The organism is Nostoc sp. FACHB-110, from assembly GCF_014697425.1.
In the GTDB taxonomy this organism is placed as follows: domain Bacteria; phylum Cyanobacteriota; class Cyanobacteriia; order Cyanobacteriales; family Nostocaceae; genus Nostoc_B.
Genome location: NZ_JACJRU010000045.1, coordinates 1 through 57,671, shown reverse-complemented (window position 1 = coordinate 57,671; position 57,671 = coordinate 1). Strand labels below are relative to the sequence as shown.

General features: G+C 40.8%; 46 protein-coding genes and 5 CRISPR repeat arrays (1 of these 51 running past the window's edge). Of the genes, 15 read left to right on the top strand and 31 right to left on the bottom strand.

Annotated features, from left to right (window positions below; genetic code table 11):
• The 6 genes from H6G69_RS28045 to H6G69_RS28020 all read right to left on the bottom strand — a co-directional run.
• Positions 1–475 carry the 5' portion of a Uma2 family endonuclease gene (locus H6G69_RS28045; RefSeq protein WP_190692391.1) on the bottom strand. 140 nt of this gene lie to the left of the window's left edge, so the window shows 475 of its 615 coding nt (coding positions 1–475); the start codon lies at positions 473–475; its stop codon lies off the left edge, out of view.
• A 45-nt stretch (positions 476–520) separates the two neighbouring features.
• Positions 521–724 carry a hypothetical protein gene (locus H6G69_RS28040; RefSeq protein WP_190692390.1) on the bottom strand — a complete coding sequence of 68 codons (204 nt, stop codon included), beginning with the start codon at positions 722–724 and terminating at the stop codon, positions 521–523.
• 45 nt (positions 725–769) lie between these two features.
• Positions 770–1,159 (bottom strand): hypothetical protein, encoded by a 390-nt coding sequence (locus H6G69_RS28035; RefSeq protein WP_199336306.1) that lies wholly within the window; start codon positions 1,157–1,159, stop codon positions 770–772.
• Between the two features lie 22 nt (positions 1,160–1,181).
• On the bottom strand, positions 1,182–1,712 hold the full coding sequence (locus tag H6G69_RS28030; RefSeq protein ID WP_190692389.1) for a hypothetical protein: 531 nt from the start codon (positions 1,710–1,712) through the stop codon (positions 1,182–1,184).
• A gap of 102 nt (positions 1,713–1,814) precedes the next feature.
• On the bottom strand, positions 1,815–2,117 hold the full coding sequence (locus H6G69_RS28025; RefSeq protein ID WP_190692388.1) for a hypothetical protein: 303 nt from the start codon (positions 2,115–2,117) through the stop codon (positions 1,815–1,817).
• 78 nt (positions 2,118–2,195) lie between these two features.
• Entirely contained in the window at positions 2,196–2,756 is a 561-nt protein-coding gene (locus H6G69_RS28020) for a hypothetical protein (protein WP_190692387.1), read from the bottom strand.
• A gap of 488 nt (positions 2,757–3,244) precedes the next feature.
• Between H6G69_RS28020 and H6G69_RS28015 the strand changes: the two genes are divergently transcribed.
• The 5 genes from H6G69_RS28015 (at position 3,245) to H6G69_RS27995 (ending at position 10,452) form a co-directional block, all read left to right on the top strand.
• Positions 3,245–3,571: a helix-turn-helix transcriptional regulator gene (locus tag H6G69_RS28015; protein WP_190692386.1), complete on the top strand. Its 327-nt coding sequence runs from the start codon at positions 3,245–3,247 to the stop codon at positions 3,569–3,571.
• Positions 3,572–3,755: 184 nt separating this feature from the next.
• A complete protein-coding gene (locus H6G69_RS28010; RefSeq protein ID WP_190692385.1) occupies positions 3,756–5,438 on the top strand; it encodes a hypothetical protein in 1,683 nt (560 codons plus the stop codon).
• A gap of 87 nt (positions 5,439–5,525) precedes the next feature.
• Positions 5,526–6,974, top strand: a complete 1,449-nt coding sequence (locus tag H6G69_RS28005; protein ID WP_190692411.1) for a hypothetical protein — start codon at positions 5,526–5,528, stop codon at positions 6,972–6,974.
• A gap of 600 nt (positions 6,975–7,574) precedes the next feature.
• Entirely contained in the window at positions 7,575–9,680 is a 2,106-nt protein-coding gene (locus tag H6G69_RS28000) for an alkaline phosphatase family protein (protein WP_313952251.1), read from the top strand.
• 31 nt (positions 9,681–9,711) lie between these two features.
• A complete protein-coding gene (locus H6G69_RS27995; RefSeq protein ID WP_190692383.1) occupies positions 9,712–10,452 on the top strand; it encodes a PEP-CTERM sorting domain-containing protein in 741 nt (246 codons plus the stop codon).
• Between the two features lie 14 nt (positions 10,453–10,466).
• On the opposite strand, the gene H6G69_RS27990 is transcribed toward H6G69_RS27995, so the two are convergent.
• Positions 10,467–10,712: a hypothetical protein gene (locus tag H6G69_RS27990; protein ID WP_190692382.1), complete on the bottom strand. Its 246-nt coding sequence runs from the start codon at positions 10,710–10,712 to the stop codon at positions 10,467–10,469.
• A 212-nt stretch (positions 10,713–10,924) separates the two neighbouring features.
• On the opposite strand from H6G69_RS27990, the gene H6G69_RS27985 reads away from it, so the two are divergent.
• The 4 genes from H6G69_RS27985 to H6G69_RS27970 all read left to right on the top strand — a co-directional run bounded on the left by H6G69_RS27985 (position 10,925) and on the right by H6G69_RS27970 (position 12,479).
• Positions 10,925–11,164, top strand: coding sequence for a hypothetical protein (locus tag H6G69_RS27985; RefSeq protein ID WP_242072212.1), 240 nt, complete (start codon positions 10,925–10,927; stop codon positions 11,162–11,164).
• A gap of 363 nt (positions 11,165–11,527) precedes the next feature.
• On the top strand, positions 11,528–11,743 hold the full coding sequence (locus H6G69_RS27980; protein ID WP_190692381.1) for a hypothetical protein: 216 nt from the start codon (positions 11,528–11,530) through the stop codon (positions 11,741–11,743).
• 98 nt (positions 11,744–11,841) lie between these two features.
• Positions 11,842–12,255 carry a hypothetical protein gene (locus H6G69_RS27975; protein WP_242072211.1) on the top strand — a complete coding sequence of 138 codons (414 nt, stop codon included), beginning with the start codon at positions 11,842–11,844 and terminating at the stop codon, positions 12,253–12,255.
• On the top strand, positions 12,252–12,479 hold the full coding sequence (locus H6G69_RS27970; protein ID WP_190692380.1) for a hypothetical protein: 228 nt from the start codon (positions 12,252–12,254) through the stop codon (positions 12,477–12,479). Before H6G69_RS27975 ends, H6G69_RS27970 begins: the two co-directional genes overlap by 4 nt.
• Positions 12,480–12,597: 118 nt before the next feature.
• A CRISPR array of direct repeats spans positions 12,598–13,352; the repeat unit is 37 nt; unit sequence GTTTCCATTAATTCGCCTCCACATTGTTAGTAGAGAC.
• A 368-nt stretch (positions 13,353–13,720) separates the two neighbouring features.
• Positions 13,721–14,194: a CRISPR direct-repeat array (repeat unit 36 nt; unit sequence GTTTCCATTAATTCCACTTCCCCGAAGAGAAGTGAC).
• A 406-nt stretch (positions 14,195–14,600) separates the two neighbouring features.
• On the opposite strand, the gene H6G69_RS27965 is transcribed toward H6G69_RS27970, so the two are convergent.
• Genes H6G69_RS27965 through H6G69_RS27940 form a run of 6 tightly spaced genes read right to left on the bottom strand, consistent with a single transcriptional unit; the run spans position 14,601 to position 21,563 of the window.
• Positions 14,601–16,142 carry a hypothetical protein gene (locus tag H6G69_RS27965; protein ID WP_190692379.1) on the bottom strand — a complete coding sequence of 514 codons (1,542 nt, stop codon included), beginning with the start codon at positions 16,140–16,142 and terminating at the stop codon, positions 14,601–14,603.
• A gap of 2 nt (positions 16,143–16,144) precedes the next feature.
• A complete protein-coding gene (locus tag H6G69_RS27960) occupies positions 16,145–17,758 on the bottom strand; it encodes a hypothetical protein (protein ID WP_190692378.1) in 1,614 nt (537 codons plus the stop codon).
• Positions 17,748–18,176, bottom strand: a complete 429-nt coding sequence (locus H6G69_RS27955; RefSeq protein ID WP_190692377.1) for a hypothetical protein — start codon at positions 18,174–18,176, stop codon at positions 17,748–17,750. The genes H6G69_RS27960 and H6G69_RS27955 overlap by 11 nt, the downstream gene beginning before the upstream one ends.
• 4 nt (positions 18,177–18,180) lie before the next feature.
• Positions 18,181–19,020: a type III-B CRISPR module RAMP protein Cmr4 gene (gene cmr4, locus H6G69_RS27950; protein ID WP_190692376.1), complete on the bottom strand. Its 840-nt coding sequence runs from the start codon at positions 19,018–19,020 to the stop codon at positions 18,181–18,183.
• Positions 19,021–20,007 carry a CRISPR-associated protein gene (locus tag H6G69_RS27945; protein ID WP_190692375.1) on the bottom strand — a complete coding sequence of 329 codons (987 nt, stop codon included), beginning with the start codon at positions 20,005–20,007 and terminating at the stop codon, positions 19,021–19,023.
• Positions 19,992–21,563 (bottom strand): Cas10/Cmr2 second palm domain-containing protein, encoded by a 1,572-nt coding sequence (locus tag H6G69_RS27940; protein WP_190692374.1) that lies wholly within the window; start codon positions 21,561–21,563, stop codon positions 19,992–19,994. The genes H6G69_RS27945 and H6G69_RS27940 overlap by 16 nt, the downstream gene beginning before the upstream one ends.
• 521 nt (positions 21,564–22,084) lie before the next feature.
• A CRISPR array of direct repeats spans positions 22,085–22,480; the repeat unit is 36 nt; unit sequence CCCTACCGATTGGGTTAAATCGGAATTAATGGAAAC.
• Positions 22,481–22,593: 113 nt separating this feature from the next.
• On the opposite strand from H6G69_RS27940, the gene H6G69_RS27935 reads away from it, so the two are divergent.
• The 4 genes from H6G69_RS27935 to cas2 all read left to right on the top strand — a co-directional run bounded on the left by H6G69_RS27935 (position 22,594) and on the right by cas2 (position 28,892).
• Positions 22,594–24,666 (top strand): WYL domain-containing protein, encoded by a 2,073-nt coding sequence (locus H6G69_RS27935; RefSeq protein WP_190692373.1) that lies wholly within the window; start codon positions 22,594–22,596, stop codon positions 24,664–24,666.
• Between the two features lie 124 nt (positions 24,667–24,790).
• Positions 24,791–25,928: direct repeats of the CRISPR family, unit length 37 nt; unit sequence GTTTCCATTAATTCGCCTCCGCATTGTTGGCGGAGAC.
• Between the two features lie 338 nt (positions 25,929–26,266).
• A CRISPR array of direct repeats spans positions 26,267–27,055; the repeat unit is 35 nt; unit sequence TTTCCATTAATTCCACTTCTCAAAAGAGAAGCGAC.
• Positions 27,056–27,350: 295 nt separating this feature from the next.
• On the top strand, positions 27,351–27,614 hold the full coding sequence (csx18, locus tag H6G69_RS27930) for a CRISPR-associated protein Csx18 (protein WP_190692372.1): 264 nt from the start codon (positions 27,351–27,353) through the stop codon (positions 27,612–27,614).
• A 3-nt stretch (positions 27,615–27,617) separates the two neighbouring features.
• Positions 27,618–28,610, top strand: coding sequence for a CRISPR-associated endonuclease Cas1 (cas1, locus tag H6G69_RS27925; protein WP_190692371.1), 993 nt, complete (start codon positions 27,618–27,620; stop codon positions 28,608–28,610).
• 3 nt (positions 28,611–28,613) lie between these two features.
• Complete coding sequence (cas2, locus tag H6G69_RS27920) at positions 28,614–28,892, top strand: CRISPR-associated endonuclease Cas2 (RefSeq protein WP_190692370.1); 279 nt, start codon at positions 28,614–28,616, stop codon at positions 28,890–28,892.
• A 218-nt stretch (positions 28,893–29,110) separates the two neighbouring features.
• Here the strand turns inward: cas2 and H6G69_RS27915 are convergent, their stop codons facing one another.
• Entirely contained in the window at positions 29,111–34,315 is a 5,205-nt protein-coding gene (locus H6G69_RS27915) for a hypothetical protein (protein WP_190692369.1), read from the bottom strand.
• A gap of 37 nt (positions 34,316–34,352) precedes the next feature.
• Here H6G69_RS27915 and H6G69_RS27910 point away from each other — a divergent pair, with 37 nt between their 5' ends.
• Positions 34,353–34,886 (top strand): hypothetical protein, encoded by a 534-nt coding sequence (locus H6G69_RS27910; RefSeq protein WP_190692368.1) that lies wholly within the window; start codon positions 34,353–34,355, stop codon positions 34,884–34,886.
• Between the two features lie 152 nt (positions 34,887–35,038).
• Here the strand turns inward: H6G69_RS27910 and H6G69_RS27905 are convergent, their stop codons facing one another.
• The 6 genes from H6G69_RS27905 to H6G69_RS27880 all read right to left on the bottom strand — a co-directional run bounded on the left by H6G69_RS27905 (position 35,039) and on the right by H6G69_RS27880 (position 39,088).
• Complete coding sequence (locus tag H6G69_RS27905; protein ID WP_190692367.1) at positions 35,039–35,749, bottom strand: restriction endonuclease; 711 nt, start codon at positions 35,747–35,749, stop codon at positions 35,039–35,041.
• Between the two features lie 44 nt (positions 35,750–35,793).
• Positions 35,794–36,198 carry a hypothetical protein gene (locus H6G69_RS27900; protein ID WP_190692366.1) on the bottom strand — a complete coding sequence of 135 codons (405 nt, stop codon included), beginning with the start codon at positions 36,196–36,198 and terminating at the stop codon, positions 35,794–35,796.
• A 294-nt stretch (positions 36,199–36,492) separates the two neighbouring features.
• Positions 36,493–36,828 (bottom strand): hypothetical protein, encoded by a 336-nt coding sequence (locus H6G69_RS27895; protein ID WP_190692365.1) that lies wholly within the window; start codon positions 36,826–36,828, stop codon positions 36,493–36,495.
• A gap of 98 nt (positions 36,829–36,926) precedes the next feature.
• Positions 36,927–37,538: a hypothetical protein gene (locus tag H6G69_RS27890; RefSeq protein ID WP_190692364.1), complete on the bottom strand. Its 612-nt coding sequence runs from the start codon at positions 37,536–37,538 to the stop codon at positions 36,927–36,929.
• A 9-nt stretch (positions 37,539–37,547) separates the two neighbouring features.
• A complete protein-coding gene (locus H6G69_RS27885) occupies positions 37,548–37,937 on the bottom strand; it encodes a hypothetical protein (protein ID WP_190692363.1) in 390 nt (129 codons plus the stop codon).
• Positions 37,934–39,088: a ParM/StbA family protein gene (locus H6G69_RS27880; RefSeq protein WP_190692362.1), complete on the bottom strand. Its 1,155-nt coding sequence runs from the start codon at positions 39,086–39,088 to the stop codon at positions 37,934–37,936. Before H6G69_RS27880 ends, H6G69_RS27885 begins: the two co-directional genes overlap by 4 nt.
• Before the next feature lie 480 nt (positions 39,089–39,568).
• Between H6G69_RS27880 and mobF the strand changes: the two genes are divergently transcribed.
• The gene (gene mobF, locus H6G69_RS34185; RefSeq protein WP_242072210.1) at positions 39,569–45,826 is read left to right on the top strand and encodes a MobF family relaxase; all 6,258 of its coding nucleotides are present in this window, start codon (positions 39,569–39,571) and stop codon (positions 45,824–45,826) included.
• A gap of 98 nt (positions 45,827–45,924) precedes the next feature.
• Here mobF and H6G69_RS34180 read toward each other — a convergent pair whose 3' ends face one another.
• From H6G69_RS34180 to H6G69_RS27820, 11 genes are all read right to left on the bottom strand, one after another.
• The gene (locus tag H6G69_RS34180; RefSeq protein WP_242072209.1) at positions 45,925–46,692 is read right to left on the bottom strand and encodes a hypothetical protein; all 768 of its coding nucleotides are present in this window, start codon (positions 46,690–46,692) and stop codon (positions 45,925–45,927) included.
• Between the two features lie 95 nt (positions 46,693–46,787).
• Positions 46,788–49,322, bottom strand: a complete 2,535-nt coding sequence (locus H6G69_RS27865; RefSeq protein WP_242072208.1) for a helicase HerA domain-containing protein — start codon at positions 49,320–49,322, stop codon at positions 46,788–46,790.
• Between the two features lie 404 nt (positions 49,323–49,726).
• Positions 49,727–50,053 carry a hypothetical protein gene (locus tag H6G69_RS27860; protein ID WP_190692361.1) on the bottom strand — a complete coding sequence of 109 codons (327 nt, stop codon included), beginning with the start codon at positions 50,051–50,053 and terminating at the stop codon, positions 49,727–49,729.
• Positions 50,054–50,282: 229 nt separating this feature from the next.
• A complete protein-coding gene (locus H6G69_RS27855; protein ID WP_190692360.1) occupies positions 50,283–50,741 on the bottom strand; it encodes a hypothetical protein in 459 nt (152 codons plus the stop codon).
• The gene (locus tag H6G69_RS27850; protein ID WP_242072207.1) at positions 50,738–51,091 is read right to left on the bottom strand and encodes a hypothetical protein; all 354 of its coding nucleotides are present in this window, start codon (positions 51,089–51,091) and stop codon (positions 50,738–50,740) included. Before H6G69_RS27850 ends, H6G69_RS27855 begins: the two co-directional genes overlap by 4 nt.
• Positions 51,092–51,137: 46 nt before the next feature.
• Complete coding sequence (locus tag H6G69_RS33590; protein ID WP_199336310.1) at positions 51,138–51,575, bottom strand: hypothetical protein; 438 nt, start codon at positions 51,573–51,575, stop codon at positions 51,138–51,140.
• A gap of 108 nt (positions 51,576–51,683) precedes the next feature.
• The gene (locus H6G69_RS27840; RefSeq protein WP_190692359.1) at positions 51,684–52,712 is read right to left on the bottom strand and encodes a hypothetical protein; all 1,029 of its coding nucleotides are present in this window, start codon (positions 52,710–52,712) and stop codon (positions 51,684–51,686) included.
• Positions 52,709–53,104 (bottom strand): hypothetical protein, encoded by a 396-nt coding sequence (locus H6G69_RS27835; RefSeq protein WP_190692358.1) that lies wholly within the window; start codon positions 53,102–53,104, stop codon positions 52,709–52,711. The genes H6G69_RS27840 and H6G69_RS27835 overlap by 4 nt, the downstream gene beginning before the upstream one ends.
• Before the next feature lie 372 nt (positions 53,105–53,476).
• Complete coding sequence (locus tag H6G69_RS27830) at positions 53,477–55,342, bottom strand: type IV secretory system conjugative DNA transfer family protein (RefSeq protein WP_242072206.1); 1,866 nt, start codon at positions 55,340–55,342, stop codon at positions 53,477–53,479.
• 51 nt (positions 55,343–55,393) lie between these two features.
• A complete protein-coding gene (locus H6G69_RS27825) occupies positions 55,394–56,599 on the bottom strand; it encodes a hypothetical protein (RefSeq protein WP_190692357.1) in 1,206 nt (401 codons plus the stop codon).
• A 486-nt stretch (positions 56,600–57,085) separates the two neighbouring features.
• On the bottom strand, positions 57,086–57,385 hold the full coding sequence (locus tag H6G69_RS27820) for a hypothetical protein (RefSeq protein WP_190692356.1): 300 nt from the start codon (positions 57,383–57,385) through the stop codon (positions 57,086–57,088).
• Positions 57,386–57,671: the final 286 nt, after the last annotated feature.

The window sequence follows — 57,671 nt, the reverse complement described above, 5'->3', positions numbered from 1 at the left end:
TAGGATTACCAGTAAATCTTTTTCCACCGAGTGCAGCATAGTCCACAATCCAATACTCAGGAATTCCCATTTCTTCGTAATCCCTAAACTTGTCGTAATAATCATCTCGCCAATTTGTACTGACTACTTCGACAACAATTGGTACAGATTCCGCTTGCATAACAGTCGATTGTTTGCTCCACAGAGGTTCATTAACAAGATTGCTATGATTTAATACCAAAATGTCGGGAGCATAGGTTGAGTTATTGCTCTCAATTTTGATAAATGCAGTTTTGGGAATGCGAAATGGAAGTCCCATTTGCAAGAATTGAAAGGTGATCTGTGCTGCCAAAAATCCAACAACATTTTCGTGTTCGCCAGTTGGGGGTGGCATTTCGACAATAACTCCTTTATGTAATTCATACTGCATCCCATTTGAGGGATACCACTCAATAAATTGTTCAAAGGTTGTTAAGTTGGGTAGGGCTTGAGTCATCTAGCACCTCCACATATATTAGGTAGTTCATGGGCTGAAGACATCTTAACTCAGGCTACGATCTCGGCTGAGATCAAGTTCATCACCCAGTTGTGCCAAAGGGGATTGACGAAAAAATTCTGAGAGTTTGGTTGGTTGTTGTGAATGAGTATCTTGTATTGTGAGACTTTGGGCTAGAAGTTGGATAATATACAGTTTCTCATTGTGGTCAAGTTGAAGCAGTTGTTGTTCAAATTCTCTTAGCAACATGATAGGGTTAAGCGGAAGATAATTTTATTTTACTTTCACGATTGATTAACCCACTAAATAACGAACAACTTGCGGATCTATCGCCGCTATCCGGTTCTTAATTGGTTTCGGAGGATTATTCAAAAACTGCTTTAAATCGCGGCTTTTGACTTGGTAACAGCTAACAGAACGCTTTTTCGCTTTCAACCACCCAATTCTCACCCATTTAGTAATAGTGCTGGAATGTAGACAAAGAGCCTTAGCAATTTCACTACAACTGTAATTATCGAGAAATGGACGAGTAGAGTAACCCAAAGCATTTAGCTTACCAGCAATAGCGAACTCGGTACGATGATAACCCCGCCTTTTCAGCCGAAAAGCAATCTGTTTGACTGTGAACATTTCCGCCATCTCGTGCAAAGTTGCTAATTCATTTTCATGCCACCTAATGCTCATAATTCAATCTCCTAATGTAGCGTTAGAATTGATTCGGTTCAAGTTCCAATTCCAGATAAGAAAGCGCAGCCTCAGCATCACCAATAGTTAAATCTGGCTGATATCCAAGTGTTAAGTAATCGGGGTGTTTGGCAATTTCTTTAAGGATGAACTTCCCGGCATCAACTAAATCATGCAGAGGTGGATAAGGCGGTTGGGTGCTTTCTTCAACCGTAGAGTTAGCCGCTACAACAGTGACACCAACTGCATTTAATTCATGTTTCAGCATTTGAATTTGGCGTAGACAGGTGTTAATTTCTGTCTCTAAAACTGTCTTTAATTCCTGCGGTGAAAGCAGTTTTATGTCATCCTCAATCCGTGTTTCATCGTCTTCAGTATTCTTATTTGGTAGTAAAATATAACGCCAACCTGCACCATATTCATCGGCTAAATATGTATCTTCGGCGTAATACTTGAGTCCGATTATTTGACCATGTTCTGTCCGTTGTCCAAAGCCAAAGCGGGGGTAATGCCAAACCGGAGGGATTGATACTGTTAATACTGTTGGTTCCATTGTTTTAGTTAGTGAATGAATGATTGGGGAAGGGGGAAAGGGCAAGGGGGAAAGGAATAAAGAACTATCCTTTAACCTTTCCCCTTTAACCCTTTCCCTGATTTACGCTGCAATATCGGGTGTTGCGTTGGTCATACTTACAGCCGAATTATCGAGTGCCACTGCTGCGTTCAACGGCTGGGTGTACTGTTTCTGGTCTATCTCGTTTGTCCAATACGTGATGTGTTGAAACACCAAACCCAGCATTGAATCACCCTTGTAGACACGGTAGATTTTGGGGCAAGCTCCATTACAGTAGACCAGCGTATAACCAGGGATTTCAATTAACTCTGCGTTTGGGTGTGTTGGTGACAGAAGTATTGGTTCGCAGCACTCACCCCAGTCAGGATCTTGAAGGAAAGACATATTTGCTGTATTTTGCATTCATTGTGGTGAGAGAGCGATCGCTGTTGAAGGATGCGATCGCTTTTTTTAATGTCTGTACTACGCTGCTACAGGTTGTCTGATTCCCAACAGTGCAATCGCCTCATCAATATTGATAGCTGTACGGCTCTGCCCCAACGGCCTTTGTTTGCTGTACCATTGATCGGCGCGATTGTATCCTACAAACCCTACTCTTCGGTTGTTGAAGTATAGGGTGGTGCTGAAAGAAAGCCAGTCAATCTCTCCGTGAGTTAAACCGTATTTTTGACAAGCTATTTCTAATTCTTCACTAAGACGGTCGTTGCGTTCTCTTGGGGTTTCTCTTAGTGTTGCTTTAACTTCCTGTACTCTTGTATAAAACCAGTCTCGGTCAAATGGTAGCCGTCCATTATCAACCAACTGCACCCATACAGTAATTCCAGCTTCGATCCAAAGAGTGCGAATTGATTCGGGGTCTACTTCAATAATCTCGGCAATGATGCGGCGGTCACGAGATGTAAGCGGGTCTGGGGTTGGTGCTATGGTTTGGGCTTGCTGATTTATGTACTGCGCGAGTTCGGCTTGGGCTAAATCTTGTTCATTAACACAATATTCTTGCTGTGTATCAGTTATATGCGTCATAATAAAATCTCCATTCACTTGGATAAAAAGCGATCGCTTTGTTTACCAGACAGGGGCGGTCGCTTTTAGTTTTTACGAACGTTGTGGTTGACCACAACGCACTCATCGATATTTGGCGTAGCTGTATTTAAAACCAAACCCAATGGCATTTGAGCATTGCTAAGACAAACACAGAGGGTTGCAGAAGCTAACTATGAATTACTTCTGTTCGTGGTGGATGTCTTGATGGGATTTGGTTGTCAAGATTCAGGGAGCTATGCTCGCTCACATCTTGCTTCTGTTTAATAGCAGGTGATTTGCATTGCTCTATACCCTCAATATTAGTACCCTCATTGGTAGTAGTCAATATGGTAGTAGTTACTTTCTCATAGAGATTTGTAATACTACTGTTGGTTGTACATAAGCTTTGGTAATACCAATAGATGTAAGTCCCTTGTGTTTACAACCATTGGTAGTACCCCCTATAATAGGAGCATTATTTGGAGAGGATGATTGTGTTTATTGCATTAAAAAAATTGAGAGAGGCTGCTGGTCTTTCTCAAAACGACCTAGCTAGAAAAACTGGTTATAGTCCTCAGTTCATCCAAAAAATTGAACAAAATAAGGTGAAGTCTCTAACTTTAGAAGCCGCAGCCAGATTTTGTGAAGCTCTTGATTGCAAGCCTGGAGACTTACTTGAGGAGGGTGAGCCACCAAAGAAACTAGTGATTGACAAAGGTGCTACCTTAAATGCTCACTCAGCAAAAGAAGCATCCCAAAGCCACAAGCGAAAATCCGAGCAAAATTCGGAAGTTGATCTACTAAAAGCAGCCTAAAACTTGAGAGCGACCGCCCGCCGACCAAGCAATGCGATCGCCGACTCAGATTGTTGGGCAACAAAGTGAGCTAGATATATGCTGACACATTTTTGGTGGAGTCCAAAGAGCAGTATCAGTGTTCACTTTGGTTAAATTGCATACCCTGTTTGTTTTTGTGCGTTTACCATAGTGGGCAAGAAATATGCTGACACTAGAAAAAACATCAACGCTTCCTTACAGTGTTCTCAACAGCAGCATTAAAGAAACCTTCACTGCCATTGACCGTTTTGAATGGCAAGCCGTTGATGAAATTCTCGAAATGCGAGATCAACAACTGTATCGTGAAGCTGGCTACAAATCTTTTGAGGAATACTGCTCTTCTGAGTTATCCGCCTGGGGTGGCTATCGACGCATCAACCAACTGTTAGGAGCGAAGAAAGTCAGGGACACAGCCGATGAATTGGGCGAACACATCAAAAATGAGCGTCAAGCCCGTTCACTGCTGCGTTTGGTTAAGGAACCAGACAAGTTAAAGCAAGCGGTTGTGATCGCACTGTCTGAAAATCCCTCACCCAGTGAATCAGATTTTGCATCTGCCGCCAATAAAGTAGTTCCTCGGCTCCCACGCCAAAAAACTATTGCTCAGGAACCAATGGTTCCTCAAATTCAGGAACCAATAGTTCACCCTACTCAGGAACCAGTGGTTCCTCAACCTGCCACCGTCACGGTTACGTCACCAACTCATCCAAGATACGGACAATCAGGAACCATCTCAGCTGACCCACCCAATCAAAGACAGCAGATTGTTACGTTTGAGGATGGCAGCAGGGAACTGGTGAACAATGCGGATTTGAGTAATGACGCAATTGAGCCATTTACCCCTGAGCGAACTTACCCCAAAGAATACGCCGAAGCGATCGCTCAACTGAAACAGCAGCACCAGCAAGAATTGGAACGGCTGGAGGAAGAATTGAGGGTTGGCTTGCTCTCAGAAGCCAATGCCAGAGCCGAAAAACAGGTACAAGAACAACTAGCCGCTTTACAAAACCTGTTTCAGAAACAAAAGGAAGAGAACATCCAGTTGCAGCATCGGCTTTTTGAGTTGGAAGGACTGAGGCAGTTAGAACTGGAGAACCAACGATTACAACGACGTATTCAAGATTTAGAGAACGCCCTTGAAGAACGTCCTGCTCAGGAGTGGGGCAATACTCTTACCAAGCAAGCAACTAAGGCTCTCAATAAGCAAGTCAAGCAAGCCTTAGACCAAACCATTGATCTGAGATCGCTTGCCCAGGAACCACCGAAAGAAAATGCCCAAGAGTGTTTACGGCTGATGGGCATCGCTTTAGGGAATTTGGCCACAGCTATGAACAATACCCAAGCATTGGAAGCTGCTGCAATCATCCTCGGCAGTGAACCAACACCAATTGCGATCGCATATCGAGCCGAACAGCTACAACTCATTCCTCAAGCAGTTAGCGATATTCGGGCTGTGCTTGCCAAGCCTGGGTGTAGGTGGTGGGATTATTTAGAAGTGGCTACTGAGTATGAGGTTATCAAAGCCGACTACTGGGCAGAGTTAACACCCCAGGAAACAGAGTTAATCACTGCTTTGGAGAAAACCGAATCCTCACTCATTGCGGAACCAATGGTTCCTGAAGAAACCCTTACCGAGTCTGGTTCTTCTGATGGCGAAGTGATTGGGCTGGGTTCTATCGTTGCCCATGCCGACATTTACTGTGCCTTGTATAACGCCAAGGGTGAAGTCATCGAAGACATGGGTGATGAGGTTTGGGTGGCGTGGGAGCATTGGCGAGACAAGCCCAAGAAAACTGACCGTTACTTCAAGGATGAACTGCGTTTCTGGAAAGAAACAAACCAGTAAATAGGACTCGCTTTCTACAACCGAAGAACTGAATGCGGCATTGCAACTATGTCGCTCGTATTGTCATGCCCAATTTTAGGAGAAAATATGACTACAGCATTGAAGGCAATTAAAGGTGGCCAAAATAAAGGCGATCGCAGAACAGAGGAAAAGCCAGTTCGACCCCACTGCAAAATATCGATTGAGGACATCAACTGGGTGAGGCAGCAACCGCCCTGTGTGCAGCAGTTGTGGTTAGACTCGGTTGCAGCAGAACAATTTGGTGGGTCTGCTCACAAATTGGATACCAATCTCACCTATAAGTCATTGCAAAAAGCGGGTGCTGCGTTGACTGCTCAAGGTTTATTTCAGTATGAGGAAGTGTTTGGCCGATTGCCTTCTGGTAGACCTGGGCTGATTGGGTATCGTGTCCGTAACCTGCACGGTTATTACAATCGCTTCTATTGGGAATCGTCCACATCAGGCGAAACCAATTCTTGTGACGAGAAAGCTGTCCACGCCGGGAAGGAAATCAACCACACCGGGAGGAAGCAAAACCAACCCGAAGTGAAACAAATCCAGCCCGATTTGGAACAATTCCAAAAGAATGGTCAAAAAAGTGAGGATTTGCAAGGCTTCCAGAAACCTAACAACGTTTCTAACTACTCTTTAACTACCTACCAACCACCCACTAAGGTGGTTGGTAAGGTAGTTAGTTCTTCCAGCAATAGCGAAAATTCGCATGGTGATGAGACGGCTGACGCATCCTTGAGGGATGCGTCGCCTCAAACCCTTAAAAGCGTGGAAGAAGAAAAAGAAGAGTTACCTGTGGTAACGGACTGTACATCGCTAACGCTCGTGGATGATGTGCCGAGTCAATCCGCTTCGTTGTTGGAAAAGAAGGAAGAATTGGGTGTTGACCAGGAAATTAGTCATGAGGACAATTTCTCCGCCGCCCCTGCTGATTCAAATTTAGAAAACCTCAGTCAGACCCAAAACCAAGCTCAACCGGGACTGTCTGCTTCGTTAGTGGAAAAGAATAAAGATTTAAGTGGTGATGCGATCGCACATTGTGAGGACACTTTTTCCGCCGCGCCCGTCGCTTTAAATTTAGAAAACCTCAATCAGCCCCAAAACCAAGCTCAACCCAGTCTCTCTGCTTCATTAGTGGCAAAGAATGAAGATTTGGGTGATCAAGCGATCGCACGCTCTGAAGACACGGTTTCCGTCGCCCCTGCCGTTCCAGAAAACAGCCATTCCGCCCCGTCCTCCCAGGAACCAAAAGCCCTTCATGATGGGGTTTGTGCTGTGGCGGCTGACTCCGATCCTGAAAAATGGTCTTATGAGGCTGTTGTCGAGCGATCAAGAATACGACCCTGGCGCATGAACAAGCTCAAGATGGCGGAACAATGGCGCGAAAATCCAGGGGATGATTTTCTGATGGAATGCTGGGCGGATGACCCTGCTTTGAGGATTGTGATCAAGAAATTGGTGGCGAAGTGTCCGCAGTGGGGGTTGGTAGCGGCGGATGGGGTGCTGGTGAAGTGGGAGGAATAACATCAGCTACCGATTAGTTGCATATTTTAGCAATCGTTCCCAATCCCAACGCCATACAGTCTCTACCGTGATTTCTTTACCGTTGGCGAATTTAGATAAATGCTAGAACACCGATTCACTAATCCCCAAAACTAGGTTTTTGTTCTAAAAAAGCCCAGATTTTCGTTGGAGTATATCAAAGAAACTAGGGTTTTTCGCCATAACTTTGAATACTGAATCGGTGTTCTAGTGCTTTAGTCATATATAAATTACTACTTTTGGAGTATAAACAACTTGCGTAATCAAAATTACCTGTCTAAAACTTTTCAGACATCCTCTAAGACTAAACTTGTACATCAGCAAAAATCTTGATTATCTGTAATTATCGGCAATTATTTTTTTATATAAAAACAGTACTGCTCTACTTAAAACTTTCATAGTCTTCTGTTAACCTACTGTCAATATATGTAAGAAAAATTTATCTCAGTGAATTTACAGTATCGTACTTACGGAGGACTAGTGAGCAGATATTTAAATCTCTATAGAATAAACCAAGCATTTCACTGGCTAGGGAAGACTTTGAGGAATAAATTACTCATACGCCTATTTACGATAGTGCTAGTGACTTTCTTTGTTAGCTTAACTGTACATTCCATAGCGGCTCAAACGGTATTAAACACACCACGCCCGAAAGTGATTTTGATTTCTTTGGATGGAGCAACACCAGACTTTGTGGAAAAATATCTCAAAGAAGGTGTACTGAGTCCTAAGCAAGGCTTGGGACTGCTGAAAAGCCAGGGAGTTTATGCCAAGAGAAACATCACCTGTAGCGCATCTCTAACAGCAGCTTGTCATATAGCCATTGGTACAGGTTCAACCGCAGCTCGCAATGATATTAATTCTAATACATTCCACTTAGTTGCTAGTCCATTTAATTCTAATATCAGTGGTTTTGGCGCTCCCATCGGTGGTTATTCTACTTTTGGCCCGACTGCAAGTCCACAGCCTAGCGCCGAACCAGTGTGGGTTGGACTCCAAAGAAATGGTAAGCAAGTTGTAGCGGCTACTTTTCCGGGCGCGGATGGGGTTGACGTAAAAGTACCGGGTTTAACAAATAGTCCAATTATTGACCCTGCCAGTAGAAGAACTGTATCATATACGGTTCCTTTCGGTGCTTTTGGTGGGGTAGGTGCAAATGGTTTTAGTTTAACCGCCGCTAACTTTAGTCCGGCTGCTAGTCAGATAGTTAGTCAACTCAAGAATGCAGGAAGAGTTTCTTACAGCCCTATCCAACAAGCTGTTTTAAGCGATCGCTTTACAGTTGGTGGTGTGAATTATGATATCCAAGTGGCGGCATTAGATACAACCAATGACCGTCAAACTAACTATGACACCCTAGTCTTCTTTGATGCTCAAATTGGTATTCCTGCTGGGCCTTTCAGCTTACCATCAACTGGCCCTGCGTACGTGAAAGCGCGGGATCGCCGTTCCAGCGTATTTTACCTTGAAGGTAGCTCCAATCAAGCAGGAACAGCATTCTATGTTAGCAATCTCGCCCCTGATCTGAGCGTTGTCCGCATCGCCCGTTATTCCGCTAACGCCATTCCGCAAAATCCCGCAGTCCAAGCTACTGTGAATGACGTTCTTAAAAACGTTGGCTTCTGGCCTCCCCAAGCTGATTTTCGGATTGCACAACGCCTCAGCCCTGGATTTACAAATTTCCCCGACAGTGAAGTAGAAGCCATTTACCAAGACCAAGTGCAACTGTTTGTAGACTACCAAACTCGACTGGCATTGAGAGCAATCAACCAAAACCCCAATGCCGATTTGGTCATGGTTTATATTGAACAACCAGATGGCTCAGAACACCAGTTTCTATTAACTGACTCTCGCCAAGCTAGTGACCCCACAAATCCCCTATCTATTGGTTTAGGGCAAGATAAAGCCAAAGTCACCCGCTATAAAAACTATGTACAGACAGCTTATCGGGCTGCCAATAATGCTGTACAACGGATCATTGAAGCGGTGGGGACAAATCCCCAAGGTAGACCCAATAGTAATATTTTAGTTGTTTCCGACCACGGTTTTTCTGCCTTCTATACAGAAGTTAACCTCAACAACTACCTCAGAAATAAAGGTTTTGATTTAACTAAAGTCCGTGCGGTGACATCAGGCCCAGCCGCCAACGTATATATCAACCTGCAAGGGCGTGAACCCAACGGCGTTGTCACTCGTGCTGAATATATAAGTCTCCAACAACAAATCGTCACAACTTTGCGGGAACTGGTAGACACCAATCCTAACTATGTCCGGGGAAGACAAAAACTGGGAGTTTTTGACGAAATATATGCCCGTCCTCTACCAGCTAATTTAAACGACCCAAGTTTTGGACTGGGTACAAGTGAATTTGTGGGTCAGGATACTGGTGATGTCTTTGCCATCATGGGTGAAGGATATAACTTTGACGGCAGACAAAACCCGGTTGTAACTCGTTTAGGCGACACCGATAACTCAGTTTTTTCCGTACCTAGTTTTTATGGCGCACATGGCTACGATCCCACCATCCCTAATCTCAGTGCCATTTTCTACGCCGCAGGCCCCGATATCAATCGTCGTGGCAATATCGGCACAATTCGCAATATCGATATCGCCCCAACTATCAATAGTTTACTAGGTGTTCCTTCTGCCCCAACGGTTCAAGGACAAACCCTCAATCTCAAAAACTAACTACTTGATTATTTGCGGAGTGCCGAATATCATGTTCAGATTGCATGAGTGCAGAAATTATTCAACTTTACTAGCAATTACAGCAGGCTTAATTAGTTTACCTACTGCTTTCATCTCTGCACCAGCTTACGCGGGTTTGCGTAACGGCAGCTTTGAAACAGGTGATTTTACTGGCTGGAGTACAACAGGCAACACCAGTATTAAAACTGCTAGTTTTGGTAGTCAACCAAAACAAGGAAACTTTCAAGCTTTAGTATCCACAACTGCCGATGGTCGAACTGCTACTCCAGGTGAGTTGGAAGATTTCTTAGGGTTAGAACCATTCAGTTTAGATAATATCAACGGGCCGATATTTAGTGGTTCGGCATTGCAGCAGGAGTTTTCCGCCGTTGCTGGGCAAACCCTCAGCTTTAACTGGAATTTCCTCACTAATGAAGCCAGCCAGTCTCCTAACTTTAATGGCTTTGCTTTCGTCAAAATCAACAAATCTACACAAAAACTAGCTGACACATTTTCTACCTTAATTCCTAGTTCTACATTCTTTGTCAGTGAGACTGGATATCGCACTTTTTCCTACACCATCCCCACTACAGGCAACTATTCTTTAGGCATTGGTGTGGCAACTGTAGGTGATGCTTTTGGTGGATTTGGTATCCTTGTAGATAATGCCGCTTTAGTACCTGAACCTGGGTCTGTTGTAGGTTTAGTAGCTATTGCTTCAGCAAGTCTCGGTAACACCCTTAGACGTAGAAAAAAGAAACATTACAAGTAGTAAAGCTCTTATAACTATTTGGTTAAGCCTCCCGACTGCGGGAACCCTCTTTTTAAGCGGGTAGAATAATGAGGTACTGGTGGTTGCCCTTTAGGGGAATCTGTATAAAGTTTGCTCAGTTCTTTTTGAAATTCCTCATTGAATAACTCATGGCGATATTGCCGTAAGAACGTAAACAACTTTGCTCTTGTAATGCGCTTAACGATACTTTGCTCTATTGCTGATAGTTCTATTGGTGGGTTCCAATTTTGGGATCGCATACTTAGATTGAGGCAAGCTTTGGCACATTTATTACCTGAATCTACCCAAATAGGGTTATGCCTCTCCTTGAGATTTTATTAAATATCGCCCACAACTTGTTTATCGCTATAAGGTTTGGCTGGCAGGCGTTTTCTCTGCTTTCTGATTAAATGCAGAGATTCAGTGTACAGTCAAACGTTACTGGCAGAATGTACCGGGTGCGATCGCGTATTTGAAAGAAGCGATACGGACTTGGAAAGGGATCAAGTCACCAGAAGCTGTGTTTGTGGCTGCTTGTAAAGAGGGACGGAAACCAGAAGCACAGCAGGCTAAGTCTGGTGTAAGTGTTTGGTTTGAGTGGGCAAGGAAAAACAGGATTGTAATTGCGATGTCGGGAGACACTGTATACACGCCGGATGGGGAGGCGGTGGCGTTGGCGGAAATGATGCGGCGGTTTCCGGTGGGTAATTGAATGCGGCAACGAGTTTGTGTAAAGTCCTGGGCTGGATTTTCTCATTGAGTGGTGGAACAATAACCCCACCTTACAGATTGTAATTAAGGAATTGGTGAGGAAGTTTCCGCAGTGGGGCTATGTAGTGGTGAATGGCGAGTTGATTGAATGAGAGCGAGAGTAAAACACTCAAATGATAGAGCAAACGATGCCTTCGATAAACACAATCAAGCTTGTTAAAGTATTGTCGCGTGCTTTTAGTGTCTGATGGATAACAGCAAGCTTACAAATTGGTCATGAATAATTACTGCTGTTGTGGCAGAAATTATAAATACTTTTATATAATGTAATTGTAAAATTTATAACCAGTATACGCTAAAAAAGATGGCGCAAACTTGGACTCATGGAAGCGAAGATAACGAAACCTGTCCAAACTGTAATTCTATTTATAGAGTAACTACTTTTCGTTTACCAACGAGAGATTCAGATTACTTTGATTGTCAGGTTTGTGGTTATAGAATAAGAGAGTGGAATGATACAGAAGTTCCTAGTTTTACGCTTATTCAGCGTGGTCAGGCTGAAGAATCAGAAAACAAATAATTTGTTTTTTTAGCTCTTTCGTAATATAACTTTCATCTGTCACATGACTGCGAGTGACAAAAAATTTGCGGTTCTCTCATACGTGTTATGCGTCATAATTGCGATCGCTGCTTGAGCCGATTGAAAAATCAATCCAGCCCAGTAACCAGGAAGTTCAAGAGGTATTGCAGCAGTTACGAGACATTCCCTGTACCCCACAGTTCCGGCTTAATGCAGAGATTCAGCGCACAGTCAGACGGTGCTGGGCAAATGTACCAGGGGCGATCGCCTATCTCAAAGAAGCAATACGAACTTGGAAAGGAATCAAGTCGCCAGAAGCCGTGTTTGTCGCAGCTTGTAAAGAAGGTAGGAAGCCGGAGTCAGCACAGGTTAAATCTGCTGCGAAGGATTGGTTTGAGTGGGCGCGGAAAAACAGGATTGTGATTGCGATGTCGGGTGAGGTCGTGTATACGCAGGAGGGTCAGGCGGTTGCGGTTGCGGAGATGATGCGGCGGTTTCCGGTGAAGGAATGACGTTACAAGTAGGTGTGATTGCAGCACGGACAGAGAGTAAACCCTGGCGGATACAGAAGCTTAAGATGGCGGAACAATGGCGCGAAAATCCAGGGGATAATTTTCTAATGGAATGCTGGGCTGACGACCCTGCATTGCGGATCGTGATCAAGAAGCTGGTGACGAAGTGTCCGCATTGGGGGCTTGTGGCGGCGGATGGTGTGCTGGTGAAGTGGGATGAGTAGCGTCAGCTATCGATTAGTGGCATATTCGAGAACTCGTTCCCACTCCCAACGCTATGCAGTCTCTACCGTAATTTTTTTGCCGTTGGTGAATTTAATGAACTCTGTACCATTGTCGTAAAACACATTTAATTCGCCTCCACATTGTTAGTTGATGGTAAACCAGGACGGGACGGTAAGGACGGGTTTCCATTAATTCGCCTCCACATTGTTAGTAGAGACCTTATCTTTCAAAATACGTTGGTAAGGGTTCGCTTTCTGATGTTTCCATTAATTCGCCTCCACATTGTTAGTAGAGACACTCTGGCTCTATTCTGCGCCATGATAGCATCTTGTTTCCATTAATTCGCCTCCACATTGTTAGTAGAGACTACCGTAACTTTACTGTCCCTGCGGGTATTTCAATGTTTCCATTAATTCGCCTCCACATTGTTAGTAGAGACTAGCTGGCTCCCCTGTACACCTTAGCAATGCCGATGTTTCCATTAATTCGCCTCCACATTGTTAGTAGAGACATTTGTATGCTCCAATGGATCAAAGATTCTTTTATGTTTCCATTAATTCGCCTCCACATTGTTAGTAGAGACACGGCACTAACTAGCTTGCCTAGTCAGAAATATACAGTTTCCATTAATTCGCCTCCACATTGTTAGTAGAGACGACAGTCCGGAGAAATGCAGACAGACGATGAGGTAGTTTCCATTAATTCGCCTCCACATTGTTAGTAGAGACCGTTTTACGCTCGTCCCAAATTTGATTCTGATTTTGTTTCCATTAATTCGCCTCCACATTGTTAGTAGAGACATTAAAGTCTGCTGAGAAAACCGCCAACCCCTGCTGTTTCCATTAATTCGCCTCCACATTGTTAGTAGAGACTGCTGGGGTTGAGAAGGTTTAAAAAACAAGACTTACAGCCCCAGTTTTTGCGGGTCTCATTCAAAACTACTGTTTCAGCCATTGCCTGTCAAGTTCTCTCTTGCTCAAAAACGCTTCAAATATAGTCTAAATAAGCTTTCTAGAGTTTTCGCGGATGTCGTTTTGGTTAAAAATCGTTCAAAGGTAGTTTTAGTAAGCGTTCCAAGCTCCAATTTCGACTTCTACAAAAAAACAACTACAGATCCGCGAAAAAACTGTTGGGGGAGTGAAATATAAGTGCGATCGCCCAGTGAGTTAGTCCAGGAATTTTTGATTCCCTAACCAGAAGTGACTCTCAAATGCGGATATAGCTTGGTTTTCACTACATTGTTTCCGTTAATTCCACTTCCCCAAAGAGAAGCGACGACCTTGCTACTTACACCAACTGGGTAACTATCAAGTTTCCATTAATTCCACTTCCCCGAAGAGAAGTGACTTCTTTATTTTTTCTTGATTACTTTCTCTATAATTCTTATGGTTTCCATTAATTCCACTTCCCCGAAGAGAAGTGACAGGTGAAAAAAATTATGTCTAGGACTGAAATCTATATGTTTCCATTAATTCCACTTCCCCGAAGAGAAGTGACTTAAAGGATGGTAAATTTGATTTCAACGGTAACGCGTTTCCATTAATTCCACTTCCCCGAAGAGAAGTGACGTTGTAGTTAAAGTTTCTGGAAGTAAAGAAAATATCCAAGTTTCCATTAATTCCACTTCCCCGAAGAGAAGTGACGGACTTGAGTGCTGCCGTGCAGACCGCCCAGTCGTGTTTCCATTAATTCCACTTCCCCGAAGAGAAGTGACCCTACCCACTTTAAACCTAGACAGGGACGAATGTACAGATGCCATTTGCGACGGGGTATGAATTAGCAATCACTTTTTCTGCCATAGGGGGAGGACAAAAGCTCTGAAACACTTGCCCAGAAAGACATCGACGGGGTAAACGAGATAATGCTACTTTCAGACTTTTTCTGACCCTGCCGCAAATTAACAAACTACAACTGTGGAAGTTGAGTATTTGTTTAGTTACTGGCTGGGCTGCGTTCATTGATTCGTCCTCAACATATTAGAGAACAAGCGATAGCTGCAATTAAGAATAAAATGGTGTTCCATTTTCTATTAATTTAATTTCCAATAAAGCTCATACCACAAACACTTTTATAATGTAGTGCTTCACTTCTAGCAGAAGTGAGATTACATTTGTTATAAGCTATTTAAAGGAATTTGCTATTTCTTGCAGCTTATTGTTTAATTTTTCTCTTTTATAAAATAAATTAAAATAATCAATAGCATTTATGAAAGGCTGTTTTACATAATTGGCATAAGTATCTAAAACATTATTTACACTAATACTTTGTTGATAACCTAGTAAATATTTAGCAACATCAATATCTTCTACACCCCGTAAATTGTGCATAAATTGGTTGCGTAAGTCATCATCAAATATTCTATTATCATCGCAGTACCAGTCTAGTAAATTCCAACTAGGAAAATTACTGTCTAGATTCTTCAGCCATCCAATCAAAAAAGAATTTTTATTAATTATTTTATTATTTTTATAATTATTAAATTTCAGTTTCTGCCATACACTTTGTTTAAAAGATATATGCTCACTATCGATAGAACTACTTAAGCACAAGCCTGAAGGAACCCATTCTAATAGCTCACAGACTTTTTTTGGAGAGTTATTTAAGATAACTGTATCCTTTATGAGAGCTACTTTTGAAAGTATTGCTACTTTCAAAAATGTTTCTTGACTAGCCGCAAGTAATGTAATTCCTTGTAGATAATTTTTTTGACCAAAGAAAAAGCTTATTAGGTCGAGTGCATCAATAATACGTTGAGTCGCTTGAGGAACAGTTAATTCTTGACTACTATTAGCCAAAGGATTATAAAGATTAAAAAAGTCAACCATGCTATTCAGTTCAGCAATGGCAGACTGGCTGATTCCATCTATTTGCTCTAAGATTTTAAGTGCAGCCCCAGGGAAACCTGTGATAATTAGTTGTCTTGCTTTCTGAATCTGCATTCCTCGCCAATAACTAGAACTAGCAATCTCATCTGATTCAGATTTTTGTTGATAACTTTCATCAAAATATTGATTACTAACTATAAATTTGACATCTTTAAATTTACCTAAACTGACAAATTGTACAGCAGAAGATGTAGCAGGTGTCCCAGCTTGATGGCTGACGTAAGCAGTATAATTTGACTCTAAATCTAAATCATCAAAAACTTTAGTTACCAATGATAAAGTTGCATCCCAGTGATCTATTCCTTTATTTTCTGTTTCAGGAGCTAGAGTAACAAATTCTGGTTGACACTTAAAAATAGCTTGATGCTTCTGAAAATACCACTTTAATAAGGGTTCTATACTAGAGGTATCTTGCCAATAAGGTGATTTTTCATGTATTCTTTGCTCTTGATAATGAAAAATTTGTGCTTGGTCTGTAAGTAAAACTATAATTTTTTTAAGCTTGATTTCTTCTTTCTCAAAATACTCACGATACGTATCAAGCAAAGGAAAGCTTAAATCATCGCCATAATAGTCTGGATATTTGGCATAGACTTGACCTAATACTCTCGCTGGTACTGTGAAGCCAACACTTTCATTATCTTTATCTCGTGGGGTTGCACAAGCAAAGTCCCAACATTCTAAATCATCCCTAACTTCTTCATGAAATTTTCCCCAATTCAGGTCATGTTGAAGAATGACATCACTATTCCCAGTAGTTACAATCCAAATATTCATAATTATTCACCCCAAAGTTGAGTAAAACCGCTTGTTGGTAAAAAAGTTAAGAATCTTTGGGTTATATCATCACTTTTATCTGGAAAGATAGTTAATAATTCTATATACTGCCTTCTTTGACGAATCAATTCTTTATCTCTTAACTTGTAATGTGGATACATACGATGCCATATCCGTCCAATATTACTCATCTTTCCTGTCAAACTTGAACCTTTAATAGAATTGCTACCTTGATAAACGTTATGAAACCATCTCACCGCTAAACTATCATCTTCATCCTCAGCAATACGCCCCCACACTTGAACTTTTTGCGGATGAAAAGATTCCCGCCATGAACTTAGTTGATTACTAGGCTGTTTACCTTTTAAATTGACCCAGTTCTCAATAGTTGTGTGTACATTGTTTAAAATATTTGTAACATGAGTAATACTATTAACTGGAAAATAGTATTTGTTTGATTGCTTGGTAAATTCCCAATGGCAACCAATCATGGGTTTATTCCCATTCTTTAAATATTCTGGAAAAAATAAGCGGTGATCTATACGTCGCCAAGATTTACCAAATCCACCTAAAAAGATGGAGAATCTCAAAATTTGTGTAGCCAAATTTCTTAACTCTTTTTTATATTCAGTTGTTAGCTTACTACTAGAGATAATATGTAAAGTGCCTGAATTTAATTCATAAATTGGCATTTTAACGTTTTGATACTTAAATTCATCTATTTCTAAATCAACAGGATTAAATGCAATACCTAATTGTCCAACTACAGCACCATTGCTACCAGCAAATCCACCCCATAATTCTTTAGTTAATTCTTCGGCTGTATCTTCATCTGTCACACCACTGAATAAACGTAATGTGTGACCACGCAAAGCCGCCTTAAACATATTGGGGCGAAATTCCCCCGTTTTATCAATTAATTGAGAGGCAAGACCCTGACCTCGCAGATTCACAGTTACTAATTTGGTTTCAGGATGGTTGATAGGTTGACCATAACCAGCACTAACTCTAGAACCAATCCCACGCTCTATCGCTTTGTCCCAAATACTCCAAATAGTTTCCCATTCGCTTTCTTCTAGTTCAATTGTGCTAGAAATACCAAAAATTAAAATTGGCTGATAAAGCGATATTTGCAAAAAAGCTGAGTGAGCAGCATTGCTTTTAACTTGCCATTTTTCCTGTGGATGAATTACGTCTATCAATGGCTGTTCACACCAAGTATCATCTTTAGGGTAAGCACCATGAAAGCGTAGTATTCCAGGTCGAGTATTGTTAGAATCTTGTTTACCACCACAGTATTTTTGAACTTGCTCAGAATTACAAACACGCCGAAAAGCACCTTTCATACTTGCGCCAGGATAATAAGGAAATCCTCCCGCAGCAATTACAGGGCGAATTATATCCTCATCTTGTCCACTATTTGAGACAAATCTCCATGTAATTTTATACTCTTTAGTTCTAACGTTTTTATTAAATTCAGGAGCATTAATGGCAGCAGCTTCTACCCATTCATCAACCCATCTTTCGGAATTTTCTGGTTTTTGGATATATTGAATTTGTCCACGTTCCGAAACTGGTGCTTGAAACATTAAAGGGACTTCATTACTATTGGTCATCATTATCTCCTGTCTTCTTATAACGCTGAGTCCACCAAACTAAGCTGTCACAAAACTGAGTCAGCACAGCTAAACATATTCTTTGGTCTTCAATTGGTAGCTCCCACAACTTAGCTGCAAATTCTTTGATTTTATTAGTGTCATTGTTGTTAACTTGCTCTTGTGGTAACTGATTGAATCCTGCATTACGCATGATTCTGACAAAAGTTGTCCAGGTATCGCGCCAGTATTCACCTTTATTTCGTTCTTGGACATCATTCTTGCCCAAAAGCCGTAACTGTTCACCCCAAAATCTTTCTAAACCATAAGCAACTGTTGAGCGCATTTTATGAGATTGACCAATCACACCCTTTTTATCTCGGTGTTTCAACACCAAATTTTGGGCTTCTTGGTCTAGATTGTAAGATTTCCAAGTCATATAATTATTCTCTAGTTAATGTTAAGTTGCAGTGTCCAAAACCTATTGACTCTAAGCCACCTAAATAAATGTCAGACATCTCGCTACCGTTAAATGGTTGCCATTGTTTACCTGATTTATCATCTTTGATAGCAATGGGGAAAATTAAAATTGTTCCTTCTGGTAATGCCTCAGTATTAAAGAACCCACCACCTTCAACTACTTTTTCATCGGCTTTTAAGCGCACACGACTTTGACGATATAAAGCCATATCATGAATCATGCCGATATCACTATCATCGACAATTACAGATGGTTGCTCTTGTTTAGAAGGAAACCAAGCCGATAAATTTGCAGTTTTAGTAATATTTAGAAAACCCAAGTTAAAAAATAAAGTTTTATTGCCGCTAGAAGATTGTCTCGCTTTGAGGTTAGTTGAACCTGTGTAAGGGTCAGGCACTTTCATATCTTTTAAGAACGTGCCATTAACTTCAACTATGTCCCCTGCAATTCTTTTGTATCGCTCCAATAAGCGGCGGCTACTCACCCAGACAATGGGTTGGCCAGGGCAGAATACAGGCAACCAAAGCAGTGAAGCATACTCAAATTTCACAATAGATTCATTATTTGTATCTGATTGTTCTGACCCTGCTTCATTTCCATACCAGTATTTAGCTGTCTCCTCTCCCATTGTTAACCGCATTTCGGAACGCAGCCGACCGCGAATAGAACTTCCAGGTATAATCCCAGTTTGAGTAAATTGATCGCGGAAAATCAAATTCAAATTCCCACTTTCTTCTCCAGCAGTTGCGCCTACATGGAGGGGTGCTAAAGTTTCAATGATTCCATAAGCTTTTTTATACATTTAGGTAACTCCATTAATTTCAACAGGTAGACATAAACCACATCCAACTTTTTTGAGGCTATAGCCTTCCTTGGGAAACCAAGCTTCATCCCATTCCCACCAAGATTTATTGATGGATTCTTTGAGAACATAGATGCTACCTGCGGGTACAGCATAACGCCCTCTACCTAAATTCCCTTTGGCTCGATAACGATAGGGCAGAGGTTTATCCGTCAGCATCTTGAGTGGTTCGGGAAAAGTTTCGTGTTGGGGATAGCGATAAGAAAAACGATTAGAACCCCAAACAGCTGGTGTAATTAAAGCAAAGCTTTTACCTATAGGTTGACTCAATAGTTCTAATGTTCTTTGGCTAATTTTTTCACAATCTATCTCTACGACATGATTTTCCCCGCCAAAACGATACCATCCTTTTTTAAGTGGATAAGTTGATAGATAAACTAAACAGATATTGTCTGGCATTTGCACAGAATATTCTAGGAATAATCCATTTTTCTGTTGTACGCAACGTTCATGCTCTTGAATTTTTGGATGTAGAAAAGGCACGAAACGCCAGGGATTATCTGAGATTGATTTTTGACTTGTTCTCAGTCCTTGAACTGAGCTTTTCCATGTAGTTATAGTTTGCCAACGATAGTCAGGTTCGATAGCTTCAGTATTACCTATTAACGCCCATTCATCATTTTTGATTTGCCATTCTCCTGCTGCTTTTTTGGCAATTACTTTATGCCAAGGAATCGGAATATAAAAATTCTGTTTATTATGAGACTCTGCCCAAAACGGGCCAGCTACAAATAGGTTATCTCTTAGTTGCTCTTGAGAAAATTCTTCAGTTATTTTATTAATACTGAACATTAAACCTGATAAAGTTGCTGCTTCTGGTGGAAATTTAGCCCCAGAGCGACCTACCAAGTTTTCAGGAGAAAGAAATGCACCAGCACTTCCATACATAAATCCCAATGGACTTATGCTTATTAAATATTGGAACATAAATGCCAGCCTACTTTAACTAAATCACTAATCCAATCAACTACTGCTGTGGCTCTAGCTTCTGCGTTGTCACTTTCGCTAAATCCGACAAGATGTTTCACAAAATTATTGTCTCCAAACTTTTTAGCTTCTCCAGGGAAGTAAATATCTAAAAATTCAATAGCTGATTTTTGTACGCTTGTAGCAGCATTTCTATTATCAATTTTGAAAGTACGGCGTGATTCTAAGTAAGCTAAATCTTGATATATATGGCTCCAGTTAGAGTTTCTTTCTCTATCTTGATATTTCAAAAGGATATCTAAGTAATCCCAAGGGCAAGTCCATTGCACATATTGTCCACTGTTGAATAATATTCTAATAGTTGCTCGATTTCGTCCTAAAGATTTAGCCAATTTTTCGGCTTCTCTGCAATGTTGTAAAATATCTCTTTGAGGTACGCTATGACCAGCCCAGACAAAGCCAACACTTACTTTAATCTTCTGCTTATGCTTCTCCCATTGCTCTGGTAATTTTAGTAACCATTGATAAGCTTCTTGAGGTTGAATTGCTGGTTGTTCTTTCTGGCTAAAAATAACTCCTAAAAAATCATCTCCACCTGCATACACAACTCTACCTAACTTACTCGGAAATTTATTGCTAAAATCATTGCCCCAATTACGCATGGCATAACTAAAGCTGCTAATTTGGCGTTCGCCATCTTCTAGTTGTGCTAGTTGTTTGAGGTGATCTCCAACTTGATCTCCATCTCCCATAAACCACCCTGTCCATCGTCCGCTTCCAGGTTGATTTTTTTCTTCAGGCAATCTGTAAATTTCGCTAAAACTTCTGATAGTTGCCATCCCAATTTTGTTAGCAATTTGAGGATAAGTGATTAGGCGTTTAACTAATTCTGGGATGCTAAGTTGTTCATCTAAAGCTAAAAATTTGCCAGCTTCTTCTTCATTGTCTGGTTTTTCTATTACATTAGATAATTCATAATAAAAATTATCAATACTACTTTTCTCTGCTCTCCACCTGCGATTTTTAGGATTTCTGTTTTCTGCTCCCAATCCTGGAAAAGCGATCGCATCCGTACCTGTTAAGCTAGAACTCTCTCCTATCCAATTAAGTGCTGTCCACCCACGAGAAAGCTTTTGGGTTTCTAAGTTATCCATTGCAGCTTGAATGGTATTCCCTTCTCCCCAAAAGATTTCCCAAGCATGGTTTCCCCAGTTCGTCCATTCTTTACCCCAGTGGTAGGTATAGTGGGGTAAATTTTTTTCTATCCAACATTGGCATTCTTGTAGTATTTTCTTCCATGCGAATAATAAAGTCTGCTCAACTTGTTGTTTAGAGAATTTTCCTTTGAGAAGAATGCGATTAGGCATTCCTTTTTGAAAATTGGCAGATGCTGGCGAAATTACTATTGCCGTTTTTGAAGCTTCTAAAACTATCTGTTGGCTAAGATAGGAAAGAATGAGAGATGCACCATATAAGTCTCGCAGTTTACGCGATTTCTCAATAAATCCCTGTACAGGAGCAAATGTAATTGCGGTATATTTGGTTACGTCTTCCATAGAGCATTGTTTACAGTCTTGTCTAAATTACAGTAGAAAATTTATTTTTTACTCTGTAGTTATACTTTGTAATAATTATGAGTGTTCCTTTAGTTGCTTTACTCACAGGCATAAGCTAGGGAAAAAATTAGGTAACAAATTAAGTGTTATTTGTAAATATGTAGTGATGTAGCAATAGACGAATTAGTGTGACATTTATATCTTCTCGGAAAAATCAAAAATGTAAATGGCTTTTCATGCGAATGACGAATTTTTTAATGTCTCAGCAATATTTAAGGTTTTGCAAATTTGTAAGATCATTTAACTCTCACGCAGAAGGATGAGAAGTTTGAGATGTTCATCGACACCACTCTAAAAATCGCCAAAACGCTATATCTTTCGTTGAGTGGTGTCGATTGCTTACTGGGTAAGGATTTGAGATATATGTGTGATTCAATTTCACGAATCATGTACAATATTGTTCAGAGTGGTGTCGATTTGGTGGCTAAAACCCTTACGGGGCAAACGCTCCTAGACAAACTCCCTACCGATTGGGTTAAATCGGAATTAATGGAAACGCCATAGCACCATTACAGACTTCAAGTATGTTTACCCCTACCGATTGGGTTAAATCGGAATTAATGGAAACACCTTGCGAGGCTCGAACACCTGGAATCCAACCCCAGCCTTACCGATTGGGTTAAATCGGAATTAATGGAAACACCTGCTGGTAGCACAACACCGCTCGATGAATCTACTAGCCCTACCGATTGGGTAAATCGGAATTAATGGAAACATCAAATAGCCAGCAATACTCTGATGGCTGATCTGCCCTACCGATTGGGTTAAATCGGAATTAATGGAAACATTAATCCTAGTTTTTCTGCAAATAGCACTGCGGCCCCTCTCGATTGGGTTAAATCGGATTAATGCTCATTTAAAATCTGAATTACAGATTATGAATTATTTTGTTGTTCGCTTGACAACCATAGACAACAGATAAATAACAGCTAAAAGTTAGAGTAGAAGAATTTTTAGCCTTGAACTTTTGATGATTTGTCACTTTCTCATTGGTATCCCTGGTAGTGGGAAGTCTACATTCGCCGCCTCTTTAGCAAAATTGGGGAGCTATTGCATCATCTCTACTGACTCAATTCGCCACAAACTCTATGGTGATGCAAGTATTCAGGGTGAATGGCTAGAAGTAGAAAAAGCTGTCATCTGTGAGATTGTAGATGCGATCGCTCAAAATAAATCTGTCATTTACGATGCTACTAACGCCAAACGCATTTGGCGGATGGATTTATTAAGCAAGCTCAAAACATCTTTTGCTGCTTTACCCCAACATAGCGGTCAAGTTCAGTGGTTAGGTTGGTATTTGCAAACTCCTATAGCAACTTGTAAAGCTTGGAATCAAAAGCGAGATCGCCAAGTTCCAGACATCATTATTGAGAATATGCACAAATCTCTGCAACAGTTCCCGCCAATCGCAGCAGAAGGGTTTGTTACTGTTAATAAGATTGATGTCACTACCCCTAAATTTGACATTCAGCAAATTCAAACCCAAATCCAACAGCTTGGACGAACCCTGACAAACCGTGCTAACCGCAATCGTCACGTATCTCTACATTCTTACAGTCTGCTGCTGGACTTTGAACGCCTGATGTATTTGATTTCCTTGATTATCTGCTATCCCGGAATTGGAAATTTGCAATTAGCTAACCCCAGCCTACTAGAAAGTATTTTTGGATATGTGCCTCAGTTTGCAAGTTCCATAGAAGAGGTTACAGCTTTTATGGGTAAATTGTACGGTCAAATCTATGCTAATGCTAGAGAGATCGCATCTGACTTAGATTGGCTACAGCAAAATTCACTACTCGGCACTCATACATTTTCGACTTGTTCGTTGACTTTTACACAACTCGACAAGTCTATTGCACCATCTTCTGTTGTGACTCACAGTTATTCCGACTGGGACACTTTTGAGAGATTAATACATATAATTCGTTTTATTTTGCATCACCCATTCTTGCAAGATACAGGCAAAGGTAGTTTACAAACTCTCGTATCTGCACTTAGGCAGCATGAAATTATTGAAGGCGATAACTTAGACACTGTTCGCAAAGATATTGAAAAGGTGCTTAAGCCCTACAAGATATTGCCAGACTTCCCATTGCGAGATGGTTATTTTGCAGGTACAGCAATTTTATCAGCCCAGGAGTTAACTAAAGTATTTGATGTGCTTCAGTCTCAAGCTAAAAGTTTAAATGACCCCTTAGCTTTAGAGATTTATGAAACTTTTGCTGACCGAATGGTACAAAGTAAACTGAGTGTTAATCAAGTTTATCCAGTCCGGGCGATCGCTAATCGCAATATAGTTGACTTGGAATTTTTACCACCAGATGCGCTGTCTCGAAATTTACACCAATTGGAAGAAGCGATCTCTAATGGTCAACTATTGGAATTAAATCGCTTTCCTGGCGGAGGCAAATTTGCTCTTGATGAAGAAGGTTTTTTTCTAGCATATCCTTTACAAATCGTGTTTTGTAACCAAGCATGGTATTTAGGATTTGAGTGTCAAAGCGGTAAATATACCGATTTATTTCGGTTTGAGCGTTTAGATAGATTATTCCTCGGTCAACCAAACTCTAAAGTACGTTCTCGGCAGGAACAAGAAAAGTCATTAGAAAAATTACAGAGACTATCTGCTGCTAGTCCAGGGGTTTTTCTAGGTTACGATGTTAGTGACCAGCGTAAATTTTTTAGCCCGGATAAGCAAGAACGCGCTCAGGTTTTTACAACAGTAGAACTATGGTTTAACGATGATATCTTCCGATTTATAGCTGAAGGTACAAGAAGATTTCCCGCTAGGCAAATGAAGATGTCTCTACCTGTAAACAGTGTCAGAGATACATTACCAAAATCTATCTTTTGCTTGAAAAAGACAAAAGATAAATCTTTCCCTAATTGTCTTCAATTGATATTACCTAAATGGTATTTAGGTGATGTAGAATTTCTTCGCTGGGTTGTTGGTTTTGGTGGTAGTGTGAAGGTTATACAACCAGAAGAATTTATCCTAAAAGTTAGAAAAACAAGTGAAGCTATTTTAGCAGTTTATCAATAGCAATTGTTAAATATATTAAAATTGTTTTCTAAATTTTGAATTATTAATTTCTGCAACTTTATATTTTTCTAATAGAAGTATATATCAGCATAATTAATCTGCAATTTTTACGTGGGAAGTGTAAGTTTCCATTAATTCGCCTCCGCATTGTTGGCGGAGACTTTGCATAAAGTAAAAGACGGCGGTATTGTCGCTGTCATGTTTCCATTAATTCGCCTCCGCATTGTTGGCGGAGACTTTAACCCTAACCCAGTTAACAATGTCTATGACATGTTTCCATTAATTCGCCTCCGCATTGTTGGCGGAGACATATAAGCGAACCTCAAACACTAGCTGCAAATGAACGGTTTCCATTAATTCGCCTCCGCATTGTTGGCGGAGACTACAAGGATTGCCGGGTATACAAGGATTGCCGGGTGTTTCCATTAATTCGCCTCCGCATTGTTGGCGGAGACCCAACAGTTGACAGGCGACCCCACCCCAAATTGCAAAGTTTCCATTAATTCGCCTCCGCATTGTTGGCGGAGACTATGGCTTGGCAGGATGGAAGACCAGTACTAAACAGATGTTTCCATTAATTCGCCTCCGCATTGTTGGCGGAGACTTCAACCGCCAAAGCAGAAGAACTTATAGAAGTTGGTTTCCATTAATTCGCCTCCGCATTGTTGGCGGAGACTTTGCTGCCGTGGTCAAAGCTGGAGCCGATCAGTATTCGTTTCCATTAATTCGCCTCCGCATTGTTGGCGGAGACGCTGGCGTTGTTGTTCCACGGGGCGTAAGCTTAATTGTTTCCATTAATTCGCCTCCGCATTGTTGGCGGAGACTTTAGCAGCTAGTAGATTGCGCTGACATTGTTCTTCTGTTTCCATTAATTCGCCTCCGCATTGTTGGCGGAGACGTAGGATTCATTGTTGGATCGACGTTCTTCACCGTTATGTTTCCATTAATTCGCCTCCGCATTGTTGGCGGAGACAAATCTTTGAATCCAAACTCATTGTAATTATAAGTGTTTCCATTAATTCGCCTCCGCATTGTTGGCGGAGACTGAGTAAATTTAACCGTTTTTTGAACCATTTTAGTGTTTCCATTAATTCGCCTCCGCATTGTTGGCGGAGACTTTCTTTGATAGTTCGTGTAAGAGAAAATATCTTAAATGTTTCCATTAATTCGCCTCCGCATTGTTGGCGGAGACTCAATCCTTGACCACTTAAGGCAGTTGTAGCATGTTTCCATTAATTCGCCTCCGCATTGTTGGCGGAGACCCCTTAGTTGCAGAAGCCCTGAAATACAAGACTTTTAGAACTCATTTTGACGGGTCTCATTCAAAACTACTGTTTCAGCCTTCGCCTGTCAAGTTTTTCGTTTTATAAAAAAGCTCCAAACGTAGCCAACGCAAGCTTTTCGGCGTTTTGACGAGTCTCATTTTGATAGAAAATTTCTCAAAGCCAGTCATGATAAAGGTTTCAGACTCAAAATTTGGTGTCCGTAAAAAAACAGCTATAGATCCGTCAGAAAAATTTATTTGAAAAATGCAGTATGAATCACATTGTTAGTGCAGGCTTTTAACACCACATCTACCACGCCAAACTGTCATATTCAGTTTCCATTAATTCCACTTCTCAAAAGAGAAGCGACCTGGCGTGGCCTGCTTACATGAAGAAGGGGGCAATATGACAATGACTAGTTTCCATTAATTCCACTTCTCAAAAGAGAAGCGACTGGCATACGGCTGAGTTAATGCAAAGATTATACCCAGGTTTCCATTAATTCCACTTCTCAAAAGAGAAGCGACTGTGCTAAGGGTTAACCAATGTAGTTAACCCCCATTATAACTAAGATTTCCATTAATTCCACTTCTCAAAAGAGAAGCGACCCGCTACTTACTTTTTTTAGAGTAGTAGGGTGAATCGGTTTCCATTAATTCCACTTCTCAAAAGAGAAGCGACAGAGAATTTAGCAAAAACTTCGTAAGATCCTTTAAAGGTTTCCATTAATTCCACTTCTCAAAAGAGAAGCGACACCCTTATTAGCTAAGGGTTTTATTTTTTGTTATCAAGAGTTTCCATTAATTCCACTTCTCAAAAGAGAAGCGACAATAACAACCTAGGATTCTTCGATAGTTTCTGCATGTTTCCATTAATTCCACTTCTCAAAAGAGAAGCGACATATCTAAAATAGCACAAGCGAAGAGTAATTTTGCGTTTCCATTAATTCCACTTCTCAAAAGAGAAGCGACTAGAGACATCGACACGATCGTTTGGGATGATGGCGCGATTTCCATTAATTCCACTTCTCAAAAGAGAAGCGACTGTCCTGCTGTTCATTAAAGATTTGCAAGCTTCCAAAAGTAAAGATTTCCATTAATTCCACTTCTCAAAAGAGAAGCGACCCCTCTACTATAAACCCTTGTGGGGGCTAGAGTCCAGATCCCATTTGCGACGGGGTTAGCGAACACGAAAATTTTAATATTAACCAAGAGGGTAAAATCAGCTAAAACCCTTATCCAGAAAGGGATCGGCGGGGTCAACGCAACAACAGGTATTTCCCGCTTTTGCCGACCCTGCCGCAGAAAAATTAGAAATTTACATAAATTCGTCATTCGCATAAAAACACTAGGCAATTATCAAATTAGCTTTTATTTTCAGAGATATAAACAACCTAGAGAAATCTAAACTATCAAAACTATGTACCTTTCTTCTCGTGCAGCGTTAGTTCGGAATTTAGGAGTTGCATTACTCAATGGAGCCATTACTCTCATTATATTATTAATAGCTCCTTTAGGATTAGCAACAGTAATTGTAAATACTGCTTTAGTTACAATTGCTAGTTTTATAAATGCCGCAGCCGGAGATGCAATAGTTAAATTTTTGCAACCCTCTCAAATTAGAACAATAGTATCTGAAATCATTACTCACAATTCACAAATAACTAAAGATAATAGAAAATAAGATATGCGTACACTCTATGTTTCGAGACAAGGGTGTTATATTGCCCTGAAGGGAGAAATGTTAATTGTTAAACAAGGAGGAACAATTCACAATGAAGTGCAATTACCACTAATTGAACAAATACTCATATTTGGAAAGTCTCAAATTACTACTCAAGTAATTCGTACTTGTTTATGGCGAAATATTCCAATAGCCTATTTATCTCGTATGGGATATTGTTATGGTAGGCTGATGCCAATTGAGAGAGGATATCGTCAACTATCCCGCTATCAGCAAAATTTAACATCTATCGAGCGGTTGCTAGTAGCCAGAAGAATTGTCAGAGCTAAATTAAAAAATAGCCGTACTTTTCTAATGAGACAGCAGCGACGTAATCCAACAAATACTGCTGATCTGGCTATAAAAAGTTTAGAAGTTTTGGTACAAAAATCAGAAGAAGCCGAAACAATAGAGCGATTGATGGGATTAGAAGGTGCGGGTGCTGCACAATACTTTTCGGCTTTTGGTGAATGTTTAAATAATTCCGATTTTGTATTTTTAGCACGTAGCCGTCGCCCACCGGGAAATCCCGTAAATGCAATGTTAAGTTTTGGATACCAGATTTTGTGGAATCATCTGCTGACACTAATTGAACTTCAAGGACTAGATCCTTACTACGCTTGCTTACACCAAGGAACAGAACGTCATGCGGCTCTTGCTTCCGATTTAATCGAAGAATTCCGTGTACCAATTATTGATTCTTTGGTATTATGGCTAGTTAACAGCAAGATTATGGATATTCAAGAAGACTTTGATTATAAGAATGGTGGCTGTTATTTAAATAATTGTGGTCGTCCAAAATATATAAAACATTTCCTCCAACGTCTGGAAGAAGAAGTTCAAAATACTCAAGGTGAAAAACAGCCTCGCTGGGATTTAATGACACAGCAAATTAAATTTTTTAAAGAATTTATTTATCAACCTAGTCAATTATACAATCCTTATCAAATTCGATAACTTATGCTTTTTTATGTAGTAGTATATGACATTCCCTGCGATAAAAGGCGCAAACAAGTGTCAGAGCTACTAGAAGGTTATGGTAGAAGAGTTCAGTATTCTGTATTTGAATGTATTCTCAATCAAGAAAAATATATCGAACTAAAAAAACGACTCCGTAAACAAATAAATTTTTCAGAAGATAGCATTCGATTTTATCCTTTAAGTAGGCATACTTTTAACCAAATTGAAACATGGGGAGAACCATCTGTTACCGAGTATCCGGGGTCAATTATTATTTAATTTTGCTGGTTGATAGTAAAATAAACTAGCATATTAATTTAAAATTTTGATTGCCTCTTACCTAATTTATAAAGTTGATTGGAGATTTCATACTCTACAATTATTCGCCATCGGAATATAAGATGACACTTGAACAACTACAGGCTGCTACCCAGGATGCCTACAGTTAGTTAGTACAATTTGCAAAAGCAAGCTACTAAGAAGTAGTTTATTTTTTATCATCTTTGAAATCCTGCTGCTTGTTTTTTAGTTTCTAAAACCTCATCAAGTTTACTATTAGCAGCTTCAAAATCTTGTAAAACTTGAGGAGAGATTCTGTTGATTTGAACCAGCCCAGCTTGCACACTCAAAATCACATCACCGTTTTTCTGAGCGATCGCCCAATCTTGACGCTCAGGGTGAAAACTAACATCATAAACCTTGCCTTGGACACAGGTACTACCATCATCCCCTGGTTGACCCAAAGCTGACACGATTTTATGAGTAATCTGAGCAATTCGGTTAACTGTGTCTTTCTCCATTGCTTTCATTGCTTTGGGCGACAACTGCCCAGTCGTCTTAAACTCTTTGGCAATTTCGACAATTCGTTGCTGGTAGGCTTCTGGCTTACCCAAGTTACTAGCCGCAATGTACCACGAGCGCAGATGGTCGATGGTTACGGTTTGAGATTCTTGACTAGGTGCGGTTTTGTTTTGCTGCTCAAACGGCATTATCTTACCATCCACATAATCCCCCAACGGCTCCATCTGAAGCCCCCACACTTGGGGCTTACCAGTGAATAATTCTGGCAGTGCTTTAGCTGAGTGCTTTTCCATGTTCGCCCACTGCTGCTGATACTGGGGATCTGCAATCATTGTTTGCGTGATTTGATACTGCTTACCTACTCGAAACGCGACTTGTTTACCGCCACCATTCGCTAGAGCAATATCGCACTCCTTAAAACCATATTGTTGGTAAGGCTCATACGCCCTGGTGGTGTGAACTCTGCCGTGACCCCGCATCGCATCAATGCAAGTATTTACAGGTAAAGGATTCTGTTCCCCGTGCAGCATTAGTGGGAAATTCATTGGAATTGGCTTGCCGGAGATTACCACTGATTCTTTTGTACTTTCATGTATTGGCGGCGGCGTTTGAGATAACGTTACTAAATGATTTAGCTGTGGTGGTTTGAGGTGTTTTGGTCGGTCAGGCAGACTACGCACTTTCTTTTCGTATTCAGACTGAGACTCAATCACGTTCCCAAACTTATGAGTCATTGCCCCTTGAACTGATTCAGGAATTGATGAATTTACCAAGGTAAAAACAGCCAGCCCCTTCTTTGTTTCCAGTGGTACATTTTCTGGTGATACAGGAGAGAACGCTACATTCTTCTGATTCAACCATTGAGTTACCGTCTCAACTTTATGATTGTCCACGGACATTTTGGTGATGCCAAGTTCTTTATCCTCAGCACTGGCGAACAACATGGTAGGGCGTTCTTTGATTTTGTACAAAATTGGTGCAGTTTTTTCGATTGCCCTGTGTTGTTCTTGATTATCTATCTGTTGACCAAACACTTGATTTTCTTTCACCCAAACTTCAGGATACTTAATAGTGGTTGGGTCAATCTTCACCATCATTGTTGTTGAGATATTACTTTGCAATGTGGCTGGTACTGGAGTTAGTCTTCCAAAATTGAGAACTCCTAATTGTTTGAGTGCTTCTTTATCTTTTTTGAAATGTAAAAAACCCAACGGTTCCCCATCCAAAAACACTGCATCTCTAATTTGAGATTGGGGTACATCTAAGGTAAATCTTCTGAAGTCTGTATCGTTAAATTTTTGGTCTTTAAAATCGTAAGAATTCGTTTTATCAATCTTTAGTAGATTCCCATTTGGGGATTCGGCAATCACAAAAGCATTATACTTGTCTGATATAGTTGTCAGTTTTAGGTTGAGTGGATTGCCATCTTTAATGTAATTTACTGCCTGAAGCTGCTTAATCGAATCTGCGTCTAATTCGCCCAGAATTTTACCATCCAGTTGAATTTTTACTACCCCTGTTGGTACTGGTACTTTCCCAATTTCTAACATCATTTCTTGAGAGTGGAAAACCTTGTCAGCATAAGTAAATTTCTTGATTTCTCGGATAGTAAACTCTATTGGCTCTGTCCCTGTCAGAGAAATTGTGGCATTCGCTGTATAAGTTTCTCCGGGTACAACATTAGCTAGAGCTTTTGTGCCAATCGGTAATTGTCCCGTCCTTGGTTCCAGTGGTGCGAACTCCTTATATTCCCCATCACCATCCTGGACAAACACTAACCTTAAGCCGTGGCGTTCATGTTCAGGCGGGTGGTGCGATGCCCGGATCTCTACTGAGCATTTTTCATCCTGATTCCACTCTTTGCCTTTGAAGTTGTTCGCCTCATTGCTTAAAGTCCCAACTCTTAGGTCGGTAAATTGCATCTGTCCTAGCCGGGAAATAATTTCTTCACCAAACGCCGCAAACACAAAGTTGGGATTTTTTTTGTAAATAGGGCTTTCATTTTGAATTTTGCGGAAAGTTGCGTGCGGGGGTTCCCCCCCGTTGAGCAAACTTTCCAAGACGAATTTTGAATTTTGAATTGATTCCAATTCATCCTGTCGTGCCGCCCCAACACTCCACGCCGCCGCCGCCGCCGACAATCTCTCTTGCTCTGGTATGCTTGAGTGAAATTCTTCAGCAAATTTATAAGCTTGCGAAAACATTAGTTTGGTTTGCCCTTTGGTCAGTTCAGGCTTGAACTCAACCACCGAAGCGTTGCTGGCTTTTGTCCCTGGCTTGAATCCATGTGACTCAATCGACTCTTGGCTGACTGTTCCCAGTGGACTGTACTTGGGCTGACCTCTATCGTCTTGCTCGTTGTTGATTTGGGCTAGAGCAATTAATTTTGAGGAGTGTGAGTCTTTTTCCAACTTCAAGTTGATGGACTGTGCTTTCCAGATGAGAGGATGCTTGTAGCGTAAAAGATTCGTGATTTCGAGTTTAGTCCCCTGCGGCGTTTGGATGATGGCACTTGGGCCTCGCTCTGATGAACGCCTTCCCTCCATTCTCGCAGCAGCATTGTACAAGCGGTCAAATTCGTACTTTGCAGCGATCGCCGCAAATCTCTGCTGTGGGGTGAACTCGACCCCTTTAAATAAATCACCAAATTGAACAATGGGACGGGATTCAAGTTTCGATTCCTGAAAATATTTGTTTGTTTGGTTAATTAATAATTCTACTGGGGAATAGCCCTCAGTTTTTATTCCAGAATTTAAATAAGCTGTGGGCGATTTTTTATCTTTAATATAATCAACTTGTCGATATAAATAGCGATTATTTTCTCTAATTAAACCCATTGCTGGCTTTTTAGAACTTTTAAATAAATCTACAGCTATCTGGTTTTGGTAACAAGCCTCCTCAATCATACTCCTATACATCAAGCGATTCTTGTCCATTGCCTGAGAAATAATTTCAGGAGTTCTCTGAGGATTTTGGGCTAATGCTACAAACTCTTGTATGTATGGCTTATATTCTTCTCTAATTGGCTTGGGGTGTTCATAATTTTCGGCTGCTAATAATTTTTGATAATGTTCTAATACTCGGTCTAAATATTGTGATTTCTGTTCAGGATTTCCGTAAATTTTAAAAATCTCAATTTCCGACTCTAATGCCTCTAATGCGGTCACTTGATTATTAATCACGCCCACGCTGATACTATCGCTCATGTGAATAGCGATTTCTTCAAATGGTGGTTGTTTACCATCTATATAAAATGATTGTTTCTTTTCTTTAACAGTAGGAAGATAAGCGTTGGCTGGCAGAGTCCTATACTCTGCTTCGGCTGTAAAATTAGGATACTTACTTGCAAGGGCTACCCCTATACAGTCACCATCAAAATCGCGTCCTTGGCGTTGGGATTCTGTTTCTAGGGGAGCAACTTCGTTCTCTCCTAGCCTTGCTTTGATACGTTCCAAATCTTCATCATTAACTACTATAATTCCTTCTAAACGTGTCCCGTCTGGGGCTAAACAATCATCAACAATTTTATTGGTAGATACGCACAAACCATTAGAGTTGAGAAACGGAGAGCGGAAGTTTAGAACTTTCTCTCCGTCATCTAACCAAGGTACACAAATTTCCCCATTCTTCAAATTCTTGGATGGAATGATCATCCCTCTGTCAAAAGTTAGCGTCCGCCCCAAAGCAATATCTCGCCACTCGCCTTGGACAAATTTACTAAGTTCTTTCCTAACTTTCTCCGTTTCTAAAAGCTGATTATGCCCTCCAATTAAGTCAGCCTTAATCAGTTTATACATCAATAAATCATCTTTTTCTGACTTCTCATCTAATTCATCACTTGTTTCAAATTGTTCTTCAGCTTGATTAAGAGTGAGTAATTCTAATTCTTTAGCAAGTGAACCATCAACAACTTGCTCGGAAATCTCTGCTTTTAAAGATGATTTCTGTTCTTCAGTAAAAGCTTTGCGCTTTTCATACTTCTGACAGTAAAGTTGTGCAACTTTTCTAGGGTCACTTTGGGATTCGGCTAATTTTTGGGCTTGGGCTTCTAGTTCCTCCGCAAAGTCTTTAATGCCTTGGGGGAATGAAGCTAATAGTTGCGAAATTGCTGTTTTACCTCTTTCTGACTGTGATTTCTCGCTTAACCAGATTTTTTGTTTGTAAAGTCCTGGCTGAATCTGCGGTTTAATAGCTCCACCAGGGCGATCCTTATCTGTGCCTTTGAAACTGGAAAGGGGGAGAATTAAATCTATTTTGGGTTTGTTGTTAGGATTTGCGTATTTTATCTTTTCAATTTTGTATGGTCTTAGAGTACCTTTACCAAATCTATATTTAGTATCTTCTCCATCTCCTTCTGTCCAACCAAAACGATGCTGAATCACACGATAACTTTTGTCAGACTGTTCTTCCCTTTTAGTTAAAAGGTTATATAATTGGGAAGAAATTTGACCATAACAATCCCCTACTAATTTAAACGCCACTTTCTTGTCAATAATTCCTCCATTTTCACCTTGAGCTTCCGTAGAGTCATCTACAATCAAAATATTTAATTCTTCATGAATTGAATTTTTACATTCCCCCAGAAAAATTGAACCATAAGCTCCTCTATCTTTTCTATCAGGACATAATTTCTCAATTACTTCTAGACATTCTGGCGCACCGTACAATAAGCGGGTTTTAGAAGATAATAAAAGCGTATGTCCATCTGGATGATTTCTTAAATCCTCTGAAGAAGAGTGTTCATCTATATGACCAAAAGAAAATTGTTGACCTGGAAAGTAGAATTCTAGTAGAGTATTATCTAACTTTTCCGTTAAAATTGAGTCAGGATTTTTATTATCTCCATCAGTATGAATCCATTGATTTAATCGCGTATCAAAGTGTTGGAATACTAGAGACATAATTTTATTTAATCATTAAAAATTTTAGGGGTTATATATGTCGAGAATTAAACGCTGGATCAACATGAATCGTCAAGAATTTAATTCAGATGGGACTTTGAAAATTGAAGCTAAACAACAAATGTTATCCGAGGGGATGAGTGAAGCAGCAATTGACGATTATGCTCTTAGATTAAAAGCAGAATATGATGAATGGAAACTTTTAGACGAAACAGATCCCGAACCTTGGCCTGTTTACACTGCTTACGATTTCTTCACTCCTACAGAAAAACAACAGTTCAACCCTGATGGTTCTCTTAGAGCCGAATACGTTGAATCTGAACTTAGAAAGGGGGCTAGTCCAGGCTGGCTAGAAGAAATGGAGAGGCGTAAGAAAATTGATGTTGATAACTATAATCGAGTATCAGAGCGAGAAGCAGCAGTAGGAATCAATTTTGGTCAGCAAGAAATGAATAGGTTACGTGCTTCCAGTCGAACATATATACAACGCCGCCAACAAATGGAAGCAGACCTCAGAAATAACGAAGAACCCAGCAGTCTACCTTTCGATAAGGACACTCCCTACTTCTAACAAAGCCAGGAGAACAAACCGTAATGCTATTTACCGCACACATCATAGTTTTTCAAACTGCGATAGGGGAATTATTGTTTGATTTTAGACTAGATGCAGCAACTAGGATACAGGGCTTTCTGGGACAAAAAAATTTTCAAACTTGTCAAAATTCAGACATTAATCCCAACGATTTTGAGCTTTTTTCCTAAAACAAAGTTAACAAGTCGTTGTCCGCTAATTAGAACAATTTGAGGATATTGCTTCAGAACAGTTTTGGATAAGGGGCCTGTTTTTCCACTATGTATAAAAAATCCCCCATCGGCTCTTTGGGCCTCAATTACTTCTTGAAAGTCGTGAAGATGCTCTGATTTGATGTGGTCTGTATAGCGTTTAGCCTGAATTAGATAAAGCTTTCCTCGAATCAAAACACGACCATCAACGCCACCGTCGTTACTATAGTTCGTGTTACGTCGGATTTCCCAACCTTGATCCAGGCAACAACTTAAAAGTAATTCTTCAAAAACGTATGGTGTAGTTTGTCGAAGCGTACCAATCACTAATGGCAATTTAGGTTTAATAGACTGATTGCGTAATTCCTGCAAAATACTGTTAGCACGTTCAATGTTTTTATGATGCTGATCATAAAAATATTGAAGTTCTTTTAATGGTACTGGAGTTAAGGTTGATGATTGTGGGCTTGGTGTGACTTCTTTTAATGGTGGTTCACTCGGCTTTGGAGGCTCTAAAGTTCTAGGCTCTCCTTCTCGATACTCTACCTTTTGACGAGTTTTTTGCTCAGGCGGTGAAGAGAAGAAGAATTGAGAGAGCCAAATCAATAAAATGATGCAAGCAAGTCCAGACAAGAAAATAATGATTTCCATAATTGCTTGAGTGTTTTGAATTTCAAAGTCATCAAAAATACTTGCTAGTCCAATTTTTCAATCGGCTTTATAGTTTTGGGCAATTTATTAACTGTCGTCTGCTTTTTGGGGAAAATTGTCGGATTGTTAGAACTAGAGGAGTTAACAATATGAAAAGCTGCCAGAGAGCAGGTGAAGGCAATGAAAACAACCATTGCAATTACTCCTACTTTTTCTAAAATTTCTAGTCGGTATTTGTTTCTAACTTTCTTGATATAAATCTCTGACAATTTATGCTCAACTTTTTGATTTTTTAAATGTTCTAATGCTTGAAGACATTGTGAAATATCTTCACCATTTTTCAACTTTTGACACAGCAGAATTTCCAAATGTTGCTGGCGTAGTTCGGGAGTTGATAAGTTAATTTCATCCCAGGCTTGCCAAGTTTCTAGTTGTTGTATTTCGTTCATGACATTACTTATTCAAAAACTAATTGACGACAAAATAATGAATAAAGCGGGTAAGTCGCTTCGCTCCAATTCAAAATAAGGAATTCAAAATTCAAAATTATTACTCACGGAAGACAGCCATTGGCTTGTGATAAGAATGCCTCATTTCTCGCACTACGCGACTCACAAGATATCTTTTTTTGAAGTGGGCTTATATCCTACAACTAAAGGTTTTTGAGTATTTTTTATTTTGAACTTTGAATTTTGAATTTTGAATTGTTTTGTAAAGCTTTGAGATTATCCCGCTTATAAAAATCATTTACGTTGTTGACGACGAGAAGGTTTAATTTTGGTTTTCACCTTGTTTTTCTCGTACTCCTCAATCAATTGTTTAGCTTGCTCTGGCAGAACAACTTGATTTTTATTCCATCGCCAGAAATAACAACTTGACTGCATTTTTGGACAAGCAATCGAAGTTGGAGCATTAATCCCCCACAAAAAACCAAGTGTGGTGTAAATCCCGATCCCCAATAAGTAAAGGATGATAGCTTTATTACCAGTGCTAATCCAATTCCCAATCCAAAACAAATCAGATTTGAATTTATTCATCAGTAAAGAACGTTTTTTTGCAGCTTCAACCCAAGCTTGCAATTTCTCTAGCCTCTGGGTAGCTAAAAAGTCAGCTTTTTCTTCGCTTGCCTGATCAATTTGGATATCGATAGTACGTTCTCTAGCAGCAATCTCTTGTGTTAGCTGATATTCGTATCGTTCTCTGATTCTGGTGGCAATTGAATTGATTTGGTCGAAGAATGGGGTAACAGTTTCGTTCGCCCTCGCTCCAACATCATTTGCATTGGGGACTTTCCCTCAAGTTGCCCCATGATTTTATCTTCTAGTTGAACAAAGAACTCATGAATTTCCTCTGGACTTTCAGCCAGTTTAGCCACAGCTTTCTGAACATACATTTGTTTGACAAAGCCAGGGGGAATTTTCTCAACAAGTTTATCGGTAATTTTGTCAACCAAATTAGCTAACTCAGTTTCCGAAGCGATGGTGATTGCACCAACATCACCAGAAATGTCTAATGGCTGTTTTTCTGGCTCGTCTTTTTTGGACTTATTTTTGCGCGGTTTAGTGGTAGAAGTTGATTCTTCAATCACAGGTGTAGTTGAATTTTTATTACTGAAGTGTTTGGTCACTTCTTCGTAAGTACAACCTGCCTCTATCAAAGAACGGCATTCTTGGAATAAGGCGACTTCTTCGGGGGAATAGTCAGGTTTATCTTCTAAAAAACAGGCGGCAAGAGAGGCTGAAACTTCGTTGTCGGATAGAGAGTTGAGAAATTCTTGACGTTGAACCATAAAAAACCTCTATTTAATCGATACAATGTCACCAAAAGGTTGGAATGCTCTCTGCTCAACCTCATCATTCGGTGGTAATTCAGCAATTCTTAACGACTCAATTCCTTTTAAGTCGTCAGTTGTTGGTGCTGGAAATTCCACACCAACGATTTTCCGTAAATACTGTTCTTGTAGCTTCCATAGATAAACACCTTGATTGAGAGATGCTAATAATTGCTCTGTGGGATGTTTGTTATGTGCCAATGAGAGAGTCAGCCAAAAGCTCTTGAGAGCCAGCAGTACCATTTGCGGTTTACTGAAGGGTCGGGCAGCTTCATTATTCAGGAATTCTAAAAGCTGTTCTTCCTGACTTCCTTTTTTGACCTGCAATCGAATCACAAAAGTTTTGTAGTTATTCATCGGGCTGTACTCCCTAGTGTTGGTATAGCACAGACTTGATTACGTAAAAAATTTGATAGTCCATAAGCATCCGTCAGTCGCGCACAAAGTGATTTTGATTTATTCCCAATGTTGAAACTGACACGTACATCTTCTTCAAGCTCTGCACCCCACGAAATATGAGCATTTGGATAGTTCTGCACGAAAAACGTTTTCAGGTCGTCACGATAATAGTCGAACGAGCCACCGCCAATAATAATTTCGTCGGCAGTTTCACTAATATGGGTACGGAAGAATCGCGCTACTTTACCCCAATATTCAGTTCGACAAGCACGAACTACATCAGCTATTTGTTCAGCCTCTTCTGATTTTCGAGCCGCATTAGTTGATAAAGCCAAATGTTTAAAATTCTTAGTCTTGATGTCCTTGCCTACTCCATGAATAGTTTCCAGTAATAGTCTTTCCCGTTGTCGAGAGCTATAACCCGAAATCCGGCTTTGCACCATCTCAATTAGTTTGAATAGTCCTAACGGTTCAGTATGTCCGCTAATCACTCCTTTATCAAACACCAGAATAGATATATCCCTATACCCCCACATACAAGAGACTATTTTTTGTTGATTGAAAGCCGAACCTAGTTTTTGACCTCGGCACATAACGTGACCGCCGCCTTCAGGTACAGATATGAATACCTTTAAGTTTACCGACATCGCCTTGTCACAGAACGAAAATTTTGACAAAGCTGTAGACACATCGCGCTCAAACTTTTTTCTATCTGCCCACTCACTATAAGGAAGTGGAATGGCTAACGCTAAATCAAACGTGTCCGGTAGTGCCTCTTTTATCGCCATGACTCCTACTGCTGCTAAAACTTTAGCTAGAGCGCATTCATATTTAGGTTGCGTGAAAGCAACACGCGCATCAAAAATATTCTGTGCCAAAAATCCCACCGCATACAAACTCTCACCACACTCAACCCAAGATTCATTCTCTGGTTCAGGTGAGGTGATTCGTCGGCTCTTATAAAAATTTATTTCCTCTGCCGATACTTCTAAAACTTCCGGTGACATCATCAACAGTTCGGGTTTAAACGGAGTGACTCTCCAGATTGCTTTGGTGTCTGATACGCCAGGGTCAATCGTCAACATTGCCGGTAGTAAATTACTATCCATATTTTGGGCGATTTTTGAGTGAAAAAGTTCTATTTTAGTTCACAAATGATTCGCAAACGATTCGCATATTGTTCTAGGATACTCCATATTTAGTTAGTAAATGATTTGTTAATAGTTCTAAAATTTCACTTTTTGAACTCACAAAATTTTTTTTTGGGCTAAATAGTTCTAATATAGTTCGCTAATAGTTCTATGGTGGTTCTAAATTAGTTCTAAGTTGGTAGGGCAGGAATTTCAGCTTTTGTGACGCACAGTACGCCATCTTTGGCGGTAAGTTTTTTGATTAATTTGTTATATTAAATGACAAGTAAAACTGTGGAGAAAAATTTTTTTGAACTGGACAAGTCACAAAATTTTTTTCAAGCGGCATCAAATTTATTTTGGTTTGATGTCGAGAAGTAATTGTGACTTCAACAGCGATCGCCTGTTACTGAAGAAAAGAGAAGTAAAGTTATGTTTCGCTCATTCGAGAGGTGAGCGATGCTAACCAGTGTTAACGTCTCTTCCCAGATGGCGATAAACTACTTCATCAAGAACTACTATCACCAGGGGAAGTCTCGCTGGAGTGGTAAAGCGTCCGAAAAATTAGGTTTGTCAGGGGCAATCGATAATGAGCAAGCATTCAAAAATGTCATAGAAGGACTAACACCTGACGGCAAAGAGCATTTAAATGCCAGGGTGGTAAACCAGAAAAACCGTAGAGCAGCGATAGACTGTACATTTTCTGCACCCAAGAGTGTAAGTTTGATGGCGTTAGTGGGTGGAGACACTAGATTGATCGACGCACACCATCAGGCATTGGAAAAAACAATCTCTCTGATGGAAGAACGTTATGCCACGACAAGAGTGATTGAAGCAGACAAACGCCACAGGATCAGCACAGGTAATTTGTTGGTCGCACAGTTTGACCATATTGAGAGCCGTTCATTAGACCCACACCTGCACACCCATTGTTTGGTGATGAATACGACGCAGACACCCGATGGAAAATGGTACGGTCTGGTCAATAGTGAGATATATGCCAATAAGAAGTTTTTAGGGATGGCATACCAGAGTTACCTAGCATCGGAGGTAATGAAGCTGGGGTATGAGATTGAGCCAAAGTTACACGGGCAGTTTGAAATTAAAGGGTTTAAGGAAGAAGATTTACAGGTATTTTCTAAGCGACGACAGCAGATAATAGCCAAGTGTGGATTAGATTCAGATTGGCATCAACGGGAGAAGGTCTGGGATAAGACCAGACAACGCAAACACCTAGTATCACATGATGAACTGCTTTCCCTTTGGCACGAAGAAGCTCAAAAATTAGGGATCAGCTTTGTCAAACCTTATGAATCAAACCCCCAAGTAAATAATTCCCCTAACAACCAAAAAAATATTAATCAGATTTTAGAAGACGCTATAGCGCATTGCAGTGAAAGAAATGTGGCGTTTAAGTTTGAGGATATTGCCAAATTCATACTCAGTGAAAGGTTGGCGACAGATGTAACGGCAATCGAACCCCTCCTGAAACAGCACCCGCAAGTAATAGCTCTACCTGGATTAGAACAGTACACAACCTTAAAAGCAGTAGAGCGAGAAATAGCGACAATCGAGTTGATGGAGCAAGGGAAGCAAAAATTTTCTCCCATTTCTCACCCAGAGGTGATTGAAAGCCAACTAGAAAAAACCCTGTTAAATCAAGGTCAACGGCAAGCAGTAGAGATGGCGTTGACGACTTGTGATCAGTTTGTGGCGTGGCAGGGTGTTGCTGGTGCGGGTAAGACTTTCGCCCTCAAAGAATTCCAAGCGATCGCTGCATCAGCAGGGTACACAATCAAAGCATTTGCACCCTCATCAATGGCGGCTAAAGTGTTAAGTGAAGAATTGGGCATCTCTGGCGAAACTGTGGCCAGATTGTTGGTATCCGAACCACCGCCACAACCACAGTTAAACCAAGTGTGGGTAGTTGATGAAGCTGGGTTATTATCAGCCAAAGATGCCCATGCTCTGTTAGAACAAGCCACCCAACAAGGCGCAAGAGTATTGCTAGTAGGCGATATCAAACAACTTTCGGCAGTAGAAGCTGGCAATCCCTTTAAATGTTTGCAGCAAGCCGGAATGAAAACTGCACACCTCACCCAATCCAACAGACAACGCAACCCCGATTTAAAGATTGCTGTCGATTTAATTGCCGAAGGCAGAGTAGAAGCAGGTTTCCAGCAGCTAGATTCCATCGGTAGCATCCAAGAAGTATCACCAGATGAAAAACTTTTAACCATAGCTAGTGAGTACATGGCATTGTCACGATCAGAGCGTGAACAAACGCTGCTACTAGCTGGCACAAATGCCGAAAAATCAGCACTCACAGGGGTAATTAGAAACAAGTTAAAAGCTGAAGGAAGTTTAGGCGCAATCGCTAATATTACTCAATTGCAAGCGAAAAACCTCACAAAAGTACAAATGCGGTACACCCATAATTATGAAGTGGGTGAATTTGTTATGCCCACACGTAACTACTCTCGTCGCGGCTTAGAGAAAGGTCAATTGTACGAAGTTCTGGGCAAAGATACAGATACTCTGACGCTTCTTGCCCCAGATGGTAAGCAATTACAGGTAGATCCCCTTTTTGATAAAGCAGTTTACCAGTGCAATCAAATTGAGATTGCCGTTGGTGAAGTCTTGCAATGGAAAAAGAACTCGCGCCAACTACAAAGGCGCAATGGTCAAGAGTTTTTGGTCACAGCCATTAATGGTAATACTGCCTCCATCAAATATTTCGACAATGAGCGCACAGAAACTATTGACCTCAAACAGGCACACAATCTCGACTATGCGCTGGTAAGTACAACCTACTCCTCACAAGGGAAAACAGCACAAAGGGCTTTAATTGCTGCCGATTACACCATTGGGCAAGAGAGTTTTTATGTAGCTGTCAGCCGAGCTAAAGATAATGTCAAAATCTTTACCGAAGATAAGCAATATTTACTGGAGTTAGCCCAAAAGTCCAAAGCGAAAGAAAATGCACTAGAGTTACTCAGACAGCAAGTAAAACAGGAGAGGGCATCTTCTAATCAGGAAATTTCGCTCATTATAGAACAACCAGTTGTCAGCACTGTTGCACCACCAGTATTAAAGACCCAAACGGTAGAACAACCAGTTGTCAGTACCGTTACGCCACCAGTAGTAAAAATCAAATCAACAGTAGTCAGAAAAACGCCTCCTCAAGAGCAGCCGACCCCTGTAAAGTCAGACTTTGCAACAATAGAAAAACCAATCCCCAAAAAGCCCATCCCAACACAAGCGTTTTGGACTCCAGCTATTGAGCAACCAGCCCAATTTTGCGGTGTAGGTCAAGCAGGGGGAGAGGTGCAGCAGGGGGAGCAGGGGGAGAAAGAACTATTTGACAAAAAGGCTTTTTCTCCCCCAGCCCCCCTTGCTTCCCCAGCCCCCCCTGCTTGCCATCATGCAAAGTTTGCTGGGTGGACTGCTGAACCAGCGCCCAACCATTTAGACCCTGAACATTGGCAAGAATTAGTCGAAAAAAGCGCAATTCACCCACAAATTGCGGCATTAAACTTTGAAAGCCTTCACTTTAGCTATGTCGGTGGTGAACATGAAGCTTGGAATCGCTTGATGATTAGTGACAAGCTCAAGCGTACAAATACCGGAGGCTTAACCAAGGGATTTTTAGAACTCTATTCTCATATTGATGCTGGTGGTTGGTGGTGTAATTCCGGTGTTGACCCACGCTCTTTTGCTTCACTTGCCCCAGGCTTTAAACCAACAACTAAAGAATGGGGTTGTTACAAGCCAAATCAACCCAGACCCAAAAAAGATGTTCAGGGGCAGGTAATTCCTGGCAAATTCATTAAATATGAGCATCCCCCCAAAGTTGAGTTAAGTATATTTTTATTGGATGTCCCAGACGAGATCGCCCAACGTATTTATGCTCTCCACAAAATTAATCCTAGTGATAGCGACAAAGCCTGTGGTTTCTGGTTCTGTGTCTGGAAACATAATTTACCAGTCACTATCACCGAGGGAGCCAAAAAAGCCGCTTCTTTGTTAAGCCAGGGTCATATCGCTATTGGACTGCCGGGGATATCTGCCGGATACCGTTCACCCAAAGATGAGTTCGGTCAGAAAATTGGTAAGTCTTATCTTGCCCCTGAATTGGCAGTTTTCGCCACACCAAAAAGAGAAATTAAATTCTGCTTTGACTACGAAACCAAACCAGAAACTATTGTCAACATTAAGCGAGATATTTCCACAACTGGCTGGTTGCTGCATCGGCAAGGGTGTTCTGTCAAAGTGATAACGCTGCCAGGGCCAGACAAAGGCGTAGATGATTTTCTAGTTGCACAGGGGGCATTAGCCTATGAACGACTAAGCCATGAAGCTCGTTCTTTACGAGATTGGCAATATCAAAATCGACCACCACAAAAAACAGCTTACCAACCACCGCGTAAGCTGACATCTGAAGAAGCCCAACGTAAGTTAGCTACTTCTTCCCCAAACTCACCTATTAAGGAACCCGATCATGACAACCATCAACAACCCCAACAATCAACCACAAGAACAAACAGCAATGTTAATCCAGAAACTCGACCAATTGTTGAGCAACCAGGAACAACTTTCCACCAAAATCGATCAGTTGGAAATTCACCATCAACAGTTGAATCAAACAATCCAGCAGTTTTCCACGAGCCAAACCGAGAATCTCAACGAGTTGCAATCGGGACTGACTCAGTTCTTGGAGACACTAGCCGACTCCCTCAACCAAGAAGAATCGAGCAACCTCAAGCCCACATTAGAGGACTTAACCCAAGCAGTACATCAAGTGACCTTCGAGGTGAGGGAACAGCGCACATCGGGGCAAAATCTCTCGAATCTCATACAACAATTGTTGACCACTCAACAACTGATGTCCATCTTAGATCAAGGCTCTATGAACGGGTTATAAGCGCGATCGCTAACTTTTTAGAAGTCAAACAAATTGCACGAGCAATCAATGTTGAACAAATAAAAACCCTGATTAATGATTTGCGTTCTCAGTTTGTAGTTAATTCTATTAATACACCTCTGGACGCAAATCAAAATTATCAGGTAGACCTAGCACTCTCCTCTCCCCAGCCGCTTCCTCAAGAGCAAGAGGTACTCTATAACTCAGACCAAAAACTCAAACTACAACTAGCCTCAGCCAAAGCTATAGATGCCATTACTAATTTCGTTGAACAAAAAGCAGTTTCGTCAACTTTAGCCCAGGTTTTACCCTCAGTCACTGAGCAGTTAGTTCTTTATCAAGAAGAATTAACCTCCCAAAACAAGGCACTTCATAACCTCGACCAAAAACTCAAACTACAACTAGCCTCAGCTAAGGCTATAAATGCTATTACTAATTTCGTTGAACAAAAAGCAGTTTCGTCAACTTTGGCCCAGGTTTTACCCTCAATCACTGAGCAGTTAGTTCTTCATCAAGAAGAATTAACCTCCCAAAACAAGGCACTTCATAACCTCGACCAAAAACTCAAACTACAACTAGCTTCAGCCAAGGCTATAGATGCCATTACTAATTTCGTTGAACAAAAAGCAGTTTCGTCAACTTTGGCCCAGGTTTTACCCTCAATCACTGAGCAGTTAGTTCTTTATCAAGAAGAATTAGTAAATGAAAACAAGGCACTCCATAAGCTAGACCAAAAACTCAAACTACAACTAGCCTCAGCCAAAGCTATAGATGCCATTACTAATTACGTCGAACAAAAAGCAGTTTCATCAACTTTGGCTGAGGTTTTACCCTCAATCACCGAGCAGTTATTTCTTTATCAGGAAGAATTAGTAAATGAAAACAAGGCACTCCATCACCTCGACCAAAAACTCAAACTACAACTAGCCTCAGCTAAGGCTATAAATGCTATTACTAATTTCGTTGAACAAAAAGCAGTTTCATCAACTTTAGCCCAGGTTTTACCGTCAATTACTGAGCAGTTAGTTCTTTATCAGGAGGAATTAGTAAATGAAAACAAGGCACTCCATCACCTCGACCAAAAACTCAAACTACAATTAGCTTCCGCTAAGGCTATAAATGCCATTATTAATTTCGGAGAACGCAAACAAATCAGTTCTGCCCTAGCTCAAGTCTTACCATCCCTGACCAATGAAGTATTTGAATATCAACAGGAATTAGTCAGTGATCATAAAATTATCCAAAATCTACAGCAAACACTTCTAGAAAAATTAGTAACGACTGAAGCGACAAAAGTCATTGTCGATTCTCTGGAAGAAAACGAAACTAATCAAGAAACCACCGAGCAGTTAAACTCTCAACTTCCAAGAGTAATCACACCAGAACTAGTACAAAAAACTGTAGACGCGATCGCGCGATTTGTCGAACAAAGACAAGTCAGTGCTGTCTTAGCCGAAGTAGTACCAGCTTTAACCAAGGAAATAACAAAGTATCAACAACAGTTAGCTTTCCAGAATCACCAAACTCTTCAAGCATTACAGGACATACAATCACATTACCCAGAACCAGAAAACTCAATTCAAGAATCACAGAAATATCGAGAACAAATTGAGCTTTTAAGTTACCAGGATTTTTATAACTTGGCTATGTATACCAAATCATATTTTGAGGAGCATTCTGAAACTGAAGATAACCCCAAGACAAAGGCTTTACTAATTATCCGAAAAATCTTTAGACAAATGAAAGAAGAAGCACTGAAGAATCAGCAGCAATCACCAAAATTTAAGCTATAAAAAAATCCACCAATTTTTGATGGACTTTAAACTTTATCTTGACTGCAAATTGGGAACTTTTAACTTGCGAATTGCGAATTGCGAATTGCGAATTGTAATTATTGGTTTGACCAGAAAGCATCAATAGCAGCACTAGAGAGAACAGCAGAACGAACAGCAGCAGTTGTTTGACGTTCTTGTTCTTTAGCCTGTTCATCCATACGGCTAGAAATATCAGCCAAATTAATGTTAGCTGTGGCTAATGCCCTGGTTTGTTTTTGAGCTTCGGAATGTAGGGATTTATTAATGATAGTGGCTTGCAAATTTTGAGCCGCAATTTTCTTGAGAATGTCTTGGGTCACAACATCTTGCTGGGCAGTATCGGCTAAATCAGAGGTACTAGCAACAGCATCGTTAGAAATTTCAGCTTCTTGTCTCTGAATTCGTTGACCATTCGCACCCAACACAGATTGTGACTGACCGAGAGTGTACTGTTGGTGAAAGTCACGTTCGGCATTACGCCCATCGATTTCTGGTGAAGAATCAAGCGTCGGGACAACCGTAGCGTCTTGTTGTTGTTTGTTTTTCTCAATCGCTTTACGAATGCGCTCACCTGCACTTGTGGGGTCGGGAGTCCCTAAATCACCTTTGGTACTATTGATTAAACCATCAACATCTTTGATAATATTTGACCAACTAATACTAAAATCCTGACGGTATTTGTCAATCGATTCTTGTAAACCGTTGTAAGTTTCTAAAAACTGTAATAAAAATGATTTTTCTTCTTTCTTGGGTTCGGGAGATTCGGCAGCTAACGCCGGAGTAACTAGTAATAAATTGCTGACTAATAAACCCGTTAATAATACTGATTTCCTCGAATAAACCATAACTAATTCTCTAAACTCTAAAATTAACTAATCCTAACTAATCAACCTTTGTAAAATATTGCAATTGCGCTCTTATAATTGCGAATTGCGAATTGTTAAAGTGGTTTACTTTGACGAATACAATCAACGTAATACTTTGCAAACGCTGACAGCCATTCAAATTTGTCAGAATAAAGTTTTTTGTATTTATCACGGGCAGCTTGTTCGTCTTTCCCATTGGCGACTAATGCCAGTAGTGGAGAAGAAGGATAATAACGACAGCGAATATAAGTCTTGTAATAATCCATCAACCATAAGGTGTATAGTTGTTGGCGATTCGGTGTAAAGTTTTCGTTTTTTTCGATTAAAGATAAAGGAATACCCAGCAGTTCGGAAATACTTTTAGCCGCACCAGCAACGGTACGGCCTATCAATCGGCGCGGCATATTTTGTAAGATTTGCTCTCCCGCTTCTGATTTGGCAATGGAAATCACATCTTGGGCGGCCAACATGATCCGACAACCGGATTTTCGAGCCGTCGCACATTTACGACCAACAAGACGCGACAAAGCCGAAAAACGTAATAGTACACTAGCCTCATCCATGAAAAACACACTGTTCGGACTAGACAAGGATTGACGCGAAGCGGCGATGTATGCAGACATCCCGAATACTTCCGCTTCTTTATCAGATTGCAAGTTAGTCAGGGCAAAGGTTATCAGCTTTGAGTCCGTCTGGAATGTAGATGGTTTACAGATGGCATCCCCGATTGAACTAGCTCTCCAATACTGAAGGCGTAAACGAATATAGTTGAGGGCCTGATCGACATTGGGGTCATCATAGCCTAAATGAATATACTCGGTTGAAAAGAATCGCTCCATGTCAACCAGCGTCGGGGTATTCGCCCACGCATCAGAACCCAATCCACCAACTCTGGCTGCTTCAAAACGTTCAATAATTTCTGGATCATCATAAAACGCTTTCGTCCCAAGCGGGATTAACGATTCGATTGTTTGAGCCAAAAAACCATCAAATTTATTATTGCCCAGTACCAGTTGCAGGACGATCAGATTGACATCGTTACGGTGTGCTTTGATACGCTCGGCTTTTTGCTCCTTAAGAATTTTCGATAAGTCTAGGGGTTGGACTAAGTTGTTAGACTGTTTGGAGATGTCGAAGTAAAAACCGTTGAAGTAGGGGGTAAAATCTCCGAATGTCCCCGTACCATCATCATTAGGAAGGTCGATCATTAACACCGACATCCCCATCGCCAAGCATTCTGCAATAATAGAAGCAATCAGAACTGATTTACCACTACCCGTTGTCCCAATCACCATCAGGTTTTCGGTTTTTCTCAGGTCAATGTAAACAGGTGAATGACCTTCTGCGGCAATCAACTCACAGCCTCTGCTATCTCCTGTGGCTGTTTTAATCACGCTCGTAAAACCGATTAGCTCACTGGCAAAGAAAGTTGTTCTGCGATTGAAGGGCGTTGATAACATTGGCTGCTGACGCATCATCAATGTTTCTAACCAGATCAGCCAGCTATATTGTTTTTCTAGTGTCAGTTCCGCAGGTTGGTTAACATAGCCCGATATCAGACGACAGGCATCATCAATTTCTTCGGGTGAATCACGGTAAACCAGTACCACCAATGCCGTATTTTGCGGCGTATCCCCTGTGTACAGTTGCTTTTGTGCGTTTAATGCCCACTCCATATTCATTTGTGCCACCACATCTACGGTTTTCCCCTTAGTTGCGTTGGCTGTATTGTGGGCGCGTCTGGTAATTAATTGTTGTGCCAATCGCGTTACTTTTGGATCTGACGGCGTTACCTCCGTTATTACTTCGATGTCATAAATCACATCTTTCGAGAGAATATTCCACAAAAAACGTAGTTGGTCTTCCACGGACGCAAATGCTTCTGGTTTTTGGTTGAGTACCATCACGCCAACATATTTATGTGTTGGTAAGCAAACCCACTTTTCGTTTGCAACAGGTATCCCACGATTTAATAGTACACTTGTTGCGTGTTGCGGATCTATGTGGGATGAGTCTGATGGTTCATTTTGATAGAACTCTTCTCTTAGCCCGTTCTCATCCCATACTAATGTGTGCGGTACATGAGTTTTTTTTGCCCCAACATTTCGACATAATTCACCCCATAACTCCACCTCGTCTTTTACAATCGGCTGTAATCCCATACTTTCTAGAATCTGTTTATGCCGCAAGGACACATCCATTGCTTTTTCTAGGACAGCTGCTAGATTTTTCTTTGTTAGTTCTGTCGCTCCTGTCGGCGTAAATCTCCTTTGTAAAAAGTTTGAGAAATTAACTATTGCTCTATCTACTGCATCCCCCGATTCTGTTCCTCCCGGTCGAATAGTCAAGGTACTATATATAGATAGTACGATTGTTTTTCGATGCCGACTACTTGTTAGTTCTTGAAGTCGCGCCACTTGCCCCCAGTCCAAAAACTCGCTTTCATCTGATATCGGCTCATCTAAGCGTTGACGATAGGAATCTACTATTCCATCCTCTTCACAAAATGAACTCCATCTGAAGGTGAATTTTTCCCTCTGTGGGATTTCTTTACAGCCTTGATAAAACGCATCTGCTATTGCCTCAACTTGTTCATCCGACGAAAACATCGGATGAATCCCTGAGCAAGTATAACCGAATACCAGTTGTAAAGTGTTGTCTGTCTCCCCTAGCAACTTCTTGCTTAACAAGTATGCGCCAACGATATAGCCCTTTTTTTGCAGTCGCACCATTGTTGTTAGGTCTAGGGCATCTTCAAACGCACTGATTTTCTTAGCTTTATTAGCTTGTTTCACCACAATATTGATTCATTTACTTATTTGTTTGTTTAGGGCAGCTTCGGGGCAGGGGTGCAGGGGTGCAGGGGAGAAAGAAGAAATTTTAGGCATAGAAACTCAATAAATAAAAATTCCCCTCTGCACTGGGAGCAATCTTTACGCTGTTTACCCTTTAGCTTAACAAGCGTGCCATTCTCCCCTGCCCCTCTGCTCCTCTGCCCCCCTGCACAAGTCTCTTACCACAATTTTTTGAGTTTTTTACTGCCAACTTTGTTTTTCAACAGTGGATTAGAATAACGCACATATCCTCTCGCCCATACAGGCGGACGTGGAAATATCCTTGACCAAAACAGGTAAGGTTTGTTACCCGATAAAATCAACACTGTTGCTGCCACCCAAAACCCACACAATATACTCCAGACTAATCCCACTCCAAATATAAATGATGTGAAAAATCCCACACCAAACGATAATAAGGCTGCTGCATACTGAAATCCGGTAAACAACCCTATTGAGGCACTCTTTCCTAACGATTGGTTAATCGGTTTAATTGGTTTTGTCATAAGTAGGTCATCGTGAATATTTATTGTTAGGATAAGCCAGGAGGCAGGAGGGAAGAAGCTTTTAGCTTAGTTAATCTTTCGTAATATAGTTAGGTTTTTCTTACCGACTTACTTAGCACAAAAAGGATTAACGATTGTTAATCCCTGATTGAAGTAATTGAAGAAAAAAGAACTTGCATTCAAAACACTTGCGACTTGCGACCTCCGACCTCCGACCTCTTACTTGTTTTTAGCAGCTTTCTGTAACTCCACTAAAAAGAATACTTTGCGCGATAAACAGTATTAATGTGACAAAGAAAATCCCCACAGGCTGCTGTATTACCTGAGTGATTTCTTGCCCATCACCTATAGCGTTCGCCACCTTCACACCCGACGCGACAAAATAAACAAATAACATCACTGTAATCGCCGCATTAATCACTCCTGGTAAAGTACTTAAAATCGTATTCCCTGTCGCTCCACTACTCTTAAACATACAAGCGAGTGCTAGTTGTGTCGGGTTGAATAGTCCAAATGCCTGTGCCGGGAATGTCTGGCTACTCACTATTAAAGTTGTACCAGTTGCATACAGATGATGTTGGTACTTCCTTCCCCATTTCCCGATAATTGACGCGAAAATCTGGGCTTGAGTTTTGGGTTTATGTGAAGAGTAAGATGACACAGCAACTATTTCTCCTTTAGCTTTCATACTTTATCGCGCAACCTCTGTTGTTTATATTGCTGTTCTATATCTGCTAAAGTTTGAGTTCGGGCAAGTGAACGAATTTCTTGAAGCACCCGAATATGAGAACGGTTCAATTTGGCGTAACCGTTTAGTCCATTGGTTTTTGGATCTGTAAAATTCTCAAAGCCTGGAATGTATAATCGCGCAATGTTTAGGTATTTCTGTAACTGCCGAGATGACACCACAGGCTTCATCATCTGCGCCACTTGCCCTCTGGTTAATTCTTCAACCCCTCTACCTCCCTGCTTAGGAACTTCCTGGAATTGTCTATAGATATAAAAATAACTGTTTTCTCTACAGTTAGGAAGGCTCAAAAAGCATCACTTTTTTCCCACAAAAAGCGTCTATTGATTGACGTTTTTAGGCAATCTCCTTAATCCAAAAATAAGGAATGATTTTTTTACCGTGTTCCAGCCATTGTTGATCTAACAAGTAAGCAGCAACACAGGCACTTGCCGCCGGATAGCGATGAAACTGTCCTGTTGCCCCCCAACTGCGAACCGTGCGATCGCTCGTGTAACCTAAAACAATCGCCAGTTCCACGTATGAAAGCTGCCACTTATTCTTAAACTCAATCGGGTTGAGAGCTAAACTTAAGCCAATAATGATGTTTTTGCCATGTTGTTGCCATTTTTGATCTAATAGATGACAGACAACATTTGCTGGAGGTTGGGGATAGCGGTGAAGCTGGTTATTTGTTTCCCATTCACGAACAGTCCGATCTCCCTTGTAACCCAAAATTACAGCTAACTCTAGATATGATAAATTCCATTTATTCTTAAATTCAATCGGGTTCATAATAAAATATCCAAAAAAATGAAGCTTTTATTAATACTTGAATACGCTTTAAAAAGCTCTTGGTTTAGCCACAAATGCCAACATTCGTCTAAACCAAGAGCTTGTAAGTTAACGAGACAGCGATGGAGTTGCTTGCTTGGACTGGAGAGTTTCTTGCTTGTGTTGCTCGACTTTATCTATATATTGAAAAACCTTTTCCGGAAGCTGATCCGCATCTTCTCTTACAGCAGGTGGTAATTGAGGAGCGATTTCCCCGTTTTGGAGTACGCTTCTCCCATCCTTAGTTTTGACCGTGATATTATTGCCTTCTTGATGAAATTCAAACTTGTTACTCTTAAAAGATAACGAACCATCCTTTTGACGTTCACCCAGTTTATTTAATAGCACACTCACTGCTGATTCAATCATTTTCCCTTTAACAGAGCGAACATGAGCGTTGATTTTTAAGCCGACTTCTTGGAGTTTATTTTTGGCTCCATCTAGTAATGAATTACCCGTTTCTTTAACCTTGGTTTCAATTGAACCAATCCAATTTTGAAGCATAGTATTCTGGGGTTTAACCAGACTCATTCCATTTAAAGACTTTTGAGCTGCTTCAATCAGTTTTTGTTGTTTAGCTACAGAATCGGCTAAGGAAGCTATTTCTTGAGTTAGTTTATCAAGGGTCTGCTTATTTTGTTGACCGCTTAATTCAGTAATCGTCTTTTCCTGCTGGCTGACTTTATTCTTTAAGACATCAACTTGTTTTTGTAGTTCAGCCAGAGTGTATGTTCGCTCTTTTGATGCAGGTTTTTGGACAACTGCGCCACTTAGTCCCAGTTTGTCATTCACAACTTGACCATTACTAACTTTAAACACCTCTTGCTTCCCAATCTTTATGGTAATTGAACCTTTGAGGTTATGTGGCTCATTCACAGCTTTTTGAATCTGGTCAACAACTTCAGGATTTAGTTTGTCTAGAGTCGGTTTTTCACCTTTGACACCTTGATAAACTTTCTTAGTTCCTGCGTAAATAGAAATTTGATTCCCCGCATCAATTTCTTTTTCATTAGCTTTAATTTTGATGCGATTAATCAAAGTCTCCAGCGTTTCCAGGTAATCATTTTTTACTGTATTAGCATCCCCTGCTTCAATCATGATAATTCTCCTATTATTTCCGTCATCATGGCTTCAGGAGAAGTAATCACATCAGGCAGAATGACTCCACCGAGTTTGTTGAGAATTTCTTTACCTTCAATCTCGATGTAAGCGAAATTGCTATCAATCATCACAGTAAGCGTTGTTGAATTTCTCCCAATATTTATCGGTTGATAAAAGTCTAGTAACCCATCAATAATAAACACTACTTCTTCATCACCACAATAAATTTCAATGGATTCGGGAATATAGCCATTCGGAAATGGTTCTTCATCCCATGAATCCGCCGTATTCAGAATTTCTGACGGATATCTCTCAGCGAGTGAGGCAATTTCTGGGGGTAATTTAGAAATAACTTCCCAATCTCTTTGATTCAGTGGGTAATCTATCATTCGTCAATTCCTATTAAATAAGTGAATTTTAAAGGGAACAGGGAACATAACAAGTCGCAAGTCGCAAGTCGCAATTAAAAAACAAAATTCGGCAAGCTATTCTTTTTAAATTTGGTACTCGATTTAAAAGAGTTGTGACAAAATTTTGCTATGCCAAGCATCAAACTTGTAATTAAAAGCCAAAGTAATGGAATTTTCTTTTTTCTAATTATTACCTAATTTTCATCGGATGAATCAACTTTAATTTGAAACTTGCGACTTGCGACTTGCGTTAGCGAAGCGGTAGCGTTAGCGCAGCGTTAGCGCAGCGTTAGCGCAGCGTTAGCGAGTCTGCGAGCGTCGGAACGAGCGTCCTTGCAACTTGCGACTTGGCTAAAAGTCCATTGTTTGAACTAGTTCTTGTTTATCAAACATTGGTAAAAGTCGTTCAGCTTCCTCTCGTCTTAAACGCATTTCTTCCGAAGTTGGTGTAGTTAAAACCGATAAATCTCTTAAATATTGTTGAAACTCATACCAATGTTTAATTGCTGATGTTTGCGAATTTATTTCTGCATTTGGAATATTAAATTGATGCAGCAGTGGAAGACTGATTTGGTTCCGGGATGAAAAGCCAGGATTCATTAAGACTGCCTTACCTTCTCTCAAAGTGTTGAATTGATTCACATCAAATAATTTGCGTGTAGCTTTTTGTTGTGAGACTGACGTGTTCGCACCTCCTTTACCTCCATAACTCCGGGATTTTTGGTTATATCTAATTTCTTCTTCTCCTAAATATTTGCTGAATTTTTCCGCAGACACATCATCATTAGGATTAAAAAATGCTTTCGTTGCACAACCACCGAAGATGGCGTTAGTTGTATGCTCTCCGTAAGCGTCTTGCAACATTGACAAGTTTTGTAAGCCCAGGATAGAAACTAGCCCATCCTCCCGGTTTTGGTTTAACCAATCAACCAGTGCCGGAAGATACAACGTTGGTAATTCATCTAATGCCAGGATTAGAGGCTCAGACCGTTTCTTGGCTACATTCCGACTCACAATTAGATGTAAAATTGATACTAGTAAGGGGGCTATAACATCCCGTTTTTCCTTGTTCATCCCGAAGACAATCATCTGTCTTTCTTTTAGATCCAGTGGGATATTACTCTTGCCACAAAAAGCCGCCAGTGCCGCCGGAACCATAAACCTACTAAATAAACCACTGGCTGTTCCTACAATACTTGCTGCCGTTTCTGGTGAACCTGCGACAGACACAAACTGTGAAAATGCTTCTCTGACCAAGAAATTGAGGTCAGCTTTCATGATGCGTTCTACTAGCTTCGGCAAGCCCAGTATTGCTTGGCACATCATGATATCTGGGTACATTGTCCCTTTTGCTAACATCAAAATTGCTTGTACCAGCTGATCCCCGGCGTTGGTAAAAAAGCTATTTCCATTATCCTGATCTCCCAGCTTCAAATTCCGGTTAATCGTAATCGCCAATTGTCTGGCCATTTCTGAATCTTCTTCATCTCGCAGAAAGTCTAAAGGGTTGGCGATGCAAGATTCTCCGTAGCCAGGAGCTAACACTGTTACGTCATATCCACGCTCCAGAGCATAGCCAGCCAGAATCGGTGCTTGTCCTTTAGCGTCTGCTGTTGCTGATTCTTGCTCACTATATTTAAAGTCATACAAAATTAGTGGCAGACCTTGATCTATTGCCGAACGGATCAGGGGGTTGAGCATTGAGAACGACTTCCCACTACCCGGCCCACCGATTACCATCACACCCCTTTGGGCATCTGGGATATAAATAGTTTTGAAATCAGATGGAATCTGTGAAATAATTTGCTCATTCACAAACTGGTTTGTTGTACCTGTTGGTGTCCCAACGTACAAAGCTACACGGTTATGTTTGCGTCTTCGCAGTTGTTTTAAAGCTATTTTCCGTGCCGCATTCCGTTCTCTCACCCCTCCCCATCTTGCTGTCGCTAGTTGATTTTTTGAGCCAACAGAATCTAAGTATTTGGCCATGATAATTATCAGTCCACAAGCAACCAGCCCCAACAGCGCAGGCGATAACACCAATTCGCAATTCGCAATTCGCAATTCGCAGTTAGGATGCGTCCGCGTCCTTTCTAGTATGGTTTTCGGGTTTTGAATCTGTTGCCTCATTTTAGAGAAGGAGGCTAACGCCGCAGTTTCTATCCCTGACGGAATGTATTCTTTAATAGAAGCTTGTTGCTGTTGCTGCGTCGTCATACTAATGCTTCTCCCAATTGCGAATTGCGAATTGCGAATTGCGAATTGATTTCATCGTCCTGTTCCCACGATCACCAAATCATTTTCCTTTACAGGTATCCAGGGTATTGGGCCAATAAAGTAGGGTGTACAGGTCTTAGCCATAAACGGCGGTCGAGCGCAGATTCTAAAGTACAGTGCAAAATCAGCCGTCCCGGCAGATTCATTGGTATTGGTAAGGACGACTTTAAACCCATTACCATAAACAAGCCTTCCTGTCGGCTCTTTGCCGCCATTGACCGCCGCCAAAAACCCGTAACCACCTTTTACCAGTGGAGAATCAGTCCCACTTGCCCATCGTTTACCGTACAATCCGGCATTGGGGGTAAAATCTCCCAGTTCCAGGTAGGCGCACTTTTTCCCGACTGTGCAAGCTTTTGTTACTGTGCGATCTCCTCGGACTACACTTCCAGAGATAAAGTAAGAGTCAGCGATCGCTTCTCCTTGTTCACGAGAACCAAACACCACTGAAGCAATACCCACGACCCCTTGCCCAGAATTGACTGGCTGAGGCATTTTATCAAACGGTACAAAGCTCAATTGCGGGATTTGATTGATGTACGTCTGCTGCCAAGACGCAAAATTCCGAATTGGGGTCGTTTCTAATCCGGGAATTGATAAGGTCGAGTAATCCTCTAAATTGATATTACCTAATACTTTTTGACCAAGTTCTGGATTAGTCCTAATGCAATCATTGATTGTGCCGGATGAACAGTTATATGGCAGATAACCCGATTTCCCAAATAGAGCCAAAATTGGTTGAACTTGATTCACCTGTAGAGTACCCAGTCTGGGAATAGCTTTGACGAGTGTTTGAGTCGTCTGCCACTTCATGAATCCCACATCTTTTAAAGTTGGTGGCAAATTCTTTGATGGTGAAGGCAGTGCAACTTTTTTGATTCCTGCTAACGTAAAATCCCCTAGCGCCCAAGCATCATCCGCATCCCCCAGCATCACCACCGAATCCGATTTCTGTCCGGCATTCCATGAGCGCGAGGGGTCGTAACCAAACACCGAGACTAATTTGGGCGGAATTTTGATGAATCCCGCTTGTTGAATTAGTGGTAGTGTATCCCAGGTTATTTTTGACCAATCGGGTATAGAACCCTGATACTTGTCCTGGGTATATGTTGTTGTCGCTGGTTGTGCAGTGGCAGCAGAGACACTAGTAAGAGCGATCGCTCCTGTTAAAATTAGTATTTTAAGAAGGTGAATCATGAGAATTTTCGCTTTCAACTACTTACAACCATTTGAAATATTGTTAAACAAAATACTTTGAACAACGAATAATATTAGGATGAACAAATATCTGTATAAAACTTGATCTATGACAAGTCTTGGTGGGTCATGTCCTACATCTCCAATTTCTTTCATAGTTTCTATAGATTTAGCTATGAAGTCTACAAATATGCTGGCAGTGAGTAGTTTATCTATTATGTTTAGTATTCCTTTAATTCAAGGTGTATTAAAATGGCACGATAAAGCTATTCTTGTCATTCTAAATAAGCCATAATCTGAACCAGACACTACTTTTTCTATTACCATTAAGAAGAGAGATGCACCAATTATATACAAGAGATATTGGTGTTTTTTAACCCTTTTCAAAACTAGGCTACTTCTCGATGAATGTTTCATTCTTTTAATTGGCGTATTTGGGGTTTTCACGGGTAAGCTTTCACTCTAATAAATTGCAAAACAAGGGCGTTAAATTTTTCCGGCTTGAATCAATTGATTGAACAAATCGGCATCAACACCAGAACGTGCCATCGCTGTTTCCCTATTGTGTCCTTGTCTTAAAAGCTTGATCGCATCTTGTACCTTTCTCCAGGTTGCCGAATTAGGCTTAATTGTGCCTTGCCTTCGAGCTATAGCTAACCCATATACCAGAGCATTTGCATCATCCCGTTGTAATGTTGTGCCTATCGGTTTCGCCGTCCTATTAAGGGTTACAATCGGTTGATTAGGCAATGTTATGTTTACTTTTTTACCTGGAGTTACAGCCACACTATTACTATTAATTGGTACTGATGTTGTAGTTGTCTGGCAACCCAACTTTGCATGGTGGACAGCAGAGGGGCAGAGGGGCAGAGGGGCAGGGGAGAAAGTATTTTCATTCCCCCCTGCTCCCCTGCTCCCCTGCTCCCTTGCTGGGTCTACACAGCAATTTTGGTTTGCTAAACCAGTAAGTAGAACAAGGTGAAAAAACCAAACTGTGTAAAGATAAGTAAATACATAAATGTGTCTACTAGGGTAACAGGGGTATGGGCAGCCGTTTAAGGGTATTTCTGAC

Bases quoted from the DNA above. Each gene is read 5' to 3' on its own strand.
- H6G69_RS28040 (WP_190692390.1), bottom strand. From the start codon at position 724: ATGTTGCTAAGAGAATTTGAACAACAACTGCTTCAACTTGACCACAAT.
- H6G69_RS28035 (WP_199336306.1), bottom strand. From the start codon at position 1,159: ATGAGCATTAGGTGGCATGAAAATGAATTAGCAACTTTGCACGAGATG.
- H6G69_RS28030 (WP_190692389.1), bottom strand. From the start codon at position 1,712: ATGGAACCAACAGTATTAACAGTATCAATCCCTCCGGTTTGGCATTAC.
- H6G69_RS28025 (WP_190692388.1), bottom strand. From the start codon at position 2,117: ATGTCTTTCCTTCAAGATCCTGACTGGGGTGAGTGCTGCGAACCAATA.
- H6G69_RS28020 (WP_190692387.1), bottom strand. From the start codon at position 2,756: ATGACGCATATAACTGATACACAGCAAGAATATTGTGTTAATGAACAA.
- H6G69_RS28015 (WP_190692386.1), top strand. From the start codon at position 3,245: ATGATTGTGTTTATTGCATTAAAAAAATTGAGAGAGGCTGCTGGTCTT.
- H6G69_RS28010 (WP_190692385.1), top strand. From the start codon at position 3,756: ATGCTGACACTAGAAAAAACATCAACGCTTCCTTACAGTGTTCTCAAC.
- H6G69_RS28005 (WP_190692411.1), top strand. From the start codon at position 5,526: ATGACTACAGCATTGAAGGCAATTAAAGGTGGCCAAAATAAAGGCGAT.
- H6G69_RS27995 (WP_190692383.1), top strand. From the start codon at position 9,712: ATGTTCAGATTGCATGAGTGCAGAAATTATTCAACTTTACTAGCAATT.
- H6G69_RS27990 (WP_190692382.1), bottom strand. From the start codon at position 10,712: ATGCGATCCCAAAATTGGAACCCACCAATAGAACTATCAGCAATAGAG.
- H6G69_RS27980 (WP_190692381.1), top strand. From the start codon at position 11,528: ATGGCGCAAACTTGGACTCATGGAAGCGAAGATAACGAAACCTGTCCA.
- H6G69_RS27970 (WP_190692380.1), top strand. From the start codon at position 12,252: ATGACGTTACAAGTAGGTGTGATTGCAGCACGGACAGAGAGTAAACCC.
- H6G69_RS27965 (WP_190692379.1), bottom strand. From the start codon at position 16,142: ATGAATATTTGGATTGTAACTACTGGGAATAGTGATGTCATTCTTCAA.
- H6G69_RS27960 (WP_190692378.1), bottom strand. From the start codon at position 17,758: ATGACCAATAGTAATGAAGTCCCTTTAATGTTTCAAGCACCAGTTTCG.
- H6G69_RS27955 (WP_190692377.1), bottom strand. From the start codon at position 18,176: ATGACTTGGAAATCTTACAATCTAGACCAAGAAGCCCAAAATTTGGTG.
- cmr4 (WP_190692376.1), bottom strand. From the start codon at position 19,020: ATGTATAAAAAAGCTTATGGAATCATTGAAACTTTAGCACCCCTCCAT.
- H6G69_RS27945 (WP_190692375.1), bottom strand. From the start codon at position 20,007: ATGTTCCAATATTTAATAAGCATAAGTCCATTGGGATTTATGTATGGA.
- H6G69_RS27940 (WP_190692374.1), bottom strand. From the start codon at position 21,563: ATGGAAGACGTAACCAAATATACCGCAATTACATTTGCTCCTGTACAG.
- H6G69_RS27935 (WP_190692373.1), top strand. From the start codon at position 22,594: ATGATTTGTCACTTTCTCATTGGTATCCCTGGTAGTGGGAAGTCTACA.
- csx18 (WP_190692372.1), top strand. From the start codon at position 27,351: ATGTACCTTTCTTCTCGTGCAGCGTTAGTTCGGAATTTAGGAGTTGCA.
- cas1 (WP_190692371.1), top strand. From the start codon at position 27,618: ATGCGTACACTCTATGTTTCGAGACAAGGGTGTTATATTGCCCTGAAG.
- cas2 (WP_190692370.1), top strand. From the start codon at position 28,614: ATGCTTTTTTATGTAGTAGTATATGACATTCCCTGCGATAAAAGGCGC.
- H6G69_RS27915 (WP_190692369.1), bottom strand. From the start codon at position 34,315: ATGTCTCTAGTATTCCAACACTTTGATACGCGATTAAATCAATGGATT.
- H6G69_RS27910 (WP_190692368.1), top strand. From the start codon at position 34,353: ATGTCGAGAATTAAACGCTGGATCAACATGAATCGTCAAGAATTTAAT.
- H6G69_RS27905 (WP_190692367.1), bottom strand. From the start codon at position 35,749: ATGGAAATCATTATTTTCTTGTCTGGACTTGCTTGCATCATTTTATTG.
- H6G69_RS27900 (WP_190692366.1), bottom strand. From the start codon at position 36,198: ATGAACGAAATACAACAACTAGAAACTTGGCAAGCCTGGGATGAAATT.
- H6G69_RS27890 (WP_190692364.1), bottom strand. From the start codon at position 37,538: ATGGTTCAACGTCAAGAATTTCTCAACTCTCTATCCGACAACGAAGTT.
- H6G69_RS27885 (WP_190692363.1), bottom strand. From the start codon at position 37,937: ATGAATAACTACAAAACTTTTGTGATTCGATTGCAGGTCAAAAAAGGA.
- H6G69_RS27880 (WP_190692362.1), bottom strand. From the start codon at position 39,088: ATGGATAGTAATTTACTACCGGCAATGTTGACGATTGACCCTGGCGTA.
- mobF (WP_242072210.1), top strand. From the start codon at position 39,569: ATGCTAACCAGTGTTAACGTCTCTTCCCAGATGGCGATAAACTACTTC.
- H6G69_RS34180 (WP_242072209.1), bottom strand. From the start codon at position 46,692: ATGGTTTATTCGAGGAAATCAGTATTATTAACGGGTTTATTAGTCAGC.
- H6G69_RS27865 (WP_242072208.1), bottom strand. From the start codon at position 49,322: ATGTTTTCGTCGGATGAACAAGTTGAGGCAATAGCAGATGCGTTTTAT.
- H6G69_RS27860 (WP_190692361.1), bottom strand. From the start codon at position 50,053: ATGACAAAACCAATTAAACCGATTAACCAATCGTTAGGAAAGAGTGCC.
- H6G69_RS27855 (WP_190692360.1), bottom strand. From the start codon at position 50,741: ATGAAAGCTAAAGGAGAAATAGTTGCTGTGTCATCTTACTCTTCACAT.
- H6G69_RS33590 (WP_199336310.1), bottom strand. From the start codon at position 51,575: ATGAACCCGATTGAATTTAAGAATAAATGGAATTTATCATATCTAGAG.
- H6G69_RS27840 (WP_190692359.1), bottom strand. From the start codon at position 52,712: ATGATTGAAGCAGGGGATGCTAATACAGTAAAAAATGATTACCTGGAA.
- H6G69_RS27835 (WP_190692358.1), bottom strand. From the start codon at position 53,104: ATGATAGATTACCCACTGAATCAAAGAGATTGGGAAGTTATTTCTAAA.
- H6G69_RS27830 (WP_242072206.1), bottom strand. From the start codon at position 55,342: ATGACGACGCAGCAACAGCAACAAGCTTCTATTAAAGAATACATTCCG.
- H6G69_RS27825 (WP_190692357.1), bottom strand. From the start codon at position 56,599: ATGATTCACCTTCTTAAAATACTAATTTTAACAGGAGCGATCGCTCTT.